At 71.2% G+C, this 55,758-nt stretch carries 56 protein-coding genes and 2 pseudogenes (1 of these 58 only partly in view); 35 read left to right on the top strand and 23 right to left on the bottom strand.

The genetic code is table 11. The features are described from left to right. Together OFY01_RS16435 and OFY01_RS16430 are read left to right on the top strand one after the other, a co-directional pair. A protein-coding gene (locus OFY01_RS16435; RefSeq protein ID WP_266600580.1) for a FadD3 family acyl-CoA ligase crosses the window boundary here: on the top strand, window positions 1-1,268 show its 3' portion. The gene continues 319 nt to the left of window position 1, outside the view; 1,268 of the gene's 1,587 nt are visible here — the last part of the coding sequence; its start codon lies beyond the left edge, outside the window; its stop codon occupies window positions 1,266-1,268. Window positions 1,269-1,310: 42 nt separating this feature from the next. Beyond that, window positions 1,311-2,036, top strand: a complete 726-nt coding sequence (locus OFY01_RS16430; protein WP_266600578.1) for a class I SAM-dependent methyltransferase — start codon at window positions 1,311-1,313, stop codon at window positions 2,034-2,036. Window positions 2,037-2,298: 262 nt separating this feature from the next. Here OFY01_RS16430 and OFY01_RS16425 read toward each other — a convergent pair whose 3' ends face one another. Together OFY01_RS16425 and OFY01_RS16420 are read right to left on the bottom strand one after the other, a co-directional pair. Next, complete coding sequence (locus OFY01_RS16425) at window positions 2,299-2,568, bottom strand: DUF397 domain-containing protein (RefSeq protein WP_266600576.1); 270 nt, start codon at window positions 2,566-2,568, stop codon at window positions 2,299-2,301. After that, complete coding sequence (locus OFY01_RS16420; protein WP_407700357.1) at window positions 2,565-3,350, bottom strand: helix-turn-helix domain-containing protein; 786 nt, start codon at window positions 3,348-3,350, stop codon at window positions 2,565-2,567. Before OFY01_RS16420 ends, OFY01_RS16425 begins: the two co-directional genes overlap by 4 nt. 165 nt (window positions 3,351-3,515) lie before the next feature. Between OFY01_RS16420 and OFY01_RS16415 the strand changes: the two genes are divergently transcribed. Next, window positions 3,516-3,944 (top strand): ATP-binding protein, encoded by a 429-nt coding sequence (locus tag OFY01_RS16415; RefSeq protein WP_266600572.1) that lies wholly within the window; start codon window positions 3,516-3,518, stop codon window positions 3,942-3,944. 99 nt (window positions 3,945-4,043) lie between these two features. Then, window positions 4,044-4,610 (top strand): Uma2 family endonuclease, encoded by a 567-nt coding sequence (locus OFY01_RS16410; protein ID WP_266600570.1) that lies wholly within the window; start codon window positions 4,044-4,046, stop codon window positions 4,608-4,610. Between the two features lie 98 nt (window positions 4,611-4,708). Here the strand turns inward: OFY01_RS16410 and OFY01_RS16405 are convergent, their stop codons facing one another. From OFY01_RS16405 to argS, 4 genes are all read right to left on the bottom strand, one after another. Next, window positions 4,709-5,386 (bottom strand): nucleoside/nucleotide kinase family protein, encoded by a 678-nt coding sequence (locus OFY01_RS16405; RefSeq protein WP_266600568.1) that lies wholly within the window; start codon window positions 5,384-5,386, stop codon window positions 4,709-4,711. Between the two features lie 23 nt (window positions 5,387-5,409). After that, complete coding sequence (locus OFY01_RS16400; protein ID WP_266600566.1) at window positions 5,410-5,694, bottom strand: ribosomal protein L7/L12; 285 nt, start codon at window positions 5,692-5,694, stop codon at window positions 5,410-5,412. Between the two features lie 49 nt (window positions 5,695-5,743). Continuing rightward, window positions 5,744-7,492, bottom strand: a complete 1,749-nt coding sequence (locus OFY01_RS16395; RefSeq protein WP_266600564.1) for a carbohydrate binding domain-containing protein — start codon at window positions 7,490-7,492, stop codon at window positions 5,744-5,746. Window positions 7,493-7,742: 250 nt separating this feature from the next. Next, on the bottom strand, window positions 7,743-9,500 hold the full coding sequence (gene argS, locus OFY01_RS16390) for an arginine--tRNA ligase (RefSeq protein WP_266600562.1): 1,758 nt from the start codon (window positions 9,498-9,500) through the stop codon (window positions 7,743-7,745). 380 nt (window positions 9,501-9,880) lie between these two features. Between argS and lysS the strand changes: the two genes are divergently transcribed. Beyond that, a complete protein-coding gene (gene lysS, locus OFY01_RS16385; RefSeq protein WP_266600560.1) occupies window positions 9,881-11,647 on the top strand; it encodes a lysine--tRNA ligase in 1,767 nt (588 codons plus the stop codon). Window positions 11,648-11,721: 74 nt separating this feature from the next. Here the strand turns inward: lysS and OFY01_RS16380 are convergent, their stop codons facing one another. The 3 genes from OFY01_RS16380 to OFY01_RS16370 form a co-directional block, all read right to left on the bottom strand. Next, window positions 11,722-13,002 (bottom strand): DUF2637 domain-containing protein, encoded by a 1,281-nt coding sequence (locus OFY01_RS16380; RefSeq protein WP_266600558.1) that lies wholly within the window; start codon window positions 13,000-13,002, stop codon window positions 11,722-11,724. Between the two features lie 81 nt (window positions 13,003-13,083). Further along, the gene (locus tag OFY01_RS16375; RefSeq protein WP_266600556.1) at window positions 13,084-13,998 is read right to left on the bottom strand and encodes a DUF3558 domain-containing protein; all 915 of its coding nucleotides are present in this window, start codon (window positions 13,996-13,998) and stop codon (window positions 13,084-13,086) included. Between the two features lie 138 nt (window positions 13,999-14,136). Next, entirely contained in the window at window positions 14,137-15,009 is an 873-nt protein-coding gene (locus tag OFY01_RS16370) for a DUF3558 domain-containing protein (protein WP_266600554.1), read from the bottom strand. A gap of 172 nt (window positions 15,010-15,181) precedes the next feature. Between OFY01_RS16370 and OFY01_RS16365 the strand changes: the two genes are divergently transcribed. Beyond that, complete coding sequence (locus OFY01_RS16365; protein ID WP_266600552.1) at window positions 15,182-16,375, top strand: RtcB family protein; 1,194 nt, start codon at window positions 15,182-15,184, stop codon at window positions 16,373-16,375. Window positions 16,376-16,606: 231 nt separating this feature from the next. On the opposite strand, the gene OFY01_RS16360 is transcribed toward OFY01_RS16365, so the two are convergent. Continuing rightward, complete coding sequence (locus OFY01_RS16360) at window positions 16,607-17,500, bottom strand: NADP-dependent oxidoreductase (protein WP_266600550.1); 894 nt, start codon at window positions 17,498-17,500, stop codon at window positions 16,607-16,609. Between the two features lie 229 nt (window positions 17,501-17,729). On the opposite strand from OFY01_RS16360, the gene OFY01_RS16355 reads away from it, so the two are divergent. The 4 genes from OFY01_RS16355 (at window position 17,730) to OFY01_RS16340 (ending at window position 19,584) form a co-directional block, all read left to right on the top strand. Continuing rightward, a complete protein-coding gene (locus tag OFY01_RS16355; RefSeq protein WP_266600548.1) occupies window positions 17,730-18,143 on the top strand; it encodes a winged helix-turn-helix transcriptional regulator in 414 nt (137 codons plus the stop codon). A 33-nt stretch (window positions 18,144-18,176) separates the two neighbouring features. After that, window positions 18,177-18,509 (top strand): YnfA family protein, encoded by a 333-nt coding sequence (locus OFY01_RS16350; protein WP_266600546.1) that lies wholly within the window; start codon window positions 18,177-18,179, stop codon window positions 18,507-18,509. A 91-nt stretch (window positions 18,510-18,600) separates the two neighbouring features. Continuing rightward, on the top strand, window positions 18,601-19,368 hold the full coding sequence (locus OFY01_RS16345) for an SDR family NAD(P)-dependent oxidoreductase (protein ID WP_266600544.1): 768 nt from the start codon (window positions 18,601-18,603) through the stop codon (window positions 19,366-19,368). A gap of 6 nt (window positions 19,369-19,374) precedes the next feature. After that, complete coding sequence (locus tag OFY01_RS16340) at window positions 19,375-19,584, top strand: hypothetical protein (protein WP_266600592.1); 210 nt, start codon at window positions 19,375-19,377, stop codon at window positions 19,582-19,584. A 15-nt stretch (window positions 19,585-19,599) separates the two neighbouring features. Here OFY01_RS16340 and OFY01_RS16335 read toward each other — a convergent pair whose 3' ends face one another. Together OFY01_RS16335 and OFY01_RS16330 are read right to left on the bottom strand one after the other, a co-directional pair. Beyond that, entirely contained in the window at window positions 19,600-21,522 is a 1,923-nt protein-coding gene (locus OFY01_RS16335) for a hypothetical protein (RefSeq protein ID WP_266600542.1), read from the bottom strand. A gap of 10 nt (window positions 21,523-21,532) precedes the next feature. Continuing rightward, window positions 21,533-22,840 carry a glycosyltransferase family 4 protein gene (locus OFY01_RS16330; RefSeq protein ID WP_266600540.1) on the bottom strand — a complete coding sequence of 436 codons (1,308 nt, stop codon included), beginning with the start codon at window positions 22,838-22,840 and terminating at the stop codon, window positions 21,533-21,535. 191 nt (window positions 22,841-23,031) lie between these two features. Here OFY01_RS16330 and OFY01_RS16325 point away from each other — a divergent pair, with 191 nt between their 5' ends. The 3 genes from OFY01_RS16325 to OFY01_RS16315 all read left to right on the top strand — a co-directional run bounded on the left by OFY01_RS16325 (window position 23,032) and on the right by OFY01_RS16315 (window position 26,453). Beyond that, entirely contained in the window at window positions 23,032-23,766 is a 735-nt protein-coding gene (locus tag OFY01_RS16325) for a response regulator transcription factor (RefSeq protein ID WP_266600538.1), read from the top strand. 99 nt (window positions 23,767-23,865) lie between these two features. Beyond that, window positions 23,866-25,515, top strand: a complete 1,650-nt coding sequence (locus OFY01_RS16320) for a sensor histidine kinase (RefSeq protein ID WP_266600536.1) — start codon at window positions 23,866-23,868, stop codon at window positions 25,513-25,515. A gap of 59 nt (window positions 25,516-25,574) precedes the next feature. Further along, window positions 25,575-26,453, top strand: coding sequence for an LLM class flavin-dependent oxidoreductase (locus tag OFY01_RS16315; protein WP_266600590.1), 879 nt, complete (start codon window positions 25,575-25,577; stop codon window positions 26,451-26,453). Between the two features lie 171 nt (window positions 26,454-26,624). On the opposite strand, the gene OFY01_RS16310 is transcribed toward OFY01_RS16315, so the two are convergent. Continuing rightward, window positions 26,625-26,909: a GNAT family N-acetyltransferase gene (locus OFY01_RS16310; protein WP_266600534.1), complete on the bottom strand. Its 285-nt coding sequence runs from the start codon at window positions 26,907-26,909 to the stop codon at window positions 26,625-26,627. Window positions 26,910-26,980: 71 nt separating this feature from the next. Here OFY01_RS16310 and OFY01_RS16305 point away from each other — a divergent pair, with 71 nt between their 5' ends. Continuing rightward, the gene (locus OFY01_RS16305; RefSeq protein WP_266600532.1) at window positions 26,981-27,946 is read left to right on the top strand and encodes a mechanosensitive ion channel family protein; all 966 of its coding nucleotides are present in this window, start codon (window positions 26,981-26,983) and stop codon (window positions 27,944-27,946) included. A 33-nt stretch (window positions 27,947-27,979) separates the two neighbouring features. On the opposite strand, the gene OFY01_RS16300 is transcribed toward OFY01_RS16305, so the two are convergent. Then, the gene (locus tag OFY01_RS16300; RefSeq protein WP_016640275.1) at window positions 27,980-28,417 is read right to left on the bottom strand and encodes a hypothetical protein; all 438 of its coding nucleotides are present in this window, start codon (window positions 28,415-28,417) and stop codon (window positions 27,980-27,982) included. Between the two features lie 452 nt (window positions 28,418-28,869). On the opposite strand from OFY01_RS16300, the gene hemL reads away from it, so the two are divergent. The 7 genes from hemL to ccsB all read left to right on the top strand — a co-directional run bounded on the left by hemL (window position 28,870) and on the right by ccsB (window position 36,703). Beyond that, window positions 28,870-30,195, top strand: coding sequence for a glutamate-1-semialdehyde 2,1-aminomutase (gene hemL / locus OFY01_RS16295; protein WP_266600529.1), 1,326 nt, complete (start codon window positions 28,870-28,872; stop codon window positions 30,193-30,195). Beyond that, window positions 30,192-30,887: a histidine phosphatase family protein gene (locus OFY01_RS16290; protein WP_266600527.1), complete on the top strand. Its 696-nt coding sequence runs from the start codon at window positions 30,192-30,194 to the stop codon at window positions 30,885-30,887. Before hemL ends, OFY01_RS16290 begins: the two co-directional genes overlap by 4 nt. Before the next feature lie 207 nt (window positions 30,888-31,094). Further along, complete coding sequence (locus tag OFY01_RS16285) at window positions 31,095-32,372, top strand: polysaccharide deacetylase family protein (protein WP_266600525.1); 1,278 nt, start codon at window positions 31,095-31,097, stop codon at window positions 32,370-32,372. A gap of 66 nt (window positions 32,373-32,438) precedes the next feature. Next, entirely contained in the window at window positions 32,439-33,059 is a 621-nt protein-coding gene (locus tag OFY01_RS16280; RefSeq protein WP_266600523.1) for a TlpA family protein disulfide reductase, read from the top strand. A gap of 6 nt (window positions 33,060-33,065) precedes the next feature. Then, the gene (locus OFY01_RS16275) at window positions 33,066-33,830 is read left to right on the top strand and encodes a cytochrome c biogenesis CcdA family protein (protein WP_266600521.1); all 765 of its coding nucleotides are present in this window, start codon (window positions 33,066-33,068) and stop codon (window positions 33,828-33,830) included. Window positions 33,831-33,833: 3 nt separating this feature from the next. After that, window positions 33,834-35,594, top strand: coding sequence for a cytochrome c biogenesis protein ResB (resB, locus tag OFY01_RS16270; RefSeq protein ID WP_266600519.1), 1,761 nt, complete (start codon window positions 33,834-33,836; stop codon window positions 35,592-35,594). Then, window positions 35,591-36,703, top strand: a complete 1,113-nt coding sequence (gene ccsB, locus OFY01_RS16265; RefSeq protein WP_266600518.1) for a c-type cytochrome biogenesis protein CcsB — start codon at window positions 35,591-35,593, stop codon at window positions 36,701-36,703. The genes resB and ccsB overlap by 4 nt, the downstream gene beginning before the upstream one ends. 19 nt (window positions 36,704-36,722) lie before the next feature. Here the strand turns inward: ccsB and OFY01_RS16260 are convergent, their stop codons facing one another. Both OFY01_RS16260 and OFY01_RS16255 read right to left on the bottom strand, forming a co-directional pair. Next, entirely contained in the window at window positions 36,723-37,181 is a 459-nt protein-coding gene (locus OFY01_RS16260; protein ID WP_266600516.1) for a nucleoside deaminase, read from the bottom strand. Then, window positions 37,178-37,576 (bottom strand): PLD nuclease N-terminal domain-containing protein, encoded by a 399-nt coding sequence (locus OFY01_RS16255; protein ID WP_266600514.1) that lies wholly within the window; start codon window positions 37,574-37,576, stop codon window positions 37,178-37,180. The genes OFY01_RS16260 and OFY01_RS16255 overlap by 4 nt, the downstream gene beginning before the upstream one ends. A 181-nt stretch (window positions 37,577-37,757) precedes the next feature. Between OFY01_RS16255 and OFY01_RS16250 the strand changes: the two genes are divergently transcribed. The 6 genes and pseudogenes from OFY01_RS16250 (at window position 37,758) to OFY01_RS16225 (ending at window position 42,388) form a co-directional block, all read left to right on the top strand. Then, window positions 37,758-38,183, top strand: a complete 426-nt coding sequence (locus OFY01_RS16250) for a VOC family protein (protein ID WP_266600512.1) — start codon at window positions 37,758-37,760, stop codon at window positions 38,181-38,183. A 171-nt stretch (window positions 38,184-38,354) separates the two neighbouring features. Beyond that, window positions 38,355-38,651 (top strand): annotated as a pseudogene (locus OFY01_RS16245) (glyoxalase); the annotation flags it as partial. A 13-nt stretch (window positions 38,652-38,664) separates the two neighbouring features. After that, window positions 38,665-40,119 (top strand): menaquinone biosynthesis decarboxylase, encoded by a 1,455-nt coding sequence (locus OFY01_RS16240; protein ID WP_266600510.1) that lies wholly within the window; start codon window positions 38,665-38,667, stop codon window positions 40,117-40,119. Next, window positions 40,116-41,021 carry a menaquinone biosynthesis prenyltransferase MqnP gene (mqnP, locus tag OFY01_RS16235; protein WP_266600508.1) on the top strand — a complete coding sequence of 302 codons (906 nt, stop codon included), beginning with the start codon at window positions 40,116-40,118 and terminating at the stop codon, window positions 41,019-41,021. Before OFY01_RS16240 ends, mqnP begins: the two co-directional genes overlap by 4 nt. 25 nt (window positions 41,022-41,046) lie before the next feature. Continuing rightward, entirely contained in the window at window positions 41,047-41,556 is a 510-nt protein-coding gene (locus OFY01_RS16230) for a hypothetical protein (protein ID WP_266600506.1), read from the top strand. 148 nt (window positions 41,557-41,704) lie between these two features. Beyond that, window positions 41,705-42,388, top strand: coding sequence for a UbiX family flavin prenyltransferase (locus OFY01_RS16225; RefSeq protein ID WP_266600504.1), 684 nt, complete (start codon window positions 41,705-41,707; stop codon window positions 42,386-42,388). On the opposite strand, the gene OFY01_RS16220 is transcribed toward OFY01_RS16225, so the two are convergent. After that, window positions 42,385-42,516: a hypothetical protein gene (locus tag OFY01_RS16220; protein ID WP_266600502.1), complete on the bottom strand. Its 132-nt coding sequence runs from the start codon at window positions 42,514-42,516 to the stop codon at window positions 42,385-42,387. The genes OFY01_RS16225 and OFY01_RS16220 overlap by 4 nt on opposite strands. Window positions 42,517-42,655: 139 nt before the next feature. Between OFY01_RS16220 and OFY01_RS16215 the strand changes: the two genes are divergently transcribed. After that, window positions 42,656-43,111: an Lrp/AsnC family transcriptional regulator gene (locus tag OFY01_RS16215; protein WP_266600500.1), complete on the top strand. Its 456-nt coding sequence runs from the start codon at window positions 42,656-42,658 to the stop codon at window positions 43,109-43,111. 58 nt (window positions 43,112-43,169) lie between these two features. Further along, window positions 43,170-44,333, top strand: a complete 1,164-nt coding sequence (mqnE, locus tag OFY01_RS16210; RefSeq protein ID WP_266600498.1) for an aminofutalosine synthase MqnE — start codon at window positions 43,170-43,172, stop codon at window positions 44,331-44,333. Between the two features lie 4 nt (window positions 44,334-44,337). Here the strand turns inward: mqnE and OFY01_RS16205 are convergent, their stop codons facing one another. Continuing rightward, entirely contained in the window at window positions 44,338-44,898 is a 561-nt protein-coding gene (locus tag OFY01_RS16205) for a GNAT family N-acetyltransferase (RefSeq protein WP_266600496.1), read from the bottom strand. Window positions 44,899-45,050: 152 nt separating this feature from the next. Here OFY01_RS16205 and OFY01_RS16200 point away from each other — a divergent pair, with 152 nt between their 5' ends. From OFY01_RS16200 to OFY01_RS16190, 3 genes are all read left to right on the top strand, one after another. Beyond that, window positions 45,051-45,347: a DUF4229 domain-containing protein gene (locus tag OFY01_RS16200; RefSeq protein ID WP_266600494.1), complete on the top strand. Its 297-nt coding sequence runs from the start codon at window positions 45,051-45,053 to the stop codon at window positions 45,345-45,347. Window positions 45,348-45,727: 380 nt separating this feature from the next. Continuing rightward, on the top strand, window positions 45,728-47,047 hold the full coding sequence (locus OFY01_RS16195) for a dicarboxylate/amino acid:cation symporter (protein WP_266600492.1): 1,320 nt from the start codon (window positions 45,728-45,730) through the stop codon (window positions 47,045-47,047). Window positions 47,048-47,252: 205 nt separating this feature from the next. After that, a complete protein-coding gene (locus OFY01_RS16190) occupies window positions 47,253-47,867 on the top strand; it encodes a TetR/AcrR family transcriptional regulator (RefSeq protein ID WP_266600588.1) in 615 nt (204 codons plus the stop codon). Here the strand turns inward: OFY01_RS16190 and OFY01_RS16185 are convergent. The 4 genes and pseudogenes from OFY01_RS16185 to OFY01_RS16170 all read right to left on the bottom strand — a co-directional run bounded on the left by OFY01_RS16185 (window position 47,864) and on the right by OFY01_RS16170 (window position 50,333). After that, the gene (locus OFY01_RS16185; RefSeq protein ID WP_266600490.1) at window positions 47,864-48,727 is read right to left on the bottom strand and encodes a MaoC/PaaZ C-terminal domain-containing protein; all 864 of its coding nucleotides are present in this window, start codon (window positions 48,725-48,727) and stop codon (window positions 47,864-47,866) included. The two genes, OFY01_RS16190 and OFY01_RS16185, sit on opposite strands and share 4 nt — an antisense overlap. A gap of 66 nt (window positions 48,728-48,793) precedes the next feature. Then, window positions 48,794-49,069, bottom strand: a pseudogene (locus OFY01_RS16180) (SDR family oxidoreductase); the annotation flags it as partial. Continuing rightward, window positions 49,000-49,299 (bottom strand): hypothetical protein, encoded by a 300-nt coding sequence (locus OFY01_RS16175; RefSeq protein WP_266600488.1) that lies wholly within the window; start codon window positions 49,297-49,299, stop codon window positions 49,000-49,002. The gene OFY01_RS16175 and the pseudogene OFY01_RS16180, both read right to left, overlap by 70 nt. A gap of 107 nt (window positions 49,300-49,406) precedes the next feature. Further along, window positions 49,407-50,333 carry a helix-turn-helix transcriptional regulator gene (locus tag OFY01_RS16170; RefSeq protein ID WP_266600486.1) on the bottom strand — a complete coding sequence of 309 codons (927 nt, stop codon included), beginning with the start codon at window positions 50,331-50,333 and terminating at the stop codon, window positions 49,407-49,409. Window positions 50,334-50,554: 221 nt separating this feature from the next. On the opposite strand from OFY01_RS16170, the gene OFY01_RS16165 reads away from it, so the two are divergent. Beyond that, window positions 50,555-52,018: an MFS transporter gene (locus OFY01_RS16165; protein WP_266600484.1), complete on the top strand. Its 1,464-nt coding sequence runs from the start codon at window positions 50,555-50,557 to the stop codon at window positions 52,016-52,018. Window positions 52,019-52,193: 175 nt separating this feature from the next. Here OFY01_RS16165 and OFY01_RS16160 read toward each other — a convergent pair whose 3' ends face one another. Next, on the bottom strand, window positions 52,194-52,397 hold the full coding sequence (locus tag OFY01_RS16160; protein WP_266600482.1) for a cold-shock protein: 204 nt from the start codon (window positions 52,395-52,397) through the stop codon (window positions 52,194-52,196). Between the two features lie 291 nt (window positions 52,398-52,688). Between OFY01_RS16160 and OFY01_RS16155 the strand changes: the two genes are divergently transcribed. Further along, complete coding sequence (locus tag OFY01_RS16155; protein ID WP_266600480.1) at window positions 52,689-53,561, top strand: menaquinone biosynthetic enzyme MqnA/MqnD family protein; 873 nt, start codon at window positions 52,689-52,691, stop codon at window positions 53,559-53,561. A gap of 216 nt (window positions 53,562-53,777) precedes the next feature. After that, window positions 53,778-55,562 carry a serine/threonine-protein kinase gene (locus tag OFY01_RS16150; RefSeq protein ID WP_266600478.1) on the top strand — a complete coding sequence of 595 codons (1,785 nt, stop codon included), beginning with the start codon at window positions 53,778-53,780 and terminating at the stop codon, window positions 55,560-55,562. Window positions 55,563-55,758: the final 196 nt, after the last annotated feature.

Raw genomic sequence — 55,758 nt, 5'->3', positions numbered from 1 at the left:
GGCTGCTGTTCGTCACGGGGACGTTTCTCGGTACGTCGTACGTGGCCTCGCTGCGGCGGGCGAGGGAGGCGGGGGCCGAACTGCCGGACCTGGAAAGGGTCGTGGTGTTCGCCGACGGCGTGCCGGGCGGTGGTGACTTCCTGACCTGGAAGGAGTTCCTCGCGGGAGGCGACCAGGTGACAGGCGAGGACGTGCGGGCGCGGGCGGCCGCGCTCTCGCCCGGCGACCCCTCGGACATCGTCTTCACCTCCGGGACGACCGGGCGGCCCAAGGGCGCCGTCATCACCCATGAGCAGACCCTGCGCGCCTACGAGATCTGGGCGGAGCTCGCCGGACTGCGGGAGGGCGATCGCTATCTGATCGTGAATCCGTTTTTTCATACATTTGGGTACAAGGCCGGGATCCTGGCCTGTCTGATGCGGGGTGCGACGATGGTGCCGCAACCGGTGTTCACCGTGGACACCGCGCTGGCCAACATCGCCGCCGAGCGGATCACCGTGCTTCCGGGACCGCCCACTCTCCACCAGTCGCTCCTCGACCACCCCGCCCGTGATTCCCATGACCTGTCGGCGCTGCGGCTGGTCGTGACCGGGGCGGCCGTCGTTCCGCTGCGGCTCGTGGAGCGGTTGCGCGGCGAGCTGGGCGTGGAGACCGTACTGACCGCGTACGGGCTGTCCGAGGCCAGCGGCATCGTCACCATGTGCCGACGGGGCGATCCGGCGGAGCTGATCGCCGAGACGTCCGGGCGGGCCATCCCCGGTACCGAGGTACGGGTCGACTCGGCGGGGGTCGGGGAGCCCGGGGAGGTGCTGGTGCGCGGCTTCAACGTGATGCGCGGGTACTTCGAGGACCCGGCCGGTACCGCTGAGGTGATCGGTGAGGACGGCTGGCTGCGCACCGGCGACGTGGGCGTCATGGACGGCCGTGGCTATCTGCGGATCACCGACCGCATCAAGGACATGTTCATCGTCGGCGGGTTCAACGCCTATCCGGCCGAGATCGAGCAGCTGCTCGGACTCCACCCGGAAGTCGCCGATGTGGCTGTCGTCGGTGTCCCGGACGGGCGGCTGGGCGAAGTCGGCAAGGCGTACGTGGTGCGGCGGGCCGGTGCCCGGCTGACCGGTGACGACCTGATCGCCTGGGCCCGGCGCGAGATGGCCAACTACAAGGTGCCCCGGTCGGTCGCGTTCGTCGGCGCGTTGCCGCGCAACGCGAGCGGGAAGGTGGTGAAGGGGGAGCTGCGGGCGCGTGCCGGCGACGACTTCTGACCCGGTAGCTCCGCGGGGCCGGTTCCGCATACGTTCGGCCGTATGGTTGACGACTGCTTCGGGCATCCGCGGCTCGCCGCGATCCACGACCCGCTCGACCCCGACCGCGGCGATCTCGACGCCTACGTCCGGATGGCGGAGGAGGCCGGGGCGCGCCGGGTTCTGGACATCGGCTGCGGCACCGGGGTGTTCGCGCTTGTCCTGGCCGGCCGCGGGATCGACGTCGTCGCAGTCGATCCCGCCCAGGCGTCCATCGACGTCGCCCGAGCCAAACCGGGCGGTGAGCGGGTGCGCTGGCTGTGCGGTGACGCGACGGCGCTGCCTCCACTCCGGGTCGACCTCGCGACGATGACCGCGAACGTCGCCCAGGCCATCGTCGAGCCGACCATGTGGCGGAGGACTCTACGGGGAGCCCACGAGGCACTACGGCCCGGCGGGCACCTGGTCTTCGAGACCCGTGATCCGGCCAGACGCGCCTGGGAGGAGTGGACCCCCGAGAACACCTGCCGCGTGACCGAGATCCCGGGTGTCGGCACCGTCGAGAGCTGGGCCCAGGTGACCGAGGTGAGCCTGCCCCTGGTGACCTTCCGCTGGACGTACGTCTTCGCGGCGGACGGGCAGGTGCTGACCTCGGACTCGACGCTGCGCTTCCGTGAGCGCGACGAGGTCGAGAGGGACCTGGTCACGCACGGCTACGTGGTGGACGACGTGCGCGATGCGCCTGACCGGCCGGGCAGAGAGTTCGTCTTCCTCGCACGACGTCCCTGAGTCGGCGCGCGTCACCCGTCGTCGTCCGCGCCGCCCCCGCCCCGGGCGCGGAGGGCGCGCATGTGCGCCGTCGGCTGTACGGCACGGGGGTGGTCAGACGCCACGGCTGTCACCTGCGCGCGCTGCTCGGACCCGGCCGCAACGGCCATCGTGCACTCGCCCCCTTGTCCCGGCGGTGGCCGTCGAGCGCGGTGCATTCACGGCCTGCCGGGGCCCCGTCACGGCCCCGGCCGGAACGTGTTCCCCGTCGTCGTCCCGTGGGTCAGCCCCGCGCGGCCCGGGCGAACCCCGTGAACGCCGTCCAGGCGTCCGCGCCGACCCCGAAGGTCGGCCCGGTGGCCGTGTCGTTCTTGGAGTCCCGTACGTGGACGGTGTCGGCGTGCGGGCAGGTGGCCACCTCTACGCACTCGCCGCCCTCGTCGCCGCTGTAGCTCGACTTCCGCCAGGTGTAGGCGACTTCGAGGCATTCCCCGCCTTCGCTGCCGCTGTACGTCGACTTGAACCAGGTCAGTTCTGCTGCGGTGCCGTTCACGCTTCTCCTAGCCGTCGGTCCAACAGGCTCAGGGACTGCTGCGTGGTCAGAGCCTGCGTCCGCAGCATCGCATATTTGCGCGCCAGGATGGACACCTCGTCAGGGTCGGACACCCACTGGCTGCCGCGCTGCGTCTCCAGGTACGCGAGGTGCTGATGGTCGGGCGTTTCGAGGAGGATGAAGGGGCCGTTCAGGCCCGCATGCGACGGGCTGTCCATCGGCATGAACTGTAGGGAGATGGCCGGAAGGTGGGCGTCCGCGCGCAGCTGCCGCAACTGCTCCCGCCCTACCTGCGGCCCGCCGACCTTCAAGTCGAGGACCGGCTCCCACACCACGAAGCTCAGCGTCGGCGGCGCCTTGCGCCGCAGGATCTCCCGGCGGTCCACGCGTCCCGCCGTCTTCGTCTCGATCTCGTCCTGGTCGTAGGCCGGTACTCGCTCGCCCAGCACCGCCCGCGCGTAGTTCTCCGTCTGGAGCAGGCCGGGCAGGACCTGGTTCGCGTAGAACGAGATCGCGAGCGCCTCCCACTCGTGCTTCATGTAGTCCTCCGACCACAACGCGAACTGGTCGATCTCCGGCATGTTCTCCACACCGGCCACCAACATCCCTTTCGTTTCCAGGAGTTCGTCGAGGAACTCGGCGAGATCCAGTTGCAGCACGCGCCGCCCCTGCTCGATCGAGGCGATCGTCTCCTCGTCCACGCTGGCCAGCTCGGCGAGCGCTCGCTGCGTGTAACCGGCCGCTGTACGGGCCGCCTTGAGTTGGCGGCCCACCATCTTCATGGTCGATTTGTTCCTCTTCCGAGGAGCTTGCCTTGGGGTCATGCTCATGGGACTCCCCCTGATCGCCCGCGTTTGCGCATGCGGGACCCGTACAGCACCCGTACAAATTCCGCGTACGGGCTCACTGGCTGATCCACGCTAGTCACGCTGCGCGACGGTTGTCCGGTGAATGAGACGATCTCCACCCGCCGCCATCGCGAACTCACCCTCAAAAGGGAGCGGTTCTATCCGCGCGATCGCCGCACCGTCCCCGCCGCCCGGCGTTTCACGCGCGAGGCGCTCGCCGACTGGGGGTTCGCCGGGCACGAGCGGGCCGACGACGTGGCGCTGTGCGTGAGCGAGCTGGCGACGAACGCGCTGGTGCACGGGGTGCCGCCAGGGCGCGGGTATCAGCTGTTCCTGTCGTACGGGGGCGGAGTGCTGCGCGTCGAGGTGCATGACAGCGGGGCGGGTGTGCCACGGGTTGGCGGGGGCGGAGGCGGAGGCACGGGCGACGGCGGGCGAGGGCTGCTGCTTGTCGCCGCGTGTGCGGACGCGTGGGGCGTGGGGGAGCGGTCGCCGGGGAAGGTGGTGTGGGCCTCGTTCGAGCTGTGACGCCGTGGCACGGTGCGGGTGCGGGACGCCGGTCCGTCTGTCGCGGTGACCGGGTGGGGCGGGCGTCGTTAGACTCGGCGGTGTCGGAAGGGAGCTGTCATGACTCTCACGAGCCCGGACCGCGCGATGACGCGGTTGCGCAAGGCCGCCGAGGCTGCGGAAGAGGCGAGTGGCCTTCGGGCCGAGATCATCCGGGGAGTTCTCATGATGTCTCCGACCCCGCGCGGCAAACACGCCGGGATCATCAACGCGATCAACAAACAGCTGGTCAGGTCGTTGCCGGGCCATCTGGATGCGTTCCAGGTCGCTTCTCTGCCGATGCCCGGCGACCCTGACGACTACGCCACTCCCGACCTCATGGTCTGCGATGTGGGCTTCGGCGATTCCGACGAGTGGCTCGCCGACCCCGGTGACGTGGAGCTGGTCGTCGAGGTGGTCTCGCGGAGCAACAGCACCAAGGACACCCGCGACATGGTCGCCTGGTACGCCGACGCGGGAGTGCCGACGTATCTGCTGGTCGATCCGCGCGACGGTAGCTGGACGCTGTACACGGAGCCCAGTGGTGGGCGGTATCAGGGGCGGCTGCGACGGCTGTTCGGACAGGACGTCCCGCTTCCGGCCTGGGGCCTGAAACTGGAGACCGGCGGGTTCGCCACCTACGCCTGAGCGCGCCTGGGCAGGCTGCGGCACCGGAGCGCCATGCCGAACAGACGTTCGGCAACCCGCCGCACCGACGGCGCGAGTCTGTCGTCGGTCCTGCTCGCTCAGTCCTGCCCGCCACCGTCCGGGACGGTGAGGATCCCCGCGTCCAGGTCGACCACCACGTCCGCCCGGCCGCGCCCGTCGTCCACCCGGCGGGCGTTCGCCTCGTCCGAGCGCAGGACCCAGGCGCGGGCGGTGGACGGCGACTTGCCGAACGTCACGTGGCGGGCGATCAGGCGGTCCACCCGGACCGTGTCGTCCACCGCGACCCACCACACCTCGTCCAGGAGCGGGCGGACGGCCGTCGACCACGGGGGCTCGTCCAGGAGGAGGTAGTTGCCCTCCGTGATGACGAGCGGGATGTCGGGTGGGATGGGTAGTGCGCCGGCGAGCGGTTGTTCCAGGTTCCGCTCGAAGGACGGGGCGTAGACCGTTTCGCACGGGTGGGGCGTACGGAGGCGGGTGAGCAGCGCCGCGTAACCGTACGCGTCGAACGTGTCCGGCGCGCCCTTCCTGTCCGCCCGGCCCAGACGGGCCAGCTCGGCGTCGGCGAGGTGGAAGCCGTCCATGGGGACCAGGGCCGCCGTCGCCGTGCCGAGCTCGGCGACGACGGCCTCCGCCAGCGTGGACTTGCCCGCGCCGGGCGGGCCCGCGACACCGATGATCCGGCGGGGGCCGGGGGCGCGGGCCAGAGTCCGGGCGCGGGCGGCCAGTGCGGCGACGTACGGTGGCTGCGGCATGGGGTGATCCTGGCAGAGGCGGCCTACGCCATCCGTTCCACCGCGTCCTTCGCCTCCTTGAGGCCCGCTCCGGTCATCTCGCGGTACGCCTTGATCGCGGCGATCTGCTTGCCCTCGCGTACCAGAGCCTCGACCTCCTCCCGTTGCGCGCGCTGCTCGGCAGACTCCTCAAGACCCAACCGGTCGGCGAGCAGCGTGAGTTGGCGTTCCATGCGTACCAGGCGTCTGTCCATGCCGGAGAGACGGCTCTGGATGGACCACGTTCCGGCGAAGAGGCCCAGAATGAAGAGAAGTTCCACTATGCCCATGACATCCGATCTTAGGGCGATGTCATGGGCAAGCTGTCAATCCTCAGTGTCAGCTGAGGGTCAGGTCGTCCGCGTACACGGAGCCCTGGCCGTACCAGCCGTGGACGTACACGGTGACCGAGCCGGAGGAGCCGGTGGTGAACGGCACCGTCAGCTTGGTCCAGGACGAGGACGTGGCCCAGGTGCTGGCGGTCGCTCCGCCGCTGACGCCGAGGTACGCGTAGGGGCCCTGCACCCAGCCGGTCAGCGTGTAGGAGGTGTTGGGCTTCAGGGTGAGGGTCTGGGTGCACTGGCCGGTCCGGCTGGAGGACGGCACGGTCCTCAGGGCGTGCGTCCCGCCGTGCACGGGGGAGGAGACCACGGACGCCCCGCTGTCACAGGTCCAGGGCGCGAGGGAGCCGGTCTCGAAGTCGCCGTTGGCGAGTGCCGTGGGGGTACTCGCTCCCGTGACGGTCAGGGTGAGCGGTGCGCTGTGCCGGGTCGTGCCCGCGGTGCCGGTGACCGTCAGGGTGTAGGTGCCGGGGGCGGCGGAGGCGTCGGCCGCGACGGTGAGCTTGGCGGTGCCGCCCGCGGTGACGGAGGACGGGCTGAGCGAGGCGGTCACTCCGCTCGGCGCACCGGTCACGGTCAGGCCGACCGTCTGGGCGTTGCCCGCGGTGACCGACGTGGTGACCGTCGCGGTCGTCGAGCCGGAGGGGTCGACCGAGACGGCCGTGGGGGAGAGGGAGACGGAGAAGTCGTCGGTCGGCGGGGTGGTCGTGCCGCTGGTGAAGGGGGCGAACGTGTGGGTGAAGTACCAGGTGTCCTGGGCGATGCCGGAGCACGTGTCGGAGGCGGGGGAGCCGGGGCATCCGCCGTTGTCGCGCTGGAGCGCCCAGAAGGAGAGGGTGTTGATGCCCTGGGTGGACGCCCAGTCGTACACCGAGGTCGCGTCGTCGGTGGTGAAGGTCTCCGCCGGGCCGTAGTCGTCCACGCCGGGCATCTCGGTGACGCCGACCATGTTCCACAGCTGAGTGTCCGACAGGTTCGGGTAGAGGGAGGCGAGTTGGCCGTGCAGTCCGGTCGCCGCCGTGCGGGTGTCGGTGGCCATGTGGTGCGTGGCGCCGTCGTAGTAGTCGAACGTCATGATGTTGACGACGTCCACCTTCGCGCCCGCGGCCTTGGCGCTGCGCAGTACGGCGAGTCCGCTGTCGGCGAGGCCGGTCGTCGTGGTGGGCAGGGTGTAGGAGAACTGCACGGTCCGCCCGTTGGTCGCGGCCCAGTCCTGCACCTTCTTGATGGCCTGGTTGCGGCGGTCGATGCCGGCCGTGTCGGTGAGGGAGTTGTCCTCGACGTCCATGTCGAGCCGTGAGACGTCGTACGTGGTGATGATCTTCTCGTAGGCGGCGGCGATGGAGTCGACGTTCGTACAGCTGTCGGCGATCTCGGTGCCGGAGTGGTCGGCCGCGTACCCGCCGAGCGAGGGGATCACGTCACCGCCGCGGGAGCGGATGGTGGAGAAGTCGGCACCGAAGACCGAGGTGTCGACGGGGGTGCTGGAGTCGCCGTTCCAGTACGGGGTGCACGACCCCTTCGTGTCGGCCTGGAGGAAGGCCATGGTCAGGTACTTGGCGCCGGAGGACTGTGCGAGCGCGGCGGGACTGTCGCCGCTGTACGCCTCGAAGTAGGGCGCGAAGACGTGGGCGGGCAGGGCGGTCGCCGCGTGCGCGGTGCCGCCTGCCCCCAGGGCGAGCCCCGCGGAGGCGGCAAGTGTGGCGATGCCGGTGAGCAGGGCGCGTAGGGGTCTCGGACGTGTCATCGGGTACTCCCGGTTAGCGGACGACAGGCGATGGGTGGGGTGGAGGTGTCGCGCTGTGTCAGCCGAGCCCGGCCGGGGGCTGCTACTGGTCTAGGCCATGATTGGTCTGGACCAGCGCCCGGTCAAGGTGCGGGAGCCGCCTTTTGCGTGTTCATGGCAAAGCAGCTCGGGCCGAGCCGCTCATGACTGAGCGCCCGCGTCGGGGGACGCGGGCGCTCAGCCGTGGGAGACGTGGGTGACGCCTGCCGGATCAGAGCCGCTCGGGCGTCCGGATGCCGAGAAGCGCCATGCCGCGGTGGAGCGTGCGGGCCGTCAGGTCGCACAGGAACAGCCGGTTCTCCACCTGCTGGGCCGAATCCGCCTTCAGCACCGGGCACTTGTCGTAGAACGACGTGTACAGCGACGCCAGCTGGTACAGATACGCGGCCAGCTTGTGCGGCGCGTACTCCGCCGCCGCCTCGAAGACCGTGTCCCCGAACGCGTCCAGGTGCAGGCCGAGCGCGCGCTCGGCCGGGGCCAGCTCCAGCTCGGCGTGGGCCACCGGCTTCGTCTCGCCCGCCTTGCGCAGGATCGACTGGATACGCGCGTACGCGTACTGCAGGTAGACGGACGTGTCGCCGTTCAGCGACACCATCTGGTCCAGGTCGAACTTGTAGTCGCGGTTCGGCGACGTCGACAGGTCCGCGTACTTCACCGCGCCGATACCGACCTGCGCGGCCCGCTCCTGGATCTCCTCCTCGGTGAGGTCCCGCGCCTTCTCGCGCACCACCTCCGCCGCCCGCTGCACCGCCTCGTCGAGCAGGTCCTCCAGGCGGACCGTCTCGCCCTCACGCGTCTTGAACGGCTTGCCGTCCGCGCCGAGCACCGTGCCGTAACCCATGTTGTGCGCGGTGACGTCGTCGGTCAGCCAGCCCGCCCGCCGGGCCGCCTCGAAGACCATCTTGAAGTGCAGCGACTGGCGTACGTCCACGACGTACAGGAGGGACGTCGCGTGCAGGTCCTGGACGCGGTTGCGGATCGCCGTCAGGTCGGAGGCCGCGTAGCCGAAGCCGCCGTCCGCCTTCTGCACGATCAGCGGCACCGGCTGGTCGTCCTTGCCGCGGATGTCGTCGAAGAAGACCACGAGCGCGCCCTCGGAGCGCACCGCGACACCCATCTCCTCCAGGAGGCGGGCCGTCTCGGGCATCCCCTCGTTGTACGCCGACTCGCCGACGATCTCGTCGTCGCGGATCTCCATGTCGAGCTTCTCGAAGACCGAGTAGAAGTACACCTTCGACTCGTCCACGAACCGCTGCCACAGGTCGAGGGTCTCCTTGTCGCCGGACTGGAGGGCGACGACCCGCTTACGGGCCCGCTCCTTGAACTCCTCGTCCGAGTCGAAGACCGCGCGCGACGCCTTGTAGATCCGGTTCAGGTTCGACATGGCCTGCTCGCCGTCGACCTCGTCGGCCGGGGCCAGCTCGCCCGGGTGCTCGATCAGGTACTGGATGAGCATGCCGAACTGCGTGCCCCAGTCGCCGATGTGGTGACGGCCCACGGTCCGCTCACCGGTGAAGTCGAGCATGCCGCGCAGGGCGTCGCCGATCACCGCCGAGCGGAGGTGGCCGACGTGCATCTCCTTCGCCACGTTCGGCTGCGCGTAGTCGACGACCGTGATGCCCGGGTCGGCCTTCAGCGGGACGCCGAGCCGGTCGCCGTCGGCGGCACGCGCGGCGAGCGTCTCGGTGATCGCCCGGTCGGCGACCGTGACGTTCAGGAAGCCGGGGCCCGAGACCTCGACCTCCGCGAGCAGATCACCGTTCTCGATCGTCTCGACGACCTTGGCGGCCAGCTCCCGCGGGTTCGCCTTGGCCTTCTTGGCGAGCGCCAGGATTCCGTTGGCCTGGTAGTCGGCCCGGTCGCTACGTCGCAGCAGCGGGTCCGCGCCGTCGGTCTCCGGCAGGGCGGAGGCCAGGGCGTCGGCGAGGCGCTGGTTGACGTTGGCGGTGAGGGACGTGACCGGGGCCATGGGTATGGGCTGCCGTTCTGGTCGGGGCCGGGTGGTGTTCCTGGCCAGTATCCCATGGGGTGCAAACCGGTTTTCCGCCGTGGCGGGCGGGCCGGATCTGCTGTCCGCGGGTCTCGTCGTGGCTGGTCGCGCCCCGCGGCGGAGCCGCTGATCGACACAGCCCCGCGCCCCTGAAGGCATGCGGCTTCGCCGCGCCTTCCCGGGGAGACGCCGCACGTGGTGCGGGCGTCTCAGGGGCGCGGGGAACCGCGCGAGCAACCGGCCACAACCCGCACTCGCCCACGGCGCTCCGCCCACCCGCCCATAAGGCGTTTTCCCCCAGCCCCCGGTTACTGGGACAATAGGTCGAGCGCAACCACGAACCGGAAGGACACCACACCGTGGCCCAGAGCACAGGCGCGGAAGCCCCAGAGAACGCGGACTGGGTCTCCCGATACGCGGACGACGTCATCGCCGAGTCGGAGCGCCGTGCCCCGGGCAAACCGGTCGTCGTGGCCTCGGGCCTCTCCCCGTCGGGACCGATCCACCTCGGCAACCTGCGCGAGGTCATGACCCCGCACCTCGTCGCCGACGAGATCCGCCGCCGCGGCCACCAGGTCCGCCACCTCATCTCCTGGGACGACTACGACCGCTACCGCAAGGTCCCGGCCGGCGTCCCCGGAGTCGACGCGTCCTGGGCCGAGCACATCGGCAAGCCGCTCACCTCGGTCCCGGCCCCGGCCGGGTCCGCGTACCCGAACTGGGCCGAGCACTTCAAGGCCGCCATGATCGAGGCCCTCGCCGACCTCGGCGTCGAGTTCGACGGCATCAGCCAGACCGAGCAGTACACGTCGGGCGTCTACCGGGACCAGATCCTGCACGCCATGAAGCACCGCGGCGACATCGACGCGATCCTCGACCAGTACCGCACGAAGAAGGACCCCGCCAAGAAGCAGCAGCAGAAGAAGCAGGGGCAGAAGCCCGTCGACGAGGCCGAGCTGGAGGCCGAGGAGGGCTCCGGCGCCGCCTCCGAGGACGACGGCAGCGGCGGCGCGGGCGGCTACTACCCGTACAAGCCGTACTGCGGCGCCTGCGGCAAGGACCTCACCACCGTCACCTCGTACGACGACGACACCACCGAACTCGCCTACACCTGCGCCGAGTGCGGGTTCTCCGAGACCGTCCGGCTGAGCGAGTTCAACCGCGGCAAGCTGGTCTGGAAGGTCGACTGGCCGATGCGCTGGGCCTACGAGGGCGTGATCTTCGAGCCGTCCGGCGTCGACCACTCCTCGCCCGGTTCCAGCTTCCAGGTCGGCGGCCAGATCGTCGACCGTGTCTTCGGCGGCAAGCAGCCCATCGGCCCCATGTACGCGTTCGTCGGCATCAGCGGCATGGCCAAGATGTCGTCCAGCCGGGGCGGCGTACCCACCCCCGGCGACGCGCTCCAGATCATGGAACCGCAGCTGCTGCGCTGGCTCTACGCCCGCCGCCGGCCCAACCAGTCGTTCAAGATCGCCTTCGACCAGGAGATCCAGCGGCTCTACGACGAGTGGGACAAGCTGAACGCGAAGGTCGCCGACGGCACCGTGCTGCCCGCCGACGCCGCCGCGCACAGCCGCGCCGTCGGCACCGCGGCCGGTGAACTGCCGCGCACCCCGCGCCCCTTGCCGTACCGCACGCTGGCCTCTGTCGCCGACGTGACCGCCGGGGACGAGGAGCAGACCCTGCGCATCCTCTCCGAGCTCGACCCGGACAACCCGGTCACCGACCTGGCCACCGTCCGGCCCCGGCTCGACCGGGCCGAGGCGTGGATCACCAAGTACGTGCCCGCCGAGTCCCGCACCATCGTGCGCACCGAGCCCGACGAGGAACGCCTCGCCGCCCTGGACGAGCAGAGCCGCGCCTCGCTCCGCCTCCTCCTCGACGGCCTGGACGACCACTGGTCCCTCGACGGCCTCACCCACCTCGTCTACGGCGTCCCGAAGGTGCAGGCGGGCTTCCCCGCCGACGCGACCGCCAAGGAACTCCCGCCGGAGATCAAGGTGGCCCAGCGCACGTTCTTCGCGCTCCTGTACCACCTGCTCGTCGGCCGTGACACCGGCCCGCGCCTGCCCACGCTGCTGCTCGCCGTGGGCGCGGACCGGGTGCGCAAGCTGCTGAGCGCCTGACCCCGGGCGTGTGTGAGGGGCGGCACCGGCTCGTGGCCGACGCCGCCCCTCACGCGTGCGTGCCCCGCGCGCCCTCAGGCGATGTGCTCGTCGAGCATGTCCTTGTCGAGCTGTACGGCGAACTGCTCCATGTACCGGTTCACGTCACGCGGCGACAGCCGAATCCCGTACTGCGCCTCGACGTTGGCGGCGAACGCCCCCGGCGTCGGCAGCCCCTCGCCCTCTATCGAGTGCCGGAACACCTGGTACAGGTCGTCGTCGGTGGGGCCTTCGGCCTCCGGCACGCCCTCGCCCAGCGCCCGGGTGCCGCCCGCCCCGTTCGGGACGGGGAAATCGGGCTCGGGCTCCGGCACGAGCTCCGGCGCGGGCTGCGGTACGGGCTGCGGTACGGGGTCGGGGGCGGGCTGCGGCACGGATTCAGATCGCGGCCGCGGCACCGGGATCTGCTGCGGCTGCTCCTCGTACCACCCCTGGTGCTGCTGCTCGGGGATGAACGTCGGCGGCTGGTAGTTCGGGTCGTACCCGCCGTGGTACTCCTTCTGCTTCGGCTCGGCGAACCACTGGCTCGGCGCGTCCGCCGCCGCCTCCGGGTCGACCGGGCGCGGGCCGGACGCCGTCGCCTCCAGCTCGGCGAGCGTCGTGGGCCCCGACGGCAGCAGCTGCGGCTCCACCCCCGCCGCCGCGAGCCCCGCCGCGGCCGTCTCGGCGAGCGGCACCCCGTAACGGGCCAGACGCAGCGGCATGAGCGACTCCACCGGCGCCTTGCGCCGCCAGGCACGTCCGTAACGGGACCGCAGCCGCGCCTGGTAGACGAGACGTTCCTGCTCCAGCTTGATGACCTGCTCGTACGAGCGCAGCTCCCACAGCTTCATCCGCCGCCACAGCCGGAACGTGGGCACCGGCGAAAGCAGCCAGCGCGTCAGCCGCACGCCCTCCATGTGCTTGTCGGCGGTGATGTCCGCGATCCGCCCGATGGCGTGCCGCGCCGCCTCCACGGAGACCACGAAGAGCACCGGGATGACGGCGTGCATGCCGACGCCCAACGGGTCAGGCCAGGCCGCCGCGCCGTTGAACGCGATCGTCGCCGCCGTCAGCAGCCACGCCGTCTGGCGCAGCAGCGGGAACGGTATGCGTATCCAGGTCAGCAGCAGATCGAGCGCGAGCAGCACACAGATGCCCGCGTCCACGCCGATCGGGAAGACGTACGAGAAGTTGCCGAAGCCCTTCTCGACGGCCAGCTTGCGCACGGCCGCGTACGAGCCCGCGAACCCGATCCCCGCGATGACGACCGCACCGGCCACCACCACACCGACGAGTATGCGGTGCGTCCGTGTCAACTTCAGTGGCGCGGCCACTCAGCTCCCCTCCCACTACGGCATGTTGCGCCCAACAGGGTGGCACACGTGAGGCGGGAGTGACCGCGCCAGCCCGGTCGCCTACTGCTTCTTCGCGTCCTTCGACGCGGAAGGAGAGGCCGAGGGGGACGGCTTGGCGGACGACTTCGACGACGTGGAGGACTTCGAGGGCGACGGACTCTCGCCGCTGCCGCCGTCGTTACCGCCCTTGCCGTCCTTACCGCCCTTGCCGTCCTTCATGACGGCGGCGGCGACCTCCTCAGCGGCCTTCTTCGCGTCCTTGGCCAGGTCACCCGCGTCCGGGGTCTTCTCACCGGCGAGGCCGGAACCGTTGTAGTCGATCGTGACGACCACGTTGTCCAGGCGCGTGACGAGTGTCTGCTCCCTGGACGTGACGTCCTCGCTCTTGCCGCTCTTGCCGTCCTTCTTCTTGGACTTGCCCGAGTCGTCCTTGTACGTCCGGTCGTACTGGACCAGCGTCGACGCGTCACCGCCCTTCACGGCCGCGTCGGACGCCTTGACGTGCTTCGCGCCGTCCGTGCCCTTCGCGTCCGCGACCTGCTTCGCGTAGTAGTCCGCGGCGAGCTTCGCGCCGCTGCCGCGGTTCAGGTCGGAGTCGAAACGGACCAGCGACACGTTGAGCCAGCGGTACTGCGAGCCCTTCACACCCTTGTTGTCCAGGCTCGACCACGAGCAGCTCGCGCGCGTCGACTCGTCGTCCGAGGAACCCGCCTTGCGGTCGCCCTTCGGCACCAGGTCGCCCAGCGTCTTCTTGGAGAGCGCCGAACAGGCCCGCGGCAGCGACGTGTACGTGACCGGCGCGGGCTTCCTCGTCTTCTCCGCGGCGGTCGTCGCCGACGACTTCGCCCCCGAGTCCTTCGCGGATCCGTCGGAGCCGGAACCCGAGCCGGACGAGCAGCCGGCCACGACGAGGACCGCCGGCACGGCGGCCGCGCAGACGAGGGTGCGGGTGAGTCGCTTGGTCGGACGGTGCATAGTTCCTTCACTAGAACGGCGACAGGACCACGGACCCCGGCGGCCGACGCGGCCACCGGAGTCCGAGGGGCTACGGTACGCGGAAGCCGACGGGCGCGCCTCGCCTTCCCGAGAGCCGCGATCGCCGCCCGAGGTGCCCTATTCGCCGAACTTTCCGACCAGCTTTCCGGCCAGTTCCCGCGCTGTGTCCTGCATTTCCTTGCTGTCCGGGGCGGTACCGGCGGCCCCCGCCTGGGCCTCGTACTCGACGGTCACCAGGACGTTGGACGTGCGGAACACCACAGTCACCGTGCGGTGCGGAGAGGCCGCGGGACCGGCCTCGACGTCGTCGACGAACGCCTCGTCGCCGAGCCCGTCGAGCAGCCGGGGCTGAAGATCGTCGCCGCCGCTGTCACCACTGTCGCCGGACGGAGTGGCGGACGCCGCCCCGGAGGAGCCCGGACTCGGCACGCCGCCGTCGCCGGGCGTGGCAGACGCATCGGAGGCACCGGATGTGCCGGACGAGCCCGACGTGTCCGACGAGCCCGACGCGTCGGACGACGACACATCCGGCAGTCCCGCCGCGTCCACCCGCTTCGCGAACAACGCCCCCGCCCGGTCGTCGTCGCTCACGGTCGGGTCGTACGACACCACCCGCTCGAAGTCCAGCTTCAGCCGGTGTGCCGAACCGTCCGCCGCCGTGTCCTTCCAGCTGCACCCGACGCGGCGGCCCGTGTCGTACGTGACGGCCGCCGTACCGGCGTACGCCTTCTCCCGCTGATCGTCGTCCGGGAGCTTCGCGATGCCCGGCAGCATCTTGTCCAGCATGCCCTTGTCCACGACACCGCACGGTTCGGGCAGCGTGTGGTACTTGCCCGGCTTGACCGTGGCCGCACTGGCGCTCGCCCCGCCCGGTTTCGCGTCGCCCGCCGCGCCGTCGGAACCGGAGGCCGCGGAACAGCCGGTCAGCAGCGCCGCCAGAAGCGCGGCGGCGCCGGGCAGGTACGCGTACGACTTGCGCTTCCGCTGCACCGTTGAGGCTCCTCACTGCGAAAACTCGGTTGCCGGGTGGGTCGGCCGACGATGACCATGTCTATCGCACGCACTGCCGTGGACGCCGGTCCGGCATCCGTTTCGTCGACCTTGGCTCCGGTATCTGCGCTTTCTGATGTTGAATGGATTTGAACGGCTTTCGGGGGATCTCATGCCTTACACGGAAGTACCGGGTGCGAAGGTTCCCATCCGGATGTGGACGGACCCCGCGTCCGTCGAGGACGCGGCCATGCAGCAGTTGCGGAACGTCTCGGCCCTGCCGTGGATCAAGGGCCTGGCCGTCATGCCGGACGTCCACTACGGCAAGGGCGCGACGGTCGGTTCGGTGATCGCGATGCGGGGCGCGGTGTGCCCGGCGGCGGTCGGCGTCGACATCGGCTGCGGCATGAGCGCGGTGAAGACGTCCCTGACGGCGAACGACCTCCCGGGCGACCTCTCCCGCCTCCGCTCCAAGATCGAGCAGGCGATTCCGGTGGGCCGGGGGATGCATGACGATCCGGTGGACCCGGGGCGGTTCCACGGCCTCGCGACGGCCGGGTGGGACGACTTCTGGGGGCGGTTCGGCGGGGTGGCCGAGGCCGTCAGGTTCCGGGAGGGGCGGGCTCACAAGCAGATGGGAACCCTCGGAGCCGGAAACCACTTCGTCGAGTTCTGTCTCGACACGTCTGATGCGGTCTGGCTCATGCTGCACTCCGGATCCCGGAACATCGGCAAGGAGCTCGCCGACCATCACATCGGCGTCGCGCAGAAACTCCCGCACAACCAGAACCTCGTCGACCGCGACCTCGCCGTCTTCATCTCGGACACTCCGCAGATGGCCGCCTACCGCAACGACCTGTTCTGGGCGCAGGAGTACGCCAAGTACAACCGCACGCTCATGATGGCGCTCTTCAAGGACGTCGTCCGCAAGGAGTTCAGGAAGGCGAAGCCGACCTTCGAGCCGGAGATCAGCGCTCACCACAACTACGTGAGTGAGGAGCGCTACGACGGCATGGACCTCCTGGTCACCCGCAAGGGCGCGATCCGCGCGGGCTCGGGCGAGTACGGGATCATCCCGGGCTCCATGGGCACCGGCTCGTACATCGTGAAGGGCCTCGGCAACGCGGCGTCCTTCAACTCCGCCTCGCACGGCGCCGGGCGGCGGATGAGCCGTAACGCCGCGAAGAAGCGTTTCTCGACGCGGGACCTGGAGGAGCAGACGCGGGGCGTGGAGTGCCGTAAGGACTCCGGCGTCGTGGACGAGATCCCGGGTGCGTACAAGCCGATCGAGCAGGTCATCGATCAGCAGCGCGACCTCGTGGAGGTCGTGGCGAAGCTCAAGCAGGTCGTCTGCGTGAAGGGCTGAACCAGGAACCGAACCGGCGGCAGGGCCGGAGCCCTCGCCGGGCTCCGCCCCTGCCCCGCTGGTCTCGCACCATGCCGGGCCGCGCGTCACGGCATGACCACGGCGACGTGACGGCCCCTCAGTGGCGCGGCGACGGCGGCCGGTGAGCCGCGGGAGGCCGCGGTCGGCGGCTCCCGCGGCTCTGCCCGCGTCACGCGTTCCTCGTCCCTCGTCGCGCGCCGCCCGACCCGGTCACGGGATCAGGACCAGGCGACCCCGTACGCCGCCCTCGGCCAGCCGCGCATGTGCCTGTGCCGCCTCCGCGAGGGGGTAGGTGTGGGCGACGCGCGCGGTCAACGTGCCCTTGTCGGTCAGGCGTGCCAGTTCTGCCAGACGCGTGCCGTCCGCTGCCACCTCCACCGCCTCGGTGCGCACCCCGCGCTCCGGGGCGGGCGCGGCGCCCGGAATCACGCCGACGTACCGGCCCCCGTCCCGCACCCACGCCAGTGCGTCCGCACCGATGACCGCCGCGTCGAGCACGGCGTCCACGGGGGCGGGCGGCGTCGTGCCGCGCGGTACGAAGTGGGGCGCGCCGAACGAGCGGACCAGCTCCTCGTCCCCCTCGCCCGCGTACCCGGTCACGTCGATGCCCTGGTGCGCGGCGAGCTGCACCGCGTACCCGCCGACCGCGCCCGCGGCGCCCGTGACGAGCAGGGACTGGCCGGGCTTCAGATCGAGCAGGTCGAGGGCCTGGGCGGCGGTGAGGGTGTTGAGGGGAAGCGTGGCGGCGTGTGTGAGGTCCAGGGTCGTGGGCGCGGCGGCGGCCGCGGAGGCGGCCACGACCACGTGTTCGGCATGCGCGCCGAGGGGTCCGCCCACTCCGTGGTGCAGGGCGATCACCTGGTCGCCGACCTGCCATCCGGAGCCGTCGCCGACGGCGTCGACCGTGCCGGCCACGTCCCAGCCGAGGCCGAGCCGCCTGCCCTCCCCTCCGAAGGCCCCGGCCCGCACCGCCGCGTCGACGGGGTTCAGGGCGGTCGCGGCGACCTTGACGCGGATCTGTCCGGCGGCCGGTTCGGGGCGCTCGATGTCGACGATCTCGACCGCTTCCGGACCGCCGAAGACCGTGACCACTGCTGCTCGCATGACAACTCCCTTATTGCGTCGAATGATTCGTATGTGCGTGGATTGCTTACGCTTTCCTTTCCGCAGTGATGACCATAGGGAGTGTTACTCTCTTTTGGTAAGTACGTACGTGGAGGTGCGTACGTCACCGCGAAGTGCGTACCGGGGGCGCGCACAGCGGCGCGTACCAGGGGCGCGTACCAGAAGCGCGTACCAGGGGTGCGTCCGGAACACGGGAGGGTTTCGGCTGATGGCGACGATGACGGCGGCGCAGCGCCGCGAGCAGGCGCGGGTCGCGTACGACGCGTTCCTGCGGGACTGCCCGACCAACCAGCTGCTCGCGCGGCTCAGCGACAAGTGGGTGAGCCTCGTGGTCGCCGCGCTCGCCGCGCACGACGGGCCGATGCGCTACTCCGACCTCGGGCGCCGGATCGCGGGCGTGAGCCAGAAGATGCTGACGCAGACGCTGCGGGCGCTTGAGCGGGACGGGATCGTGGGGCGGACGGTCACGCCGTCCGTGCCGGTGCGGGTCGACTACGAGCTGACCGAACTCGGGCGGAGCCTCAGCGGCCTGCTGGTCGCGGTGAAGGAATGGGCCGAGGCACACATGGACGAGGTGGCGGTGGCCCGCGACCGCTACGACCAGGAGACGGCGGCCGTCTGAGCCCCGGCGCCGGGGCATGGCACGCTGTGCTGCATGCTCGTCGCCCGTTCCGTGCTCCTGTTCGTCGTGGCCGCCCTGTTCGAGATCGGTGGGGCGTGGCTGGTGTGGCAGGGAGTGCGGGAGCACCGGGGGTGGGTGTGGGTCGGGGCGGGGGTGGTCGCGCTCGGTCTCTACGGGTTCGTGGCGACCTTGCAGCCCGATGCGCAGTTCGGGCGGATCCTGGCGGCGTACGGCGGCGTCTTCGTGGCCGGGTCGATCGCCTGGGGGATGGTGGCCGACGGATACCGGCCGACTCGGTGGGACGTCGTGGGCGCCGTGATCTGTCTGGTCGGGATGGCCGTGATCATGTACGCGCCCCGGGACTGAGGCTCCTGCCGCAGCGGGGGCCGTGTGCGGCGCGACGTACTCTGGACGGGATATCCGCGTCTGCGCTGTCTTGCCGTTCTAGGAGTAGCCCATGGCCCCCGCCCCCGCTTCCCGTATCGCCGTCGTCACCGGCGCCAGCGGTGGTATCGGTGCCGCGACGGCGCGGCGGCTGGCGGCGGCCGGGTACCGGGTGGTGCTCACCGCCCGGCGCAAGGACCGGATCGAGGCGGTCGCCGAGGAGATCACGGCGGCCGGGCACGACGCCGTCGCGTACCAGCTCGACGTGACCGACCGGGCCGCCGTCGACGAGTTCGCCACCGCCTTCAAGACCGTCGGCGTCCTCGTCAACAACGCCGGTGGCGCGCTCGGCGCGGACCCCGTGGCCTCGGGCGACCCGGAGCAGTGGCGGCAGATGTACGAGACGAACGTCATCGGCACGCTCAACGTCACGCAGGCGCTGCTGCCCGCCCTGACCGCGTCCGGTGACGGCACGGTCGTGGTCGTCTCGTCGACCGCCGGGCACGCCACGTACGAGGGCGGCGCCGGTTACGTCGCCGCCAAGCACGCGGAGCACGTGCTCGCGGAGACGCTGCGGCTGGAGATCGTGGGGACGCCGGTGCGGGTGATCGAGGTCGCGCCGGGTCTCGTGAAGACGGACGAGTTCGCGCTGAACCGGTTCGGCGGGGACGCGCGGAAGGCCGCCAAGGTGTACGAGGGAGTCGCCGAGCCGCTGACCGCCGACGACGTGGCGGACACCGTCTCGTGGGCGGTGACGCGACCGCCCCACGTCAACATCGACCTGCTGGTGGTGCGGCCGCGGGCACAGGCGTCCAACACCAAACTCCACCGGGAAGCGTGAGACGGCATGGCCGAACAGACGCCAGGGGCCGTGCCCGAGCCCGCGCCCGGGGCGGTTCCCGATCCGCTGGACATGCTCCAGCGCGAGTACGACGAGAAGCGGGCCGCCCGGGAGAAGAAGGGCGAGCGGTACATGTGGTGGTACCTCGCCTACTTCCTGTTCGGCATCCACGTCGTCGCGTTCGTCATGATCTACGCGGTCACCCACGCCAAGTAGCCGAACCGACGGCCCTCACGGCCGCGGTGCCGGTGCCTTCCACGCCGTCAGGCCGCCGGAGTGCGGCAGCTTGTACGGGGTCCAGTCGCGGGCCCAGCGGGGCGGCTTGTGGTGGCCCGAGGTGAGAGTGGCCGTGGGGACCTGTGTGGCGCGCCGGAGCAGGGCGGCACGGGTGGTGTTCCGGTTGTTGCCGTGGGTCTCGGCGGACGAGCAGCCCGCCGCGTAGCCGATGGGCAGGGCGCGGACGCCGGAGACGAGGCAGGGCGGGGTGAGGCCCATGCTGTGCAGTGCGCGGGCGGCGGCGACGTAGCGGGCGTCGCCGCGCGCGGTCGACCCTGCCTTGGCCTGGGCGACGGTGCACTGGGAGGCCAGTTGCAGCGCGAGCACGACGGTCGCGGCGACGGCGACCGGGCGGGGTGTGCGCAGACGGCGCAGCAGGACGGCCAGGGGGAGGGAGAGCAGCGCGTAGGCGGGGAGCAGAAAGCGCGGGGCCGAGTAGGCGATGAGCAGGAGGTAGGGGGCGGCCATGCTCGCGGCGCAGGCCACCGGGAGGACGGTGGGGGCGGCGGGGCGTACGTGGCGTGCGCGCAGGGCGACGTAGAGCGCGGCGGCGGCGAGGAGCGGGAGGGCCGGCCACCACAGGGCCAGGAGGGGCTGTTGGGGCGGTCCCGCTGTGCAGGGGCGGCACAGGAGGGGGCCGTTGACGGCGTGCCAGGCGGTGCCGAAGTTGAGGTGGAGGCCCATGTGGCCTTCGGTGGCGCTGGAGACGTGGAGGCGTTGGGTGACGCCGCCCCAGCGGATGTACGCCTCGGCGATCCATTGGGCGAGCCCGGCGGCGGAGCCCGCGGCGAGCCACCACAGGGTGTGCTTGCGGCCGCGTACGAGGAAGGCGGCGACGCCGAGAGTTGCGACGAGCCACACCACGTCGGAGGCGCGGAAGAGGGCGACGACCGCGACGCACGCGGCGAGTGGGACGCCGGTGCGCCATGCGGCCCGGCCGGCCGGTGCGCGCAGGAACCAGCCGACGGCGCCGACGGAGGCGAACGCCACCCACAGGTTGGGCATGGCCATCGAGCCGGAGAGCAGCGCCATCCACAGGCTGCCGAAGAGGAGCGCGGCGAGTGCGGTGGTGCGGGCTCCGACGAGGGGGCGCCACACCCGGAACGCGGTGTACAGGCAGAGAGTGGAGACGAGGGCGAGGACGACGCGCAGGGTGAGGATCGAGCCGGTGGCGGCGACGATCGGTGCGGTGAGGAAGCTGGTGCCGCGGGAGCGCGGGGCGCTGAAGAAGACGGTGGGGTGACGCGGGTCGTACTGCGAGATGTAGACGGACTCGTCCCAGCCGAGCGCGTGGGAGAGCTGCGGCACGACGAGGATCAGCTGGGCGAGCAGGTACAGCGCGGCGACGGCGGCCAGCCAGAGGTCGGGGCGCGCCCGGAGGAGGTCGGCGACGGGTCGCCGGGCCGTGCGGGGGCGGGAGGACGCCGGGGCGGCGAGGGAGCCGGCGCGGCCGACGCGGCCGACGCGGGTTCGGGTGGCGGTGGCGCTGGCGGTGGCGCTGGCGGTGGCGGTCGCGGCGCCCGGGACTGGAGCCGGGGTCGGACCGGGGGTGGCGTGGGCGATTCCCGGGGCTGGGGCTGGGGCTGGGGCTGGGGCCGGGGTCGGGGTCGGGCCGTGGGTGGTGTGGGTGATTCCCGCAGGCGCGGCGGGGCCGGGGGTGGCGTGGGCGATGCGCAGGGTGGCGGAGGCCCTGCCGCCTGACGCCGCCCACGCCGTCAGGGCCCGTTCGCCCGCCGCCGCCCAGTGCGCCAGCGCGCGGGCGGCGTACTCGCGGACGGCCCGCGCCCGGTCACCGAGCGGCGGGGCGGCCACGGCCCGCGCCCACCGGCCTGCCGAAGCCGGCTCCGGGTGACCGGGGGGCGGTTGGGTGCGGGACATGCGGAGGGCGTCAGGGATGCTTCGGTCGTGCGCTGCCATGGGCGGTCCTGTGTCGGCGGTCATGCGAGGTACCCCCTCCTCCGCCCGGCCGCGAGGAGCGCAGCGAGCGGGTCTTTCTGCGTGCCCAGTCGGCGGCGCGGGCACTCAGCCGCTGCCATGCACGACGACGGCGGGTGGCTTTGAGTTCCGAGAAGAGCGCCCCATATTGCGCCACAATCGGCTCCGGGTCGAACCGACGGGCCGAGGCGAGGGCGGCTTCACCCATGGTGCGGCGGGCTTCCGGGTTCTCGATGAGCCCGGTGACCGCCTCGGCGACGGCGCGCGCGTCCCCGAGGGGGACGAGTCGCCCGTCGACGCCGTCGGTGATGATCTCGGCGGGGCCGAGCGGGGCGTCGGTGCTGACGACGGGTACGCCGCAGCGCATCGCCTCCACCAGCGTCATCCCGAAGGACTCGGCGTCCGACGTGCTCACCACGATCGAGGCGCGGGCGAACTCCGGCTCGATCGGTGAGACCGCGCCCATGAGGCGTGCGCGGCCGGTCAGGCCGAGGCCGGCGATGAGGTCGCGCAGGCGTGCTTCCTGGGCTCCGCCGCCGTAGATCCGCAGTTCCCAGCCGGGTTCATGCGCGGCGACGGCCGCGAACGCCTCCAGCAGCAGGTCGTAGCGCTTGCCGGGGGCGAGACGGCCCGCCGCGGCGATGATCTTCGAGGTGCCGTCGGAGGGGGCCACGGAGGTGGGCGGCACGATGTTCGGCACGGACAGCACCCGCACCCCGGGCATCGGCATCTTCGCCCGGTACACGGCCGCGTCCGCCCGCGTCATGGTGACGACGGCGTCGAGCGTGCGGTAGTGGCGGGCGAGCACGGCGCGCAGCTTCTTGCTGTGGGCCTCGTAGCGCAGGTGTTCCTGTGCGATGCGGACGGCGCGCTCCGGGCCCCACAGGGAGAGGTAGACGTTGATGCCGGGGCGGGTGCCGATGACGACGTCCGCGTCGCACCGCTGCTCCAGGTACTCGCGTACGCGCAGGTCGTGCAGGCGGTTGTACTGCTTGTACCGCTTCTCGGCGGTGGGGAAGTCCCGCGACGGCTGCTGGTAGGCCGCTTCCCTGGTGTCCGCGCTGCCTTCGCGCGTGTCCACGAGCGGTACGAGCGTGATCCGCGGGTCGACGGTGAACCGAGGGGCCTGCCGGTGCCGGGACATGGACACGATCTCGACCTCGTGGCCGCCGTGCTCGGTCAGCGCGGCGGCGAGGTTGAGAGTGGTGCGCACCGTGCCGCCGATGGCGTACACGTTGTGCAGCAGGAACACGATCTTCATGCGGTGTGCCTTCCCCGGCGGTCGTCCGTCCGGACCGTGACGTCCTCCGTACGAGGCCCTCGTTCGTCGCGCGTCAGCGTGCGCGCGACAGGTAAGTCGCCGCTCCGCACCTGGTGAGAGCCGAGTAAGAAGCCCTGCTGAGGTCACTCGACCGGGCGATCCGGGTCGAGGCTCCAGGCACACTGGGCGATGTGTCACAGTCATGCGCCGACAAACCCGCCGAGTCCGACAAGCCGACGCTCCTCCTCGCCGAGGACGACCGGGCGATCCGCCATGCCCTTGAGCGCGCCCTGACGCTGGAGGGGTATGCCGTCACGGCCGTCGCCGACGGTGTGGAGGCGCTCGCCGCGGCGCACCGTGAGGCGCCGGACGCGCTGGTCCTGGATGTGATGATGCCGGGCATCGACGGGCTGCAGGTGTGCCGGGTGCTGCGCGCCGAGGGCGACCGGACGCCCATCCTGATGCTGACCGCGCTGGTGGAGACGCCGGACCGGATCGCGGGCCTGGACGCGGGGGCGGACGACTATGTGGTCAAGCCGTTCGACGTGGAGGAGGTCTTCGCCCGGTTGCGCGCCCTGCTGCGCCGCACCACGCCGGAGCCCGAGCCGGAGCCCGAGGTGCACGGGCAGGTCACGGCGGCCGATCTGCACATCGACCCGCAGGCCAGGCGCGCCTGGCGTGGCACCCGTGAGCTGGAGCTGACCCGCACCGAGTTCGACCTGCTGGAGCTGTTGGCCCGCAACGCGGGGATCGTCCTCGACCACGCGACGATCTACGACCGGATCTGGGGCTACGACTTCGGCCCCGGCTCGAAGAACCTGGCGGTGTACGTCGGCTACCTGCGCCGCAAGGTGGACGAGCCGCACGGCGGTGTGCCGCTGATCCACACGGTCCGGGGCGTCGGCTACGTCCTGAGGGACGACTAGGGTCTGCGGGGGCTGTCCGATGGGCCAGGACGCACCCGGGCCGACCGCGGACAGGCCGGCCCGCACGCGCCTGACAGATCCCGCCGATGGCGGGCGGCGATGGCGGACGGCGCGAACAACCACGGGGGCGACCACGCGAGCGACGATGAGAGCAACCAGACGAACGGCCCCGAGAACGGCCCCATGAACAGTCACGCGAACGGCTACCCGAGCGATCGGACGGACAGCCCCCGGAGCGACCCGACGGGCGGCGCCCCGACGGGCGGCGCCCCGAGGAGCAGCCGTCGGGGCACCCCGCTGAGCCGCCGCCCGAAGCCCGCAGTGCGCGAGAGGCACTGGTTGCGCGGGCCCCAGAGCCTGCGCACGAAGCTCGCCGTGGCGTTCGCCGTCGTCGCGGCGGGCGTCACCACGCTGGTCGGTTTCCTCTCCTACAACGCCGCCGCGGGGCTCGTCCGCGTCGACCAGCGTGCCGTCTTCACGGAGGTCGTCCACGACCTGCGCGACCAGGTGCGACAGCGGAACCTCGACGCCGACGACTTCAGCGCCGCCGACCCGGACCACGACGGGCCGCGCGACGACGTGACCCGGCCCACCAGAACCGATGTGCAGGTCCTCGGCCCGGACGGCCGCGTGGTCGACCACGGCGAGCCGGCCCTGCCCGTCACCGGTGACATGCGCGACACGGCGAGGGACCAGGAGGCCGGGCGGGTGGTCACCGACGACGACGTGCGCATCCGCGGCGACGAGTACCGCATGGCGACGGTCTCGCTCGGCGGAGGGCGGGGCGCGGTGCAGGTCGCCCAGGAGTTCAGTGACACCGAGGACCTGCTGCGCCGCTTGCAGGACCGGACGCTGCTGTTCGCCGGGGCGGTGATCGCCGGGGCGGGCCTCTTCGGCTGGTGGCTGGCGCGCCGTGTCACCTCGCGGCTCGTCCGGCTCGCCGGGACCGCCGAGAACGTCGCGACCACCGGACGGCTCGACGTGGCGGTGCCGGTCGAGGGCGGCGACGAGGTCGGCAGTCTGGGCCGGTCCTTCGACCGGATGCTGGGGCGGCTCGCCCGCTCGGTGGAGGACCAGCGGCGCCTGGTGCAGGACGCGGGGCACGAGCTGCGTACGCCGCTCACGTCGCTGCGTACGAACATCTCGCTGCTGCGCCGCATCGAGGAGCTGCCGCCCGCCGCCCGTGAGGAACTGGTCGCCGATCTCGCCGAGGAGTCCCGCGAGCTGACCGACCTGGTCAACGAGCTGGTGGAACTCGCGGCGGGCAAGGAGGACGACGAGCCGGTGACGGAGGTGGCGCTCGCGCAGACCGCGCGGGACGTCGCGGTCCTCGTGCGCCGCCGTACCGGCCGCACCGTCACGGTCGGCGCCACCGGGGACACCACGGTCGCGGGCCGCGCCGCGCAGTTGCAGCGGGCGCTGTCCAACCTGGTGGAGAACGCCGCGAAGTTCGACACCGACAGTTCGCACCCCATCGAGATCACGGTCGACCGGGTCGCGGAGGGCGTGCGGGTGGCCGTCATGGACCGCGGCCCCGGCATCGACGCGGACACCGCCGAGAACGCGTCCCGCCTCTTCGACCGCTTCTACCGTGCGCCCGCCGCGCGCAGCCTGCCCGGTTCGGGGCTCGGCCTGTCGATCGTGCGGGAGGTCGTGGCGGCGCACGGCGGGACGCCGTTCGCGCGGCCCCGCGAGGGCGGCGGAGCGGTGATCGGGTTCGTGGTGCGCGGAGTCGACGCCGAAGGGTGACGGGTTCCGAGAATCCGGTGGAGTAGGGCCGCGGGCCGGGTCACGATGCACCCATGGGTATGCGCTTCTCGATCAACATCCCGAACTTCGGTGACTTCGCCGACGCCCGTACGGTCGCCAGGACCGCCGTGGCCGCCGAACAGGCGGGCTGGGACGGCCTGTTCGTGTGGGACCACGTCGTGCACGACAAGAAGGAGCGGCGGGGCACGCCGTTCGGCGATCCGTGGATGCTGCTGACCGCCGCCGCGCTCGCCACGTCCCGCATCCGGCTGGGCACGCTGGTCACGGCGGTGCCGCGGTACCGGCCCGAGCAGTTGGCGCGGCAGGTCGCGACGCTGGACGCCGCCAGCGGTGGCCGGGTGGTGTTCACGGCCGGGCTCGGCGGCCCGGCCGACGACGAGTACGGCAGCTTCGGCGACACGGTCGACCGGGTGGTGCACGCCGAGCGCCTCGACGAGTCCCTCGGCCTGCTCGCCCGCTACTGGTCCGGCGACCCGGTCGACCACGCCGGCGCCCACTACACGGCCCGGGACGTGGCGCTGCTGCCCGCCACGGTGCAGCGGCCCCGCCCGCCGGTCTGGCTCGGCGGCTTCTGGCCCAACCGCCGCCCGATGCGCCGCGCGGCCCGCTGGGACGGCGCGGTGCCGCTCTTCGCCGACGCGCCGCACGGGGTGCCGCCGACGCCCGGACAGGTCCGAGAAGTCGTCTCGTACGTCGCCGAGCACCGCGAGCGCGGTGAGGGCCGTGAGCGACCGGAGCCGTTCGAGATCGTGGTCGGCGGCGCGACCGTGCCCGGCCCCGAGGCCCTCGACGTGGTCGGCCCGCTGGCGGACGCGGGCGCCACGTGGTGGGACGAACGCCAACTCCAGACCGGCCCCGACCTCGACCGCTACGAGCCGGTCCTGCGCCGAGTGGAGGCGGGTCCGCCGCGCGTGTGACCTGGATGGGGGGCCGCGCCTGTGTCCGCGCCTGTGTCCGCGCGCGGTGCGGCTCTCGCACGGCTCTCCGCTCCGGCCGCTGCCCGGCTCCGTCGTCGGCGGTGGCGCCCGCGTGGCGGGGCCGGTCGCGCGAACGTGTACCGAATCCGCTCCCGCGCCCCCGCGAGCCGGCTAGGAACCGGCCCAGACCAGCTCACCGTCGACCGTCTCGGGCGTCGCCGCGAGGCCGAGCGCCCGGGCGACCCGCGCGGACGCGTCGTGGCCGGGGTGGATGTGGGCGCGCAGCCCGCGCACCCCGGCGCCGCGCAGCCACCGCGTCATCGCCAGGGCCCCTTCCGTCGCGTAGCCCCGGCCCTGGAAGGGGTGCCCGACCACCCAGGCCACCTCGGCCCCGACGTCACCTCGGTGAGGGGCGGGGTCCGGGCATGAGGGGACCGTAGCGGCTTTGACCGGCACGCGGGTCGCAAGTACGTTCGTTGGCTCGCGCAGGTATACGCACACGTTCGTACGAAGGAGAGGCGCCCGCCGTGCAGATTGCGACCAGTGGGGACCAGGGGGTGCCGGAAGCCGCCAACTGGTTCCGGGACAACGCGGGGGCACTCATCGGCCACGCGATCAACATCGCCATCATCGTGGTGGGCGCGTTCGTCGTGCGGGCGCTCGCCAAGCGCGCGATCTCCCGTGTCGTCCATCACATCCTCCAGCAGAGCGGCCGCGGCCCGGCCGTCCTCCAGCGCGACAACGGCAAGGCGGGCGAGCGGCGCGAGCAGCGCGCCAGGACCATCGGGACGGTGCTGAGCAGCATCGTCTCCGTGGTCATCGCCCTGGTGGCGCTCGCCATGGTGCTCGGTGAGATCGGTATCGCGCTCGGCCCGCTGCTCGCCAGTGCGGGCGTGGTCGGTCTGGCGATCGGTTTCGGCGCGCAGAACCTGGTCGCCGACTACCTGTCCGGGCTGTTGATCATGGTGGAGGACCAGTACGGCGTCGGTGACTTCGTCGACCTCGGTGAGGCGGTCGGCGAGGTCGAGCAGGTCGGCCTCCGGCTCACGCAGGTCCGCGACCTGGACGGCGGCCTGTGGCACATCCGCAACGGCGAGATCCGGCGCGTCAAGAACAGCAGCCAGGACTGGGGCCGCGCCCTCCTGGACGTCGGCGTCGCCTACGACTCGAACCTGGACACGGTGTACGAGGTGCTCGAACGCACGGGCCGTGAGCTGCGCGACGACCCGCGGACCGGGCCGCTGCTCCTGGAGGAGCCGTCGGTGTGGGGCGTGCAGTCGCTCGACGCGGACGCGGTCGTCGTGCGGATGGCCGTGAAGACCCGGCCGCTTGAGCAGTGGGGCGTCACGCGCGAGCTGCGCCGCCGGGTCAAGGACAACCTGGACGCGGCCGGCGTCGAGATCCCGTTCCAGCAGCGCACGGTGTGGATGCGGCACGCGGACGACGACGGCGACGAGAGCGCGGTGCCGCGGGGGCGGAAGGCCACGGCGTAGCCGCCGGCCGCGCGTGTACTGCCTGGTGCCCCGTCAGGGCCACACCAGGCAGTACGCCTGATGCCCCGCGTCGTGCAGGCGGTGCGAGAAGTCCTGCCACTCGTGCAGCAGCTGGTACACGTTGAACGCGTCGCGCGGGCCGCCCCGGTCGGGGACGGTCGACCAGATGAACGCGGCGGCGCCCACGGACTCCTCGCCGATGCCGCGCAGCGGGTCCACGACCGTCATCGGGAGCTTCACGACCGCGTAGTCGGGGTGCAGGACGACCAGTTCGAGCGGGGGCACCTTGTGCAGGGGTATGCCCTCGATGCCGGTGAGGACCATCGCGGCCATCGTCTCCGGCTTGATCTTCGTGAACATGCCGCCCATGCCCAGCTCGTCGCCGCCGAGCTCCTCGGGGCGCATGGAGATCGGGACGCGGGCCGCCGTCGCGCCGTCGGGCGCGCCGAAGTACTTGTAGGTCACCCCCACCCGGCCACCATTCCCGCTCCCCGCCACCCTCTGGCTGCGCGCCACTGTCTCGTCGTGCCGGCCGTCGCGCCGGTGCCTTCCCCGCCTGGCACGCCGGGGGCCCAGGTCGTCGGTACCCTCGCCCAGTCCGCCGCCACCGCGATGCATACTCTCCACCCGACTGCCGTCCCCGGGCGCAAGGCCCTTTTCTAGGCCGCGCGACCGCCGACGCGCAACCCGATCATCCCGATCATCGTGTCAGTGACCTCCCCCACGGTCACCCGCCGAAACGTACGAGTGAAACAACTGCGCGAGTGGTCGGCCCACGCAGGCGAGTGCCGGTGCGCACGCATGGCGTCACGCAGTCCGTACAGATGCCGTACAGGGTTGGTGATGAGGCAAGTCTAGGTGGCGAGGGCGGGGTGCGGGAGCGTGCCGGAGGGTCCGTTCGCGCGGGCCGTACGCTGAGAGGCATGGCAGAGGCGAACAACATCCCCTATCCCTACGAGGCGCCGGTCTCGCAAGGGCTCTTCGACCGTGCGTCCGTCGTCACGCCCGGTGGCGTGAACTCTCCGGTGCGCGCGTTCCGCGCCGTGGGCGGTACGCCCCGTTTCATGGTGTCGGGTACGGGTCCGTACCTGACGGACGCGGACGGGCGCGAGTATGTCGACCTGGTGTGCTCGTGGGGGCCGATGATCCTCGGCCATTCCCACCCGGAGGTCGTCGCGGCGGTGCAGGCGGCCGTCGCGCGCGGCACCTCGTTCGGTACACCCGGCGAGGGCGAGGTCGAGCTCGCCGAGGAGATCGTCGCGCGGATCGGGCCGGTCGAGCAGGTGCGGCTCGTGTCGTCCGGTACGGAAGCGACGATGTCGGCGATCCGGCTGGCGCGCGGTTTCACGGGCCGGGCCAAGGTGATCAAGTTCGCCGGGTGCTACCACGGCCACGTGGACGCGCTGCTCGCCGCCGCCGGGTCGGGCGTCGCCACGTTCGCCCTGCCGGACACGCCGGGGGTGACCGGGGCGCAGGCCGGTGACACGGTCGTGCTGCCGTACAACGACATCGAGGCGGTGCGGGCCGCGTTCGCCGCGCACCCCGGTGAGATCGCCTGTGTCATCACGGAGGCATCGCCCGGCAACATGGGCGTGGTCCCGCCGCGTGACGGCTTCAACGCCGCGCTGAAGGCCGTCTGCCAGGAGAACGGCGCCCTGTACATCTCCGACGAGGTGATGACCGGGTTCCGTACGTCGAGGGCCGGATGGTTCGGCGTGGACGGGGTCGTGCCCGACCTCATGACCTTCGGCAAGGTGATGGGCGGCGGGTTCCCGGCCGCCGCGTTCGGCGGGCGCGCCGACGTGATGGCGCACCTGGCCCCGGCCGGGCCCGTCTACCAGGCGGGCACGCTCTCCGGCAACCCGGTCGCCACCGCCGCGGGCGTCGCGCAGCTGCGGCTGCTCGACGACGCCGCGTACGCGAAGGTCGACGCGGTCAGCGAGCAGCTGCGCTCCCTGGTCGGCGCCGCGCTCACCAAGGAGGGGGTGGCGCACCGCGTGCAGAACGCGTCCAACATGTTCTCCGTCTTCTTCACCGACGCAGAGGTGCGTGACTACGAGGGCGCCAAGGCGCAGGAGTCGTTCCGCTTCACCGCGTTCTTCCACTCGATGCTGGAGCAGGGCGTGTACCTGCCGCCGTCGGCGTTCGAGTCGTGGTTCGTGTCGACCGCGCACGACGAGCGGGCGGTCGAGCGGGTCGCCGCCGCGCTGCCCGCCGCCGCCCGCGCCGCAGCGGAGGCGACGGCATGAGCGAGCGCGGCACGGAGAGCGGCGACGTGACCGTCGTCCACCTGATGCGGCACGGCGAGGTCCACAACCCGACCGGCGTGCTGTACGGGCGGCTGCCCGACTACCACCTGTCCGAGCTCGGCCGGCAGATGGCCGACCGGGTCGCCGACCATCTCGCCGAGCGTGACATCACGTACGTGTGCGCGTCGCCGCTGGAGCGGGCGCAGGAGACGGCCACGCCGATCGCGAAGGCGCACGGTCTGGACATCGCCACGGACGACCGGCTCATCGAGGCGTCCAACGTGTTCCAGGGCAAGACGTTCGGCGTCGGTGACGGCGCGCTGCGCAAGCCGGGCAACTGGAAGCACCTGGTCAACCCGTTCAAGCCGTCGTGGGGCGAGCCGTACGTCGACCTGGTCGTGCGGATGATGCGCGCGCTCGACGCCGCCAAGGACGCGGCGCGCGGCCATGAGGCGGTCCTGGTCAGCCACCAGCTGCCGATCTGGACGGTCCGCTCGTACGTGGAGCGGCGCAGGCTCTGGCACGACCCGCGCAAGCGGCAGTGCACGCTCGCCTCGCTGACGACGTTCACGTACCAGGGCGACACGATCGTGTCCGTGGGCTACAGCGAGCCCGCGCGTGATCTGGTGCCCGCGCATCTGCGGGCCGGTGCCAAGCCGGTGAAGGGCAAGGACAAGGCGTTCGGCGCCTGAGCGGTTCCGCGCCCGAGCCCGTTCGCTGCCGCGTCGTCCGTGACGTCGTACGTGACGTGTGGGCGGGGCCGTCGTCAACCGGCGGCTCCGCGCACGCCCCGGCAAAGTACCGCAAATACGCCGCACGTAGCGGAACCCGCGTGTTCGTCCCACCCTCTAACGGGGTGCCCGTCCGAACGGGTGCACGGCGCGATGAATGGGGACGGTATGCGTGATCTCAGCCGAAGGGGAATGCTCGGTGCGGGAGCCGGAGTCGCGGCCGCCGCGGCTCTCGCCGGATGCGGGGCCGGACACGCCTCGCACAACAACGGCAAGGGCAAGGGAGAGGGCGGCGGGCACGGGCACGGCGGAGGCGGTGCCGACGGCTCCGACGGGCAGCAGCGGCCGAAGGCGCGTCCGATCGGTGACGGCTCGACCGCGTACACCGGCAGGCAGCCGAACCAGCCGGCCGCGCCGCGGAAGCTGGAACCGGGCGAGAAGCCGCCGCAGTTCGTCATCTTCTCCTGGGACGGCGCGGGCGAGGTGGGCAACGGCCTGTACCCGCGCTTCCTCAAGCTCGCCAAGGACCACGGCGCGCACATGACGTTCTTCCTCTCGGGGCTGTATCTGCTGCCCGAGAGCAAGAAGCGCCTCTACCACCCGCCGAACAACCCGGTGGGCTCCTCCGCCATCGACTTCCTCACCGACGAGCACGTCAAGCTGACGCTGAGGTACACGCGCCGGGCCTGGCTCGAGGGTCACGAGGTGGGCACCCACTTCAACGGCCACTTCTGCACGGGCTCGGGTTCCGTCGCCAACTGGACGCCCGCGCAGTGGCGCAGCGAGATCGACCAGGCGAAGACGTTCGTGAAGACCTGGCGGACCAACACCGGCTGGCACGACGAGCCGCCGCTGCCGTTCGACTACGACAAGGAGCTCGTCGGCTCCCGCGCGCCCTGCCTGCTCGGCCAGAGGAACCTGCTGCCCACGGCCCGCGCGCTCGGCTGGCGCTACGACGCGTCCTCGCCGGGCGGCCGCCAGGTCTGGCCGACGAAGAACAACGGGGTGTGGGACCTGCCGCTCCAGGCGATCCCGTTCCCCGGGCACAGCTTCGAGGTCCTGTCGATGGACTACAACATGCTCGCCAACCAGTCGAGGAACTCGACGAAGGCGCCCGCCCACAACTATCCGGGCTGGCGCACACAGGCCACGAACTCGTACATCGCGGGATTCAAGCGTGCGTACGAGACAAACCGGGCGCCGTTCTTCGTCGGCAACCACTTCGAGGAATGGAACGGCGGCATCTACATGGACGCCGTCGAGGGCGCCCTCAAACACATCGCGTCCGTCGCCGAGAAGAACCGCGACGTACGGCTCGTCTCCTTCCGGCAGTTCGTCGACTGGATGGACGCGCAGGACCCGAAGGTGCTTCAGCGGCTGCGCGGCCTCGATGTCGGACAGCGGCCCGACGGAGGCTGGAAGAGCTACCTCGCCGACGCCGCCTGACGTGGCGTTTTCCATGGGTGAGGGGGGTGCGGAAGATCCCCTAAACAGACATGCGAAACTTTTCACATGAGTGCCGCCTGCCGCGCCCCCCGCACCACCGCGACCAAGCGCCGCGCCGCCCAGCTGACCGTCGGCGCCGCCGTCGTCGCCCTCGCCCTGACGGCGTGCAGTTCGGGCGGCACGTCGGGCGGGGGCAACAACACCAACTTCGTGACCGGTTCCGGCGGCATCGACACCGTCAAGAAGGGCGACCGGCACGACGCCCCCGACCTCAAGGGCAAGAGCCTCGAAGGCAAGCAGCTCGACACGGCCGACTACAAGGGCAAGGTCCTCGTCCTCAACGTCTGGGGCTCCTGGTGCCCGCCCTGCCGCGCCGAGGCACCCAACTTCGCGAAGGTGGCCAAGGACACCAAGTCGAAGGGCGTGCAGTTCCTCGGCATCAACACGCGGGACACCAGCACCAGCCCGGCCAAGGAGTTCGAGAAGGACAAGGGCATCCCGTACCCGAGCTTCTACGACCCCACCGGCAAGCTGCTCCTGAGGTTCGAGAAGGGCACGCTCAATCCGCAGGCGATCCCCTCCACGATCGTCGTCGACCGGGAGGGCAAGATCGCCGCGCGCTCCCTGAAGCCGCTCAGCGAGTCGAGCCTGCGCGAGATGCTCGCCCCGATCATCGCGGAGAAGTGAGCGACGGTGCCCCCCACACTCACCACGCTCGCCGCCGGTGACACGATCACCGACGGCGCCCTGCTCCTGGCGATCCCGATCGCGCTGCTGGGCGGTCTCGTCTCCTTCTTCTCGCCGTGCGTGCTGCCGCTCGTGCCGGGCTACCTCTCGTACGTCACCGGCATGACCGGCGCCGACCTGATGGAGGCGCGGCGCGGCCGGATGGCGGCGGGCGCCGGACTGTTCGTGCTCGGCTTCACCGCGGTGTTCGCCTCGACCGGCGCCCTGTTCGGGTTCTTCGGCCAGACGCTCCAGGAGTACCAGGACACGTTGAGCAAGGTGCTCGGCGTGCTGATGATCCTCATGGGCGCCTTCTTCATGGGGCTCATGCCGTGGATGAGCCAGCGGGAGTTCCGCTTCCACAAGCGCCCCGCGACGGGCCTCGTCGGCGCCCCGCTGCTCGGCGCGCTGTTCGGCATCGGCTGGACGCCCTGCATCGGCCCGACGCTCGGATCGGTGATGGTCCTGTCCTCGCAGCAGGGCAGCGCCGGCCGGGGGGCGATACTGACCGTCGCCTACTGCTTCGGCCTCGGTATCCCCTTCATCGTGGCGGCCGTCGCCTTCCGCAAGGCCCTCGGTGCCTTCGGCTGGGTGAAGAGGCATTACACGTGGGTGCTGCGGATCGGCGGCATCATGATGATCCTGACCGGGGTCCTCCTGCTCACGGGTGCGTGGGACGCGCTCGTGGGGCAGATGCGGACCTGGTCCAGCGGCTTCCAGGTGGGAATCTGATCCATGAGTGACACGCAGCAAGGGGCGCGGGAAACCGCACAGGGCCCGAACCCGACGACCAACGAAGATCCCTCCGAGCTGGAGGCCGCCTCCCAACTCAGCACCGCGCCCGTCGAGGACCGGGCGCCGAACATGCCCACCCTGGGCGTGATCGGCTGGATCCGCTGGTTCTGGCGACAGCTGACCTCCATGCGGGTCGCGCTGATCCTGCTGTTCATGCTGTCGATCGGCGCGATCCCCGGCTCGCTCATCCCGCAGTCGGGCAAGAGCCCGCTCAAGGTCGACGACTTCCGCAAGTCGCACACCACGCTCGCGCCGATCTACGACAAGCTCGGCCTCTTCCACGTCTACAGCTCGGTGTGGTTCTCCGCGATCTACATCCTGCTGTTCGTCTCCCTCATCGGCTGCATCATCCCGCGCACCTGGCAGTTCGTCGGCCAGCTGCGCGGCCGCCCGCCGCGCGCCCCCCGGCGTCTTGACCGGATGCCCGCGTACGCGACCTGGCGCACCGAGGCCACCCCGGACGAGGTGAACTCCGCCGCGCTGTCGCTGCTGCGCGGCCGCCGCTTCCGCGCGCACGCGCACGCGGCGGACGGTTCGGTCGCCGCCGAGAAGGGCTACCTGCGAGAGGTCGGCAACCTCGCCTTCCACGTCGCGTTGATCGTGATGCTGATCGCCTTCGCCTACGGCCAGTTGTTCAAGTACGAGGGAGGCAAGCTGGTCGTCGAGGGCGACGGCTTCGCCAACACCCTCACCCAGTACGACGAGTTCCAGTCCGGCAGCCTCTTCAACAGCGACACCGACCTGCCGCCGTTCAGCTTCACCCTCGACAAGTTCACGGGGACGTACGAGCGCAACGGCCCGGAGAAGGGCACCGCCCGCACCTTCCAGGCGACGGTCACGTACAGCAACGGCGACGACGGCAAGCCCGCCAGGAAGACCATCCGCGTCAACCACCCGTTGGACATCGACGGCACGAAGATCTTCCTCAACGGCCACGGGTACGCGGTCCACGTCACGGTCCGCGACGGCAAGGGCAAGACGGTCTCCGACCAGTACGTGCCGATGCTGCCACTGGACTCCAACATCACCTCGCAGGGCGCCATCAAGGTGATGGACGGCTACCGCGACGCCCGGGGCAAGAAGGAACAGCTGGGCTTCAACGCCTGGTTCGTGCCGACGTTCGCCGGTGCGGGCAAGGGCACGATGTTCTCCCAGTTCCCGGCGCTCGACTACCCCGTGCTGGCGCTCAACGCGCAGCACGGGGACCTCGGCGTCGACGCGGGCCTGCCGCAGAACGTGTACCAGCTCGACACCACCCACATGAAGCCGTACAAGGACGCCGATGGCAACCTGCTCAAGGCGCGGCTGCTGCCCGGCGAGACCATGAAGCTGCCCGGCGGCAACGGCTCGATCACGTTCGACAAGGACATCAAGGAATGGGCCACCTTCCAGATCGCCCACTCGCCCGGTGACGGCTGGGCGCTGGGCGGGGCGATCGCCGCGATCGCGGGCCTGGCCGGTTCCCTGTTCATCCAGCGCCGCCGCGTATGGGTGCGCGCCACCGAGGGCCCCGACGGCGTGACCGTCGTCGAGATGGCGGGCCTGGGCCGCAGCGAGTCGGCGAAGCTCCCGGAGGAGCTCGGCGACCTGGTCGGCCAGCTGCACGACAAGGCGCCCAGCGCACCCGAAAGGGTCACCGGCGCACCCGAACCCGCTGAAACAACCACCGCTGTTCCTGCCGCCGAAGGGGCTGAGGAATGAATCTCGCCGCCCAGACCAACGAGAACCTGGCACACATCAGTAACGTCCTCATCTACTCGGCCATGGCCGTGTACCTGCTGGCGTTCTTCGCCAACATGGCCGAGTGGATCTTCGGCAGCCGCAGCAAGGTCGGCCGTACCGCCGCCGCCCTCACCGGCAGCCGCGACGCGGCCGAGACCGCCGAGGCGGCCGCCGCCGCGCCGTCGGTGAAGGTGCGCGGCAAGCAGGCGGGCGGCGCGGGCACCGCCGTCCTGGAGCGTCCCAAGGTCGTCGTCCGCGCCGCCGCGGGCGCCCGCGACGTACCCGACGGGCCCGGCGCCTCCGGCGGCGACGAGCAGGGCGACATGTACGGCCGGATCGCGATCTCGCTCACGGTCCTCGCCTTCCTCGTCGAGTTCGGCGGGGTGCTGACCCGCGCGCTCTCGGTGCAGCGGGCGCCGTGGGGCAACATGTACGAGTTCAACATCACGTTCTCGACGGTGGCCGTCGGCGTCTACCTGACACTGCTCGCGCTGAAGAAGAACATCCGCTGGCTCGGCCTGCCGCTGATCACCACCGTCCTGCTCGACCTCGGCCTGGCCGTCACGGTCCTGTACACGGCGAGCGACCAGCTGGTGCCCGCCCTCCACTCGTACTGGCTGTACATCCACGTCTCGACGGCGATCATCTGCGGCGCGGTCTTCTACGTCGGCGCGGTCGGCACGATCCTCTACCTGTTCAAGGACAGCTACGAGAACAAGCTCGCCACCGGCGGGCAGCCCGGCAGCTTCGCCACCTCCGTCCTGGAGCGGCTGCCGTCCTCGCAGTCCCTGGACAAGTTCTCCTACCGCGTCAACGCGGCCGTCTTCCCGCTGTGGACGTTCACGATCATCGCCGGTTCCATCTGGGCGGGCGACGCCTGGGGCCGCTACTGGGGCTGGGACCCGAAGGAGACCTGGTCGTTCATCACCTGGGTCGCCTACGCCTGCTACCTGCACGCCCGCGCGACCGCCGGCTGGAAGGGCCGCAAGGCCGCGTACCTGGCGATGATCGCCTTCGCCTGCTGGATCTTCAACTACTACGGCGTCAACATCTTCGTCACCGGCAAGCACTCGTACGCGGGCGTGTAGGCCCGCTCGGCGGCGTCGGCTACACGCCGATGTCCTCGTTCCACAACTGAGGTCGCGTGGCGATGAACTCGTCCATCATCGCCACGCACCCGGGATCGTCGAGCAGGACGATCTCGACGCCGTGCTCCGCCAGCCAGTCGTGCCCGCCGTGGAACGTGCGGGCCTCGCCGATCACCACCCGTGAGATCCCGAACTGCCGCACCAGGCCGGAGCAGTACCAGCACGGACTGAGCGTCGTCACCATCGTCGTGCCCCGGTACGAGCGCTGCCGTCCGGCCGCCCGGAACGCGTCGGTCTCGCCGTGCGCCGACGGATCGTCGTCCTGTACGCGGCGGTTGTGGCCACGGCCAAGGACCGCGCCGTCGGCGGAGTACAGGGCGGCGCCGATCGGGATGCCGCCCTCGGCGAGCCCGGCCCGCGCCTCCTCGACGGCGGTCGCCAGCCACGCCCGCGCCAGCTCGTGGTCGAGTGGGATCACACCTGCTCCTCGCCCTGCCCGCGCTCGCGGCGGCGCAGTTCCTCCTCGCGGCGGCGCAGGTCCGCCTCCCAGTCCTTGAGGAGAGCTTCGTCCTTCTTGTTCTCCTCCTTGAGCGAGCGGAGGAACTCCGGGTTGTCGTCCGGCGCGACGTACGCGGCGGACCGGTGGGTGCGGTGCCACTCGGACGGCGTGGAGCCACCGGCCGGGACGGTGCGGTGCTTGCCCGCGACGAGCCAGGCGATCGGGCCGACGAGCACCTCGCCGAAGAACAGGATGATGAGCACCCACACCACCCTGGGCAGGCCCCTGACCTCTTCCTCCGGGGTGTTCAGGCAGTCGATGAACGCGTAGATCCACAGGCCGAGGACCAGCAGGTACGGCAGGTAGCGAAACACGGTGTCGCGATCCCCCCAGGGTGCGGCGAAACGGGGGCGTGGGCCCCGATGACCGGCTCAGGGTAGCGGGTGGGTGTGACGCCTTCGGGGCGGTGGCCGGGCGGTGCCCGCCGGGCGGGCCCTCGGGCATCGGTCAGGAATCGAGAAGCGCGTCCGGGGGGCCGCGCCTAACGTCGGATCCATGGACATCACCATTCACACCACGGCCCTCCCGCACACCGACCCGGAGGAGTCCGTCGCCTTCTACCGCGACATCCTCGGCTTCGAGGTCCGCACCGACGTGGGCCAGGGCGCCATGCGCTGGATCACCGTCGGCCCCGTCGGCCAGCCCGGCACCTCCATCCTCCTGGCGCCGCCCGCCGCCGACCCGGGCATCACCGACGACGAGCGCCGCACCATCACCGAGATGATGGCCAAGGGCACCTACGGCTGGATCCTGCTGGCCACCCACGACCTCGACGGCACGTTCGAGAAGGTGCAGGCGGGCGGCGCCGAGGTCGTCCAGGAGCCCACGCTGCAGCCGTACGGCATCCGCGACTGCGCCTTCCGGGACCCGGCCGGGAACCTGGTCCGCATCCAGGAGCTCTCCGACGCGCCCAAGGTCTGAGGGGAGGCGCATCGCGCATGTGCCACCCCGAATGGGCCCGCGCACGCGCCGCCGCGCACGCGGCGGCGTGCCCGTCCCCGCCCCCGCCCCCGCCTCCGCCTTCACCCCTGCCCTCGCCCCGGGCCTCGTCGCCGTCCTGACACCCGTACGAAGACCCACCACCCCACGCCGAAGGCGACGAAGGAGTTCTACGTCGGACACGGCCTGAAGGTCGGCAAGAGCTTCGGCGGCAAGTACGCGGAGTTCACCGCCGACGCCGGTGACCCGGTCAAGCTCGCCCTCTACAAGCGGGGCGCCCTGGCCAAGGAGCTCGGTGTCGCGGCCGACGGCACCGGCTCGCACCGCATCGTCATCGGCGGCGCGCGCACCGCCTCCTTCACCGACCCCGACGGCTTCGCCTGGGAGGCCGGAGCGGAGCACGGACAGTCGGGGTCGGGTGCCCCGGGCACGGTCGGGCTTACGGGATGACAAACTGGACGGCATGGCTTACGACGATCTTCGCTCGCTGCTGAGGGCGCTGGAGCGCGAGGGCGACCTCAAGCGCATCAAGGCCGAGGTCGACCCGCACTTGGAGGTCGGTGAGATCGTCGACCGGGTCAACAAGGCCGGCGGCCCCGCCCTTCTCTTCGAGAACGTGAAGGGCTCGTCGATGCCCCTCGCGATGAACGTGTACGGCACCGACCGCCGCCTCCTCAAGGCGCTCGGCCTGACGTCGTACGACGAGATCAGCGAGAAGATCGGCGGCCTGCTCAAGCCGGAGCTGCCGCACGGGTTCGTGGGCGTGCGCGAGGCGTTCGGCAAGCTCGGTGCCATGGCGCACGTCCCGCCGCGCAAGGTGAAGGACGCGCCGGTCCACGAGGTCGTCCTGCGTGGCGACGAGGTCGACCTCGACCGGCTCCCGGCGCTGTTCACCTGGCCGGAGGACGGCGGCTCCTTCTTCAACCTCGGCCTCACCCACACCAAGGACCCGGACACCGGCGTCCGCAACCTGGGTCTGTACCGCCTCCAGCGCCACGACAAGCGCACCATCGGCATGCACTGGCAGATCCACAAGGACAGCCGCAACCACTACCAGGTGGCCGCACGGCGCGGCGAGAGGCTGCCGGTCGCCATCGCCTTCGGCTGCCCGCCCGCCGTCACGTACGCCTCGACCGCCCCGCTCCCCGGCGACATGGACGAGTACATGCTCGCCGGGTTCCTCCAGGGCAAGCGCGTCGAGATGGTCGACTGCAAGACGGTGCCGCTCCAGGTCCCGGCCAACGCCGAAGTGGTCCTGGAGGGCTGGCTGGAGCCGGGCGAGATGCTCCCGGAGGGCCCTTTCGGCGACCACACCGGTTTCTACACCCCGCAGGAGCCGTTCCCGGCCCTGACCATCGACTGCGTCACGATGCGCGGGCGCCCGCTGCTCCAGTCGATCGTCGTCGGCCGCCCCCCGACCGAGGACGGCCCGCTGGGACGGGCCACGGAGCGGTTCTTCCTTCCCCTCCTCAAGGTGATCGTCCCGGACATCGTCGACTACCACCTGCCCGAGTCGGGCGGCTTCCACAACTGCGCGATCGTCTCGATCGACAAGAAGTACCCCAAGCACGCCCAGAAGGTCATGCACGCCGTCTGGGGCGCGCACATGATGTCGCTGACCAAACTCATCGTGGTCGTCGATTCCGATTGCGATGTCCACGATCTTCATGAAGTCTCATGGCGCGCGCTGGGGAACACGGACTACGCCCGTGACCTGACCGTCGTCGAGGGGCCCGTCGACCACCTCGACCACGCCTCCTACCAGCAGTTCTGGGGTGGCAAGGCAGGCATCGACGCCACGCGGAAGTGGCCCGAGGAGGGCTACACGCGGGACGGTGGCTGGCCGCACATGGTCGTCTCCGACCCCCGTACGGCGGACCTGGTGGACCGCCGCTGGAAGGAGTACGGACTGTCGTGACCAGCGCATCGGCGGCACTGCCGCAGCAGCCGGGCCGGACGAAGGCGTTCCTGCGCCTGGTGATGATCGAGCACTCGGTCTTCGCGCTGCCCTTCGCGTACATCGCCTCGCTCACGGCCATGTACGAGTGGGACAAGAACATCCACTGGGGGCGCCTGCTCCTGGTGACGATCTGCATGGTGGGCCTGCGGACGTTCGCGATGGCGGCGAACCGGATCATCGACCGCGAGATCGACGCCCGTAACCCGAGGACCGCCCACCGTGAGCTCGTCACGGGCGCGGTGTCGGTCAAGTCGGCGTGGACCGGCGCGCTGGTCGCCCTGGTGATCTTCCTCGGCGCGGCGGCCCTCCTGAACCCGCTCTGCCTGGCCCTGGCGCCGATCGCCGTGATCCCGATGGTGGTCTACCCGTACGGGAAACGCTTCACGAACTTCCCGCAGGCCATCCTCGGTCTGGCCCAGGCGATGGGCCCGGTCGGCGCGTGGATCGCCATCAGCGGGTCCTGGGACTGGGACGCGGTGATCCTGGGCCTGGCGGTCGGCGTGTGGATCGGTGGCTTCGACCTGATCTACGCGTGCCAGGACGTGGAGACCGACCGGGAGATCGGCGTGAAGTCCGTCCCGGCCCGCTTCGGCATCCCGGCCGCGATCCGGGGCGCCCGCGCCTGCCACGCGCTGACGACGGCCCTGTTCGTCTGGTACGCGCTGTCGACGGGTGCCGGAACGTTCTTCTGGGTGGGCCTGGTCGTCGTGGCGGGCGCCTTCCTGTACGAGCACACGATCGTCAAGCCGCACGACCTGTCCCGGCTGAACCGGGCGTTCTTCCAGGTCAACGGGTTCATCGGCATCGCGCTGTTCGTGTGCGCGCTGCTCGACCTGCTGGTGCGGGGGCTTACCGTCTGACGGGCGGCCCGCCTACGTTGGCGCCATGGGACTCTTCGACAGGCTCACCGGAACCCGACGCCCGCCCGAGGGCGTCGCGGCGCGCCCCGCCGCCGACGTGCGGGCGGCGCTGCTCGCCCTGAACGGCCCCGACGTCCCGTACGCCGTCCGTGACGGCCGCGCGGAGGGGGCCGACCTGATCGCCGAGTGGCGCGTCCTCGAACCGGCCTGGCAGACGTACTTCGCCCGCAGCCAGGTCAGCCGCACCTTCCAGGTCCGGATGCGCCTGGCTCCGGACCAGCACGAGGTCAGGGCCGTGGACCAGGAGTTCGACGTGACCTGGTCGGCGGGGGCGCCCACGCTGTCCGTGGTGGCGCGGGCACAGCGCGGCCAGGTCCGCACGGTGTCGGTGCGCCGCACCGTCGGCGGTGACGGCACGGGGGCCGGTGGCACGGACAGCTTCCGCTTCGACTCGGACGACCTGAAGCGCCCGCTCCAGGAGACGGTCCTCGGCTCCGGCTGGACGTGGCGGGGCGTGATCCTGGGCAAGCTCTGACCTGATCATGGCAGGGACGTCCGGTATCGGCCTCGGGGCCGCGCCGCTCCTGGCGGCTGCCGGCGAACGCGGCGCGCTCGCGCGGCCGCACGGTCATGCACGGCCCCTGCTCAAGTGGCCGTGTGCGGGCGCCGGATAGGCTCGTGGTGTGGAGCACGCCAAGACGAACAGCCGCAGGCCCTGGGTGGTCGGGGTGTCCGGAGCATCGGGTACGCCGTACGCCGCGTCCGTGCTGCGTGCGCTGATCGCGGCGGGCGAGGCCGTGGACCTGGTGGTCTCGCGGGCGTCGCGGCTCACGCTGCTCGACGAGACGGGTATCGCCTTTCGCGACGCGCACTGGCGAGGCGACCTCGCCCAGTGGCTGGCGCGCGGGGCCGACGGGAAGCCGGACACGTTCGCGGACGTGGAGCTGAGCGGGGTGCGGTACTGGCCCGCGGGTGATCTCGCGGCGGGGCCGTCATCGGGCTCGTACCCGGTCAAGGGCATGATCGTCGTGCCCGCCTCGACGGCCTGCGTGGCCGGTGTGGCGCTGGGCCTGTCGAAGGACCTGCTGCAGCGCGCGGCGAGCGTGACGCTCAAGGAGCGGCGCAGGCTCGTGGTGGCGGTGCGGGAGACGCCGCTGAGCGGGCAGACCCTCAAGCACCTGGTGACGCTGGACGAGGCGGGCGCGGTCGTGCTGCCCGCCTCTCCGGCGTTCTACGCGGGGGCGACGCACATCCAGGATCTGGTGGACTTCGTCGCCGGGCGGGTGCTCGATGCGGCGGGGGTGCCGCACGAGCTGTACCGCCGCTGGGCGGGAGACCTGGGAGGAGGCTCCCGCGACGAGGACTAGCGCTTCTTGGCGCGGGCGGCCTTCTTGGCCGCGCGGTGCGCGGAAGCGGCGGACTGGTGGACACGTGCTCGATTGGCCTGGTCCTGCATCTCGCGCATGCGGGCGTAGGCCATCTCGATCGTGAACACGGCGGCAACACTCCTGTGAGACGTGGATCTTCGCTGATCCGGCGACTGAACTTTAGATTTTGCAGGGCGTAAGCCCTGGACGCCTTAGATTCTACACGTAAACTCGCGTCAACGCTGAATAATGAAAGGCTTTGGACCTATGGACGCCGTGGACAGGCAGCTCATTCAGGCCCTGCGCGAGAACGGCCGCGCCTCGTACGCCGAGTTGGGCCGCCTCGTTGGCCTCTCCGGCCCCAGCGTCACCGACCGCATCAACCGCCTCGAAGCGGCCGGTGTCATCACCGGCTACCGCGCCACGGTCGACTCCGCCTCGCTCGGCCTGGGCGTCACCGCGCTCATCGGCATCTCCCTGTCCGACGCCGCCGACCACGAGGACGTCGCCGAGCGCCTGAAGGACCTTCAGGAGATCGAGGACTGCTGGTTCATCGCGGGCGACGACTCGTTCATGCTCAAGGTGCGCGCCGGTGACGTCGACGTCCTGGAGAAGACGATCCGCCGCCTGAGCGGCACCAAGGGCGTCTCCCGCACGCGGACGACGATCGTGCTCTCCACGAAGTGGGAGAACCGCGTCGGCGAACTCCCCGAAGAGAGCTGAGACGGGCTGGCGTACGGTGGGGTGGTCGGTGAGCGAGGAGAGGTACGGGCGGTAGAAGATGGACTCAGGTCTCAAGCGTGAGCTGGAGCAGAAGGTGCAAGGCGGCGTCCGCCTGACCCGCGAGGACGGCATCGCGCTCTACGAGTCGGACGACCTGGCCTGGCTGGGCGGCCTCGCCCACGAGGTGCGCACGCGCAAGAACGGTGACGTCGTCCACTTCAACGTCAACCGGCACCTCAACATGACCAACGTGTGCACGGCTTCGTGCGCGTACTGCTCCTTCCAGCGCAAGCCGGGCGAGAAGGACGCGTACACGATGCGCATCGAGGAGGCCGTCAAGCTCGCCAAGGCGATGGAGTCGGAGAACCTCACCGAGCTGCACATCGTCAACGGCCTCCACCCCAACCTGCCGTGGCGCTACTACCCGCGCTCGCTCAAGGCCCTCAAGGAGGCCCTGCCGAACGTCGGCCTCAAGGCGTTCACGGCCACCGAGATCCACCACTTCGAGAAGATCTCCGGCCTGAGCGCCTCCGAGATCCTCGACGAGCTCATCGAAGCGGGGCTGGAGTCGCTGACCGGCGGCGGCGCCGAGATCTTCGACTGGGAGATCCGGCAGCACATCGTCGACCACGACACCCACTGGGAGGACTGGTCGCGCATCCACCGCCTCGCGCACGAGAAGGGGCTCAAGACCCCGGCGACGATGCTGTACGGGCACATCGAGGAGCCCCGCCACCGCGTCGACCACGTGCTGCGCCTGCGCGAGCTCCAGGACGAGACCAACGGCTTCCAGGTCTTCATCCCGCTGCGCTACCAGCACGACTTCGTCGACATGAAGGACGGCAAGGTCCGTAACCGCCTCCAGGCGCGCACGACCATGGCGACCGGCGCGGAGGCGCTCAAGACGTTCGCGGTCTCCCGGCTGCTGTTCGACAACGTGCCGCACGTGAAGTGCTTCTGGGTGATGCACGGGCTGCAGACCACGCAGCTCGCGCTCCAGCACGGGGCGGACGACATGGACGGGTCGGTCGTCGAGTACAAGATCACGCACGACGCGGACGACTTCGGCACGCCGAACAAGCTGACCCGCGAGGACCTGCTCGACCTCATCCGCGACGCCGGCTTCCGCCCCGTCGAGCGGAACACGCGCTACGAGATCATCCGCGAGTACGAGGGCGCCGACCCCGGCCGCCGGGACGCGCCCCAGCCCATGCGGATCTGAGGCATCAACGCCCCGGAGCGGTCAGCGGCAGCATCAGGTGGACGTCGTCACGGTCGTCGCCCGGCGCCACCCGGATCGCCCCGGGAACCCGCCCGACCTCCTGGTAGCCGCACGCCTTGTAGAACCGGTCCGCCCCCGTACCGCCCCGGCACGTGAGGCGGACCGCCTCGATGCCGTCGAAGGAGCGGGCCGCGTCGGCGACCGCCGCCATGAGCGCCCGGCCGTAGCCCCGGCCCTGGTGCTTGGGGTGCACCATCACCGTGTACACCCACAGGTGGTGGCGCATCAGGCGATGCTGGCTGTACGTGAGGAACGCCGTAGCCGTGACGGTCCCGGCCGCGCCGGCGCCGGCGTCCGCGTCGGCGTCCCGGCCCACCAGGAGCCGGGTGCGGCCCTCCGCGACGGCGGTCAGGTGCCGCAGGAACTCCGGGCGTATCTCCTCCGGGGTCGTCGGAGGCACGAACCCGACGGCGCCGCCCGCGTTGGTCACGTCCGCCCACAGCGCGAGGACGTCGTCGCGCAGCGCGGGGTCGATCGGCGGGTCCAGCTGGAAGGTCATGGGCATACGTCGAGGGTAGGGGGGTGCGGGCACGGCCCCGCGACCCCCGTTGTCCCGGCCCGCCCCGCGCCGTGCTTCACTGGTGGGACGCTCGCCTTGTATAGGGACATTTGCCGTCCCGGTACCGGGGTCTTTTCGAAACGGAAGACTGGATTGACATGCTCCGCTACACGCTGATGCGCCTCGGGATCTTCGCTGGCTGCTTCCTCGTCGTCTGGGGTCTGGTCTACTCGGGCATCGTGCCTCGCGGCGTCGGCGGCTCCAACTACCTCTGGGTCGCCCTGCTCGCGCTCGTGATCTCCGCCCCGATCAGCTACGTCGTGCTGCGCAAGGAGCGCGACCGCGCCTCCCGGAAGATCGTCGCCCGCGTCGACCGCGCGAAGGCGAACATGGAGGCCAACCGCACGATGGAGGACGCGGCGGACGACGCCGCCCGCGCGCAGGGCGCCTCCTGAGCATCCCGTAAGTTTCGTCACAGCCCCGGTACCGGACAGGTGCCGGGGCTTCCTGTGTTTTCAAGGCATTCGCCCCTCTCGGGCCCGGGGAATCGTGCGCGCAACCCCAAGAACCCCTTTGATGTTCTCAAAGACTTGGTGTTACGGTTCCCGGCATGAAGACATCAGCCGCGCCCTCCAACGCCATGAGCGTCCCGCTCGTGTCGCGCCGGCATGTCGATCTCTGCCGCTGTGTCTGCGCGGCCTGTCGTCGCGTCTGACCGCGACCGACTCTCGTAGCCCGAAGCGCCGCGGCGGCCTGCCGTCGACTCCTGCACGGTCGCCGCTCCACCCCACCCACCCCTGCCTTGTCCCCGCGCGTCACCCACTGGAGTGCCTCCGTGTCCGCGAACACCGCCGAAACCGGCCCGAAGTCCGGTTCTCGCACCTTCAAGATCCCGTTCTGGGCGCAGATCCTTGGCGGTCTCGTCCTGGGCGCGCTGCTCGGCTGGCTCGCCCGCAGCCAGGACATCTCGTGGCTGGCCGGCACCCTCGACAAGATCGGCAGCCTCTTCGTCCAGCTCCTGAAGCTGGCCGTGGCGCCGCTCGTCTTCTTCGCCATCCTCGTCTCGATCACCAACCTGAGGAAGGTCAACAACGCGGCGCGCCTCGCCTCACGCACCCTCCTCTGGTTCATGATCACGTCGCTGATCGCGGTGAGCATCGGCCTGGTCATCGGCCTGCTCACCCACCCCGGCGCGGGCACCGGCCTCACGCCGAAGGACGGTGCGAAGCCGCAGACCCAGGGCTCCTGGATCGACTTCCTCACCGGAATCGTCCCGACCGACGTCGTCACGCCGTTCACCGAACTGAACGTCCTTCAGATCGTCTTCATGGCCGCCGTCGCGGGCATCGCGATCCTGCAGATCGGCGAGAAGGCCAAGCCGGTCCTCACGCTCTCGGAGTCCGTGCTCGAACTCCTCCAGAAGGCCCTGTGGTGGGTCATCAAGCTCGCGCCCATCGGCACCGTCGGCCTGATCGGCAACGCCATCGCCAGCTACGGATGGAACCTGATCAGCAAGTACGCGACATTCACCGCCGACATCTACATCGGCTGCGCCCTGATCCTCTTCGGCGTCTACCCGACGCTCCTCGCGACCGTCGCCAAGCTCAACCCGCTGCGGTTCTACAAGGGCGCCTGGCCCGCGATCCAGCTGGCGTTCGTCTCCCGCTCCTCGGTCGGCACCATGCCGCTGACCCAGAAGGTCACCGAACGCCTCGGCGTCCCGAAGGAGTACGCCTCCTTCTCCGTGCCGTTCGGTTCGACGACGAAGATGGACGGCTGCGCCTCGATCTACCCGGCGATCGCCTCGATCTTCGTCGCGCAGATCTTCGACATCCACCTGAACCTGACGGACTACCTGCTGATCGTCTTCGTCTCGGTCATCGGCTCGGCCGCCACGGCCGGTCTCACCGGCGCCACGGTCATGCTGACGCTGACCCTGTCCACGCTCGGTCTGCCCATGGAGGGCGTCGGCCTGCTGCTCGCGATCGACCCGATCCTCGACATGATGCGGACGGCGACGAACGTGGCGGGCCAGTCGCTGGTCCCGGTGATCGTCTCGGCCCGCGAGAGGATCCTCGACCGTACCGCCTACGACAACGCGACCGCCTCCCCGGTGGACGAGCCCCAGGCGGTGACGGTCCAGGCCGCCGCCTGACGTCCCCGGGCTCGTACACCGACGTGCCCCACGCCCGAAACGGGAGTGGGGCACGTCCCGCGTCTGTGCCTTGCGTCTTGCGTCTGATCGCTCTCGGAGAAGTCGACGACCTCCGCGCCGCATAAGCTGACCCCGTACGTGGCGTGTGGGAAGGGCGGCCGGGGTGGGCGGCGACGAGAAGGGCGGGGTGGTGCGGCACAAGCGCATGCCCCGGGCCGAGCGGGAGCGGCAGATGATGGACGCCGCTCTGCGGGTCTTCGGGAGCCGTGGCTACCGGGCCGCCTCCATGGACGAGATAGCCGAGCTCGCCGGGGTCTCCAAGCCGCTCGTCTACCTGTACCTGAACTCCAAGGAAGACCTGTTCACCGCCTGCATCCGGCGCGAGGCCGCCGCCTTGATCGGTGCCGTGCGCGGCGGCGTGGACAGCGCGCGTCCGGTCGACCGCCGGCTCTGGGACGGCCTGACCGCCTTCTTCACGCACACCGCCGAACACCCCGACGGCTGGGCCGTGTTGCACAACCACGCACGCTCGGGCGGTGAGCCGTTCGTCGCCGAGGTCACCGCGATGCGCGAGGAGATCGTGGCGTTCGTGACCTCGCTGGTCGCCGTCGCGGCCCGCGAGGCGCACGGCACCCCCGACCTCGCCGAACGCGAGGTCGCCGGACTGGCCCAGGCTCTGGTCGGCGCGGCCGAGTCGCTCGCCGGGTGGGCCAACGGCGACGCCGGCGTCTCCGCGTGCGAAGCTGCCGCGACGCTGATGAACTTCGCCTGGTCGGGCCTCGGCGACCTGATGAACGGGCGGCGCTGGTCTCCGCGTTAGAGGCGGTCCTCGTACGGCCGCACCTCGCCCGACAGGTGGACCCGCTCGCCCGTCCCGTCCCGCAGTTCGAACGCCCCGCCCTTCGCCGCGTACGTCACCCGACCCGGAAGCAGCACCGGCGCCCGGAACCGGGCCCGTACGTGGACGGGCCCGTGCGCACCGTGCTCGGCCAGACACCGGGCCACCGTCCACATGCCGTGCGCGATGGCGCGCGGGAACCCGAAGAGGCGAGCCGTGAGCGGGTGCAGGTGGATGGGGTTGCGGTCCCCCGACGCGGCGGCGTACCGCCGGCCGAGCTCCCCGCCGAGGCGCCATGAGGCGAGCGAGGGGAGGGGCGGGGCGGGTTCGGCGGTTTCGTCGGGGCCCGAGTCGGGCGCGGTCGACGTCCGGTGGCGGGCCAGATACGTACTGGTGGATCGCCACACCGGGGCGCCGGCGGTCCGCAACTCGGTGACGACGACCGCCTCGGTGCCACGGCGGTGCGCGAGCAACTCCCTTATGTGCACCGAGAGTTCGTAGAGGTCGGACGGTGAGGGGCCCCACTCCTGAGTGATGTCGATCGACGTGTGGACGAGCCCGAGCAGCGGCAGCGGGAACGCCCGCTCGGACATCAGCCGCATCGTGAGCGGAAACCCGAGGACGTGCGGATACGTCACCGGCAACTCGGCTCGCCCGGTGGGGAAGGCGCAGGCCCGCTCGTAGGCGGTGAGGTGGGCGACCGAGACCCGGAGCGCGGGGACGGTGAGCCGGGTGCCGGGGAAGGGCGCGTCGGCGTGGGGCCGTTTGAGCGGGGAGAGGAGGGCCCCGCGGACCATCAGGGGAAGCAGGGAGGGGGTGGAGGCAAGGACGAGCGTGTGCATACGGGCTACCTCTGAGGGGGTGTGAGGAACGGCGCGGTCGACCACGACGAGCGGCTCAGGCCACGGTCAGGCCCCGAGCAGGCTCTGCCCGCACACCCGGACCACCTGCCCGTTGACCGCCCCGAAGCCGGTGGCCAGCCATCCCGTGGTCTCGGCCACGTCCACCGGCAGCCCGCCCTGCCCGAGGGAGTTCATCCGCCGCCCGGCCTCCCGGATGAACAGCGGCACCGCGGCCGTCATCCTGGTCTCGATGAAGCCGGGCGCGACGGCGTTCACCGAGACGCCGTACCCGGCGGCCGCGCGCGGCGCGAGGGACCGTACGAGTCCGACGATGCCAGGCCGGGGCCGTCGCCGGGGGGTGTGCCGCCGACGTCGTGGCCGGTGCGGACGAGGAGCGCGGCGAGGTCGTCGCGGTGGGTGGAAGGCCCCGCGGTCAGGTGCAGCAAATGGCCTTCGATGCGCGGGCGTTCAGGGCTGTGGCGGCGCAGTGCGGCGGGCTGCGGCAGGCCGAGGCGGCGGGTGAGGAAGCGGCCGGGGGCCGTGCCGGTGAAGTTCAGATAGGCGTCGGCCATCGGTCAGCTCCCCGCTCGGTCGCAAGTTTACTTCGGAGTAAGGTTACTCAGCAGTCAGGAGTTGTCGAGATGGCCCCCGCGAAATCCGCCACTCCCGGCGACCCGCGTCACTCGTCGTAGGTCGTCCGCGGGTCGCCGGGGCGGCCGGGGGCGCCGGCGTCGAGCTTCAGCACGGCGTCCTCATCCGCGGACCCCGCGGCGGCTTGGTACACCACAAGGCGCTGCCCCCCGGTACGGGCAAGCCGCATCACTTCATACGTGAGGGTCATCTCGCCCACCTTCGGGTGGGCGAAGGTCTTCGTGCCGCCGCCGCGCTCCCGGACCTCGTACCTGTCCCAGATCGCGGCGAACTCGGGTGACTTGAGCATGAGTTCACCGATGAGGGCCGTCATCCGCGGGTCGTCCGGATCCGCGCCGCCCACCGCGCGCAGATGGGCCACCGACTGGGCCACCGTCTCCGTCCACGGCACGTACAACTCGCGGCCGACGGGGTGCAGGAAGAGATAGCGGGTGACGTTGCGCTGCTCGGCCGGCCAGTCCCACAGACCGGGCATCAGGGCGCGGCCCGCCGGGTTCGCGGCCAGCATGTGGTTGAAGCGGCCCACCACGTACGCCGGCATGGGCCGCAGCCCCTCCAGCATCCGCAGCACCGAGTCCCGCACGACGTCGTCCGTCGTGGGCCGGGGCTCGGAGACCCGGCCCGACGCGAGTTCCGCCAGGTCGTGGAGGCGTTCGTGGGCGTCGCCGCGCAGCCGCAGGGCGCGGCCGATGGCGTCGATCACGGCGGGGGACGGGTTGGTCTCACGGCCCCGCTCCAGGCGCGTGTAGTAGTCGACGCTCACGCCCGCGAGCGTGGCCAGCTCCTCGCGGCGCAGGCCGGGGGTGCGGCGCAGTCCGGTGCCCGCGGGCAGGCCCACGTCGGCCGGGGTGACCTGGGCGCGGCGGGCACGCAGGTAGCGGCCCAGCTCGGTGCCGCTCCCGTTGCCGGTGCCGTTATGGGTACTGGTGCCGTTGCTCTCAGCCGTGCGTGCCATACGGGCCATTGTCCCCGGCCGCCGTCGCGCGATGGGGGGCCGTGTCAGGGCCAGGAACGCTGCACCCCGGTGGAGCGCGGCCTGCCACATGCGGGCGTGCGGCGGAAGAGTGGAGGTCGTTGCGGGTGGCTGGAAGGCCGCGGAGCCCAGGGAGTGCGTGTCACAGGGCCGCGGCCCCGGCCTTCCACCCACCCGTTCTCTCGACCCAAGAGGAGCCCCGCGTGTCCACCACAGCACCCGAGACCAAGCGCCCCGTCCCCGGTGCGCCGACCCAGACAGCCACGGCCACCGCCACAGCCCCGTCCGCGACCGGCACGGGCACGGGCAGCGGTACCGGCGCCCTGGCGCTGGTCGCCGCCCTGCTCGGCTTCACCGTCATCACCATCGACGTGTCGGCCGTGAACATCGCCCTGCCCGGCATCCGCGCCTCGCTGCACGGCGGCATGACGGGCCTTCAGTGGGTCGTGGACGCCTACACCCTGATGTTCGCGGGGCTGATGCTGTCCGCCGGTGCGCTGGCCGACCGGGCGGGCGCGCGCCGCGCCTACGTTCTGGGCGTCGGTCTGTTCACGCTCGCCTCGCTCGCCTGCGGCCTGGCCCCCGGCATCGGCGCGCTCGTCGCCGCGCGGGTCGTCCAGGGCGGTGCGGCGGCGATCGTCATGCCCGCATCGCTCGCGCTGATCCGGCAGGCGTACGACGACGCGCGGCACCGGGCGCGGGCCATCGCCCTGTGGACGGTGGGCGGCTCCGTCGCGATGGCGGCGGGCCCGGTCCTGGGCGGCGTACTGACCCAGTCGGTCGGATGGCGGGCCGTGTTCTTCCTCAACCTGCCGGTCGGCGCGGCGATCCTCGCCTTGCTCGTACGGGTGGCGCCGTCGCCGCGCCGGACCGCGCCGCTCGACATCGCGGGGCAGGTCACGGCGGTGCTCGCGCTGGCCGGTCTGGCCTTCGCGGTGATCGAGGGCGGGCACGCCGGGTGGACGTCGACGCCGGTGCTGGTCTCGGCGGCCGTCGCCGTGCTCGCCGCGTCCGCCTTCCACGTCTCCGAGAAGCGTCACCGCGCGCCGATGGTGCCGCTGCCGATGCTGCGCGAGCGCACGGTCGCCGTCTCGCTGGCGGTCGGCTTCGCCATCAACGTGGCCTTCTACGGTCTCGTCTTCCTGCTCGGCCTCTACCTCCAGCAGGCGCGCGGCATGTCGGCGACGGCGGCGGGCCTGGTGTTCGTGCCGCTCGCGGCGATCATCACCGGCACGAACCTGATCTCGCCGCGGATGGCCGAGCGGTTCGGCCGGCGCCCGGTCATCGTCATCGGCCAACTGGTCCTCGCGCTCGCCATGTTCGTGCTGCTGCCGGTGGGTGTCGACACGCCGCTGTGGCTGCTGATCGTGCTGCTGGTGCCGACCGGGTTCGGCGGGGCGTTCGCCGTCCCCGCGGTCACGGCGATGCTGATGGACTCCGTGCCCGGCCCGCGTGCCGGTACGGCGTCCGGCCTGCTCAACGCGGTGCGGCAGACCGGTGGGGCGCTGGCCGTGGCGCTGTTCGGGGCGCTCCTGGCCGGGTCGGGACCGGCTTCGGCCGACGGGTTCTCGGTGGCCGGGATGCGGGTGAGCCTGATCGTGGCGGGGACGCTGCTGTGCGTGACCGCCGTGGTCGCCGCGGTGGCGCTGCCGCGCAAGGGGCGGTAGGCGGGGAGAGGCGCGGTGGACGGAGCAAGGGTCCGTGGGCGGATGGACCGGTGGACGGCGTCAGGAGTGAGCGTACGGAGAAAAAGGCAGGAGCCCCGTCTCGCCCGGCCGGCTGTGAGGCCGACGGGGAGCGGGGCTCCTTGGGTACTGCTCTAGGTTCCGGATCAAGCCACCACTACTGGGGGGTGACGTTCTCCGCCTGCGGGCCCTTCGGACCCTGCGTCACGTCAAAGGTCACGGCCTGGTTCTCCTCGAGGGAGCGGAAGCCGTTCGCGTTGATCGCGGAGTAGTGGACGAAGACGTCGGGACCGCCGCCTTCCTGGGCAATGAAGCCAAAGCCCTTTTCAGCGTTGAACCACTTAACGGTTCCGGTAGCCATAAGCCCTCCTATGGGCCAAAGGGTCGCCCTGCTCCAGAACCTGCAAATGCGCTTGCGAACAACTGCAAAAGTCTGAAAACGACGAGAGCCCGCGGTCACATGCTCCGCAGGCTCTGTACTGCAAGGGAAACCAAACTGCAACTTGCGGCGAGCCTAGCACGCGGGCAGCCGAAAGCAATAGAGGGCAAGATCACGTCACTCGGATGTTTGACCGGGCCTCGATGTGGGTTGACCGGCGGCGCCGAGGGGGCCGGAGCCTGCACCGTACAACACGGGGTCTAGCCTCGCGATGTGGACAATTCTCCCGAGACCTCAGAGGCCGTGCGGCGCACCCGTCCGCGCGTAGGTCACATCCAGTTCCTCAACTGCATGCCCCTGTACTGGGGCCTGGCCAGGACGGGATCGCTCCTCGACTTCGAGCTGACGAAGGACACCCCGGAAAAGCTCAGCGAGCAGCTGGTACGCGGCGATCTGGACATCGCGCCCGTCACCCTCGTCGAGTTCCTCAAGGCCGCCGACCGGCTCGTCGCCTTCCCTGACCTGGCGGTCGGCTGCGACGGTCCCGTCATGTCCTGCGTGATCGTCTCGCAGGTGCCGCTCGACCAGCTCGACGGCCGGCGTGTCGCGCTGGGCTCCACGTCGCGCACCTCTGTCCGCCTCGCCCAGCTGCTGCTCGCCGAGCGGATCGGCGTGTCGCCCGACTACTACACCTGCCCGCCGGACCTGGGCCAGATGATGCAGGACGCCGAGGCGGCCGTCCTCATCGGGGACGCGGCGCTGCGCGCCAACCTGCACGACGCGCCCCGCCTGGGCCTTGAGGTGCACGACCTGGGCGTCATGTGGAAGGAGTGGACGGGGCTGCCGTTCGTCTTCGCCGTGTGGGCCGCCCGCAAGGAATACGTCGCCCGCGAGCCGCGCATCACGAGCAAGGTCCACGAGGCGTTCCTCGCCTCGCGTGACCTGTCCCTGGAGGAGGTCGACAAGGTCGCCGAGCAGGCGGCCCGCTGGGAGGTCTTCGACGAGGCGGTCCTCGCCGAGTACTTCACGACGCTCGACTTCCGCTTCGGCCCCGCCCAGCTGGAAGGCGTCACGGAGTTCGCGCGACGGGTCGGGCCGACGACGGGATTCCCGGCGGATGTGCGGGTGGAGCTTTTCTCCGCCTGACGTTCCCCTCTCCGGCCGCTCGTACTCGCGCCTCTTGTCATCGCCTTGAACGGCAATCGTGTTCCGCTCGACGCGGCCATGAATTCGCGGTGAGCGAGGTGAGCGTACGGCCCGCGTGAGATCGCCCTCGCCGCCTGCCGGACCGCCGCGGCGCGGGGCTACCCTGCTGGGGCGAGCGAGCGCGGTGATGGTGATCCGGGGGAGTGTGGTGCCGACATGCAGCCGCTGCAGGCCGACGAGCCGACGACGGTGGGCCCCTACCGGCTGCTCGGCAGGCTCGGGCACGGCGGCATGGGCCGGGTGTATCTGGGCCGCAGCGCCGGAGGCCGCACCGTCGCCGTGAAGGTGGTGCACCCGCACTTCGCGCTCGACGACCAGTTCCGGGCGCGCTTTCGCCGCGAGGTGGAAGCCGCCCGCCGGGTCGGCGGGGCCTGGACGGCGCCGGTCCTCGACGCGGACCCCGAGGCCCCCGTCCCGTGGGTCGCCACCGGGTACGTAGCGGGTCCCTCGCTCACCCAGGCCGTCGGCGGGGCGGACGGCGGCGAGAGCGTCGACGGCGCCCGGAGGGCGCTGCCCGAGCATTCCGTACGGGCCCTGGGCGCGGGCCTCGCCGAGGCCCTGGAGGCGGTGCACGGGCTGGGACTGGTCCACCGCGACGTGAAGCCGTCCAACGTGCTGCTGACGCTCGACGGCCCCCGCCTCATCGACTTCGGCATCGCCCGCGCCACGGACGGCACGGCGTCCCTCACCTCCACCGGCGTCTCCATCGGCTCGCCCGGCTACATGGCGCCCGAGCAGATCCTCGGCAAGGGCGTCACCGGCGCCGCGGACGTCTTCTCCCTCGGCGCGGTCCTCGTGTACGCGGCGCGCGGCGAGTCCCCGTTCCCGGGCGACTCGTCGGCCGCGCTGCTCTACAAGGTGGTGCACGAGGAGCCCGAACTGGGCGCGCTGACCGGTGAGTTGCGGGACGTCGCCGCGGCCTGCCTGGCCAAGGACCCGGCCGCGCGGCCCGCGCCGCGCGAGGTGGCGCGGCGCCTGGCACCCGACGGGGCGGCGCGGCTCGTCGCGGCGGGCTGGCTGCCCGGACCCCTGGTGGAACAGGTGTCGCGCGGTGCGGTGCGCCTCCTCGACCTGGAGGGCGACGCCCCTGCCGGCACCTCTGCCGACGCCCCTGCCGACGGTGTGCCGCCCTCCGGGCCGGTCGACTTCGACGGTGTCGGCTTCAACGGTGTCGCCTTCAACGACGCGGCGGTGACCGGCCCGGCCCCGGCAGGCGTGTTCGGGCCGCCGGATCCGTCGTACGGGCCCGTCCCCGGCCCGCGTACGGAGACGGCGCGGCCCGCCACGTCCGGCAGGCGGGGCGCGTCCGGCAAGCCGGGCCGTCTCTCGGTCTCCGTATCGGCGACGACGTCCTCGGACGCGGACGCGGACGCGGACGCGGGCTCCGGCTCCGCCGACGGCCGCGGCCGCAAGGTGAGTTGCTCGGTGGCGCTCGCCGTCGCCGGAGCCCTGGCGGCGGTGACGGTCGGCGGGGCGTTCCTGCTCGACCTGCTGCCGGGCGGTGGGCAGGACGGCACCGCGGCCGGCAAGACCCCGCCGCACCCGTCGGTGTCCGTCTCCGCGTCCGGCACCGCCGGGGCGGGCACCGGCGGGCAGGTCCCGCGGTTCTACCTCGGCGCCTGGGACGGCCCCGCGCAGCAGGCGGGCATCTCCTTCGGCACGTTCCGCGTCGAGCTGAGCCAGGCGAGGACCGGTGAGCGGGTCGGCACCGTGACCTCGACCGATCCGCTCGGCATCCAGTGCGTCGACGTACTGACCCTGAAGTCCGCCGACGCCAAGGAACTCGTGGCGGCGGGACGGGCCGACCCGAAGAACGGCGACACCTGCGCCAAGGCCGCGCACATCGTCTATCTGACCCGGAACGGCGCGTCCTTGACGTACACGTCGAAGGACCCGCAGGCGGGCAACCCCACGGCGGACCTGAAACGCGTGCCCAAGTGACAAGCCCATACCGGGTGACAAGCCCATACCGCGTGACAGGTCCCCGCCGGGTGACAGGCCCCCGCCGCGTGACAGCACACCCCCGAGCGACATGCGCATCCTCTTGACCGCCCTCGCCGTCCTCGCCGCCCTCTGGGGCGCCATCGCCGGGCTGCTGCTGCCGCGCGCCGCCCATCGCCTGTCCGTCGAGCCGGGC

The organism is Streptomyces beihaiensis, assembly GCF_026274175.1.
Lineage (GTDB): Bacteria > Actinomycetota > Actinomycetes > Streptomycetales > Streptomycetaceae > Streptomyces > Streptomyces beihaiensis.
This window is presented reverse-complemented; position numbering and strand designations above follow the sequence as displayed.

Coding starts and splice junctions, on each gene's coding strand:
- OFY01_RS16215 (WP_266600500.1), top strand. CDS start 42,656: ATGGACGCCGTGGACAGGCAGCTCATTCAGGCCCTGCGCGAGAACGGC.
- OFY01_RS16170 (WP_266600486.1), bottom strand. CDS start 50,333: ATGGCACGCACGGCTGAGAGCAACGGCACCAGTACCCATAACGGCACC.
- OFY01_RS16420 (WP_407700357.1), bottom strand. CDS start 3,350: ATGAAGATGGTGGGCCGCCAACTCAAGGCGGCCCGTACAGCGGCCGGT.
- OFY01_RS16405 (WP_266600568.1), bottom strand. CDS start 5,386: ATGCCGCAGCCACCGTACGTCGCCGCACTGGCCGCCCGCGCCCGGACT.
- mqnE (WP_266600498.1), top strand. CDS start 43,170: ATGGACTCAGGTCTCAAGCGTGAGCTGGAGCAGAAGGTGCAAGGCGGC.
- OFY01_RS16290 (WP_266600527.1), top strand. CDS start 30,192: ATGAGCGAGCGCGGCACGGAGAGCGGCGACGTGACCGTCGTCCACCTG.
- OFY01_RS16335 (WP_266600542.1), bottom strand. CDS start 21,522: ATGTCCCGCACCCAACCGCCCCCCGGTCACCCGGAGCCGGCTTCGGCA.
- OFY01_RS16315 (WP_266600590.1), top strand. CDS start 25,575: ATGCGCTTCTCGATCAACATCCCGAACTTCGGTGACTTCGCCGACGCC.
- OFY01_RS16190 (WP_266600588.1), top strand. CDS start 47,253: ATGCCCCGGGCCGAGCGGGAGCGGCAGATGATGGACGCCGCTCTGCGG.
- ccsB (WP_266600518.1), top strand. CDS start 35,591: ATGAATCTCGCCGCCCAGACCAACGAGAACCTGGCACACATCAGTAAC.
- OFY01_RS16360 (WP_266600550.1), bottom strand. CDS start 17,500: ATGCGAGCAGCAGTGGTCACGGTCTTCGGCGGTCCGGAAGCGGTCGAG.
- OFY01_RS16430 (WP_266600578.1), top strand. CDS start 1,311: ATGGTTGACGACTGCTTCGGGCATCCGCGGCTCGCCGCGATCCACGAC.
- OFY01_RS16230 (WP_266600506.1), top strand. CDS start 41,047: ATGGGACTCTTCGACAGGCTCACCGGAACCCGACGCCCGCCCGAGGGC.
- OFY01_RS16355 (WP_266600548.1), top strand. CDS start 17,730: ATGGCGACGATGACGGCGGCGCAGCGCCGCGAGCAGGCGCGGGTCGCG.
- OFY01_RS16250 (WP_266600512.1), top strand. CDS start 37,758: ATGGACATCACCATTCACACCACGGCCCTCCCGCACACCGACCCGGAG.
- OFY01_RS16320 (WP_266600536.1), top strand. CDS start 23,866: ATGGCGGACGGCGCGAACAACCACGGGGGCGACCACGCGAGCGACGAT.
- OFY01_RS16375 (WP_266600556.1), bottom strand. CDS start 13,998: ATGCACCGTCCGACCAAGCGACTCACCCGCACCCTCGTCTGCGCGGCC.
- OFY01_RS16400 (WP_266600566.1), bottom strand. CDS start 5,694: ATGGGCATAGTGGAACTTCTCTTCATTCTGGGCCTCTTCGCCGGAACG.
- OFY01_RS16185 (WP_266600490.1), bottom strand. CDS start 48,727: ATGCACACGCTCGTCCTTGCCTCCACCCCCTCCCTGCTTCCCCTGATG.
- argS (WP_266600562.1), bottom strand. CDS start 9,500: ATGGCCCCGGTCACGTCCCTCACCGCCAACGTCAACCAGCGCCTCGCC.
- OFY01_RS16365 (WP_266600552.1), top strand. CDS start 15,182: ATGCCTTACACGGAAGTACCGGGTGCGAAGGTTCCCATCCGGATGTGG.
- resB (WP_266600519.1), top strand. CDS start 33,834: ATGAGTGACACGCAGCAAGGGGCGCGGGAAACCGCACAGGGCCCGAAC.
- OFY01_RS16330 (WP_266600540.1), bottom strand. CDS start 22,840: ATGAAGATCGTGTTCCTGCTGCACAACGTGTACGCCATCGGCGGCACG.
- OFY01_RS16160 (WP_266600482.1), bottom strand. CDS start 52,397: ATGGCTACCGGAACCGTTAAGTGGTTCAACGCTGAAAAGGGCTTTGGC.
- OFY01_RS16410 (WP_266600570.1), top strand. CDS start 4,044: ATGACTCTCACGAGCCCGGACCGCGCGATGACGCGGTTGCGCAAGGCC.
- OFY01_RS16350 (WP_266600546.1), top strand. CDS start 18,177: ATGCTCGTCGCCCGTTCCGTGCTCCTGTTCGTCGTGGCCGCCCTGTTC.
- OFY01_RS16285 (WP_266600525.1), top strand. CDS start 31,095: ATGCGTGATCTCAGCCGAAGGGGAATGCTCGGTGCGGGAGCCGGAGTC.
- hemL (WP_266600529.1), top strand. CDS start 28,870: ATGGCAGAGGCGAACAACATCCCCTATCCCTACGAGGCGCCGGTCTCG.
- OFY01_RS16150 (WP_266600478.1), top strand. CDS start 53,778: ATGCAGCCGCTGCAGGCCGACGAGCCGACGACGGTGGGCCCCTACCGG.
- OFY01_RS16200 (WP_266600494.1), top strand. CDS start 45,051: ATGCTCCGCTACACGCTGATGCGCCTCGGGATCTTCGCTGGCTGCTTC.
- OFY01_RS16175 (WP_266600488.1), bottom strand. CDS start 49,299: ATGGCCGACGCCTATCTGAACTTCACCGGCACGGCCCCCGGCCGCTTC.
- OFY01_RS16280 (WP_266600523.1), top strand. CDS start 32,439: ATGAGTGCCGCCTGCCGCGCCCCCCGCACCACCGCGACCAAGCGCCGC.
- OFY01_RS16340 (WP_266600592.1), top strand. CDS start 19,375: ATGGCCGAACAGACGCCAGGGGCCGTGCCCGAGCCCGCGCCCGGGGCG.
- OFY01_RS16395 (WP_266600564.1), bottom strand. CDS start 7,492: ATGACACGTCCGAGACCCCTACGCGCCCTGCTCACCGGCATCGCCACA.
- OFY01_RS16240 (WP_266600510.1), top strand. CDS start 38,665: ATGGCTTACGACGATCTTCGCTCGCTGCTGAGGGCGCTGGAGCGCGAG.
- OFY01_RS16345 (WP_266600544.1), top strand. CDS start 18,601: ATGGCCCCCGCCCCCGCTTCCCGTATCGCCGTCGTCACCGGCGCCAGC.
- OFY01_RS16205 (WP_266600496.1), bottom strand. CDS start 44,898: ATGCCCATGACCTTCCAGCTGGACCCGCCGATCGACCCCGCGCTGCGC.